Annotated in this window: 52 protein-coding genes and 1 tRNA gene (1 of these 53 only partly in view); 22 read left to right on the plus strand and 31 right to left on the minus strand. The window is 43.5% G+C overall.

All coding sequences use genetic code 11. The annotated features are described in order from the left end of the window. From R7040_RS12890 to purF, 7 genes are all read left to right on the plus strand, one after another. Positions 1-1,423 (plus strand): FimV/HubP family polar landmark protein (locus tag R7040_RS12890; RefSeq protein WP_318096883.1); only part of this gene is annotated, 1,423 nt, incomplete at its 5' end. A 142-nt stretch (positions 1,424-1,565) separates the two neighbouring features. Further along, complete coding sequence (gene truA, locus R7040_RS12895) at positions 1,566-2,360, plus strand: tRNA pseudouridine(38-40) synthase TruA (RefSeq protein WP_025767185.1); 795 nt, start codon at positions 1,566-1,568, stop codon at positions 2,358-2,360. Between the two features lie 197 nt (positions 2,361-2,557). Continuing rightward, the gene (gene accD, locus R7040_RS12900) at positions 2,558-3,484 is read left to right on the plus strand and encodes an acetyl-CoA carboxylase, carboxyltransferase subunit beta (RefSeq protein WP_005380583.1); all 927 of its coding nucleotides are present in this window, start codon (positions 2,558-2,560) and stop codon (positions 3,482-3,484) included. Positions 3,485-3,530: 46 nt separating this feature from the next. Beyond that, positions 3,531-4,793, plus strand: a complete 1,263-nt coding sequence (folC, locus tag R7040_RS12905) for a bifunctional tetrahydrofolate synthase/dihydrofolate synthase (protein ID WP_005380586.1) — start codon at positions 3,531-3,533, stop codon at positions 4,791-4,793. A gap of 14 nt (positions 4,794-4,807) precedes the next feature. After that, positions 4,808-5,401 (plus strand): SPOR domain-containing protein, encoded by a 594-nt coding sequence (locus R7040_RS12910; RefSeq protein WP_005380588.1) that lies wholly within the window; start codon positions 4,808-4,810, stop codon positions 5,399-5,401. A 61-nt stretch (positions 5,402-5,462) separates the two neighbouring features. Then, the gene (locus tag R7040_RS12915; protein ID WP_005380590.1) at positions 5,463-5,954 is read left to right on the plus strand and encodes a CvpA family protein; all 492 of its coding nucleotides are present in this window, start codon (positions 5,463-5,465) and stop codon (positions 5,952-5,954) included. Positions 5,955-5,990: 36 nt separating this feature from the next. After that, positions 5,991-7,505, plus strand: a complete 1,515-nt coding sequence (gene purF / locus R7040_RS12920) for an amidophosphoribosyltransferase (RefSeq protein WP_005380592.1) — start codon at positions 5,991-5,993, stop codon at positions 7,503-7,505. Between the two features lie 66 nt (positions 7,506-7,571). Here purF and R7040_RS12925 read toward each other — a convergent pair whose 3' ends face one another. After that, on the minus strand, positions 7,572-8,447 hold the full coding sequence (locus tag R7040_RS12925; RefSeq protein ID WP_005384959.1) for a LysR family transcriptional regulator: 876 nt from the start codon (positions 8,445-8,447) through the stop codon (positions 7,572-7,574). A gap of 289 nt (positions 8,448-8,736) precedes the next feature. On the opposite strand from R7040_RS12925, the gene R7040_RS12930 reads away from it, so the two are divergent. The 7 genes from R7040_RS12930 (at position 8,737) to recR (ending at position 14,482) form a co-directional block, all read left to right on the plus strand. Next, the gene (locus R7040_RS12930; RefSeq protein ID WP_005380606.1) at positions 8,737-9,843 is read left to right on the plus strand and encodes a response regulator; all 1,107 of its coding nucleotides are present in this window, start codon (positions 8,737-8,739) and stop codon (positions 9,841-9,843) included. 223 nt (positions 9,844-10,066) lie between these two features. Continuing rightward, positions 10,067-10,198 carry a hypothetical protein gene (locus R7040_RS12935; protein ID WP_005380608.1) on the plus strand — a complete coding sequence of 44 codons (132 nt, stop codon included), beginning with the start codon at positions 10,067-10,069 and terminating at the stop codon, positions 10,196-10,198. 33 nt (positions 10,199-10,231) lie between these two features. Then, the gene (locus tag R7040_RS12940; RefSeq protein ID WP_373920817.1) at positions 10,232-10,618 is read left to right on the plus strand and encodes a YbaN family protein; all 387 of its coding nucleotides are present in this window, start codon (positions 10,232-10,234) and stop codon (positions 10,616-10,618) included. A gap of 162 nt (positions 10,619-10,780) precedes the next feature. Beyond that, a complete protein-coding gene (gene apt / locus R7040_RS12945) occupies positions 10,781-11,326 on the plus strand; it encodes an adenine phosphoribosyltransferase (protein WP_005384957.1) in 546 nt (181 codons plus the stop codon). 8 nt (positions 11,327-11,334) lie between these two features. Beyond that, positions 11,335-13,440 carry a DNA polymerase III subunit gamma/tau gene (gene dnaX, locus R7040_RS12950; protein ID WP_053304167.1) on the plus strand — a complete coding sequence of 702 codons (2,106 nt, stop codon included), beginning with the start codon at positions 11,335-11,337 and terminating at the stop codon, positions 13,438-13,440. Positions 13,441-13,522: 82 nt separating this feature from the next. Further along, the gene (locus R7040_RS12955; RefSeq protein ID WP_005380618.1) at positions 13,523-13,852 is read left to right on the plus strand and encodes a YbaB/EbfC family nucleoid-associated protein; all 330 of its coding nucleotides are present in this window, start codon (positions 13,523-13,525) and stop codon (positions 13,850-13,852) included. 30 nt (positions 13,853-13,882) lie between these two features. Next, on the plus strand, positions 13,883-14,482 hold the full coding sequence (gene recR, locus R7040_RS12960; RefSeq protein ID WP_005380619.1) for a recombination mediator RecR: 600 nt from the start codon (positions 13,883-13,885) through the stop codon (positions 14,480-14,482). A gap of 51 nt (positions 14,483-14,533) precedes the next feature. Here recR and aqpZ read toward each other — a convergent pair whose 3' ends face one another. From aqpZ to R7040_RS12975, 3 genes are all read right to left on the minus strand, one after another. Next, positions 14,534-15,232, minus strand: a complete 699-nt coding sequence (gene aqpZ, locus R7040_RS12965) for an aquaporin Z (RefSeq protein ID WP_065274734.1) — start codon at positions 15,230-15,232, stop codon at positions 14,534-14,536. 229 nt (positions 15,233-15,461) lie between these two features. Beyond that, positions 15,462-15,710: a YkgJ family cysteine cluster protein gene (locus R7040_RS12970; RefSeq protein ID WP_065767476.1), complete on the minus strand. Its 249-nt coding sequence runs from the start codon at positions 15,708-15,710 to the stop codon at positions 15,462-15,464. Between the two features lie 137 nt (positions 15,711-15,847). Further along, on the minus strand, positions 15,848-16,096 hold the full coding sequence (locus R7040_RS12975) for a GlsB/YeaQ/YmgE family stress response membrane protein (RefSeq protein WP_005380625.1): 249 nt from the start codon (positions 16,094-16,096) through the stop codon (positions 15,848-15,850). A gap of 188 nt (positions 16,097-16,284) precedes the next feature. Here R7040_RS12975 and R7040_RS12980 point away from each other — a divergent pair, with 188 nt between their 5' ends. Both R7040_RS12980 and R7040_RS12985 read left to right on the plus strand, forming a co-directional pair. Further along, on the plus strand, positions 16,285-16,725 hold the full coding sequence (locus tag R7040_RS12980; RefSeq protein ID WP_005384948.1) for a YcgN family cysteine cluster protein: 441 nt from the start codon (positions 16,285-16,287) through the stop codon (positions 16,723-16,725). Between the two features lie 191 nt (positions 16,726-16,916). Continuing rightward, entirely contained in the window at positions 16,917-18,596 is a 1,680-nt protein-coding gene (locus R7040_RS12985) for a mechanosensitive ion channel family protein (RefSeq protein WP_005380681.1), read from the plus strand. Between the two features lie 69 nt (positions 18,597-18,665). On the opposite strand, the gene R7040_RS12990 is transcribed toward R7040_RS12985, so the two are convergent. The 10 genes from R7040_RS12990 to gap all read right to left on the minus strand — a co-directional run bounded on the left by R7040_RS12990 (position 18,666) and on the right by gap (position 28,766). Beyond that, positions 18,666-18,950, minus strand: a complete 285-nt coding sequence (locus R7040_RS12990; RefSeq protein WP_005384942.1) for a putative quinol monooxygenase — start codon at positions 18,948-18,950, stop codon at positions 18,666-18,668. A gap of 17 nt (positions 18,951-18,967) precedes the next feature. After that, on the minus strand, positions 18,968-19,363 hold the full coding sequence (locus tag R7040_RS12995) for a VOC family protein (protein ID WP_005380685.1): 396 nt from the start codon (positions 19,361-19,363) through the stop codon (positions 18,968-18,970). A 140-nt stretch (positions 19,364-19,503) separates the two neighbouring features. Then, on the minus strand, positions 19,504-19,803 hold the full coding sequence (locus R7040_RS13000) for a ribbon-helix-helix domain-containing protein (protein ID WP_005384938.1): 300 nt from the start codon (positions 19,801-19,803) through the stop codon (positions 19,504-19,506). 136 nt (positions 19,804-19,939) lie between these two features. After that, complete coding sequence (locus tag R7040_RS13005; RefSeq protein WP_005380687.1) at positions 19,940-21,517, minus strand: alkaline phosphatase; 1,578 nt, start codon at positions 21,515-21,517, stop codon at positions 19,940-19,942. Between the two features lie 398 nt (positions 21,518-21,915). Next, positions 21,916-22,275, minus strand: coding sequence for a hypothetical protein (locus R7040_RS13010; protein WP_005380688.1), 360 nt, complete (start codon positions 22,273-22,275; stop codon positions 21,916-21,918). Positions 22,276-22,526: 251 nt separating this feature from the next. Next, positions 22,527-23,474 (minus strand): ChaN family lipoprotein, encoded by a 948-nt coding sequence (locus R7040_RS13015; RefSeq protein WP_258481875.1) that lies wholly within the window; start codon positions 23,472-23,474, stop codon positions 22,527-22,529. 98 nt (positions 23,475-23,572) lie between these two features. Beyond that, the gene (gene rlmA, locus R7040_RS13020; RefSeq protein ID WP_132936857.1) at positions 23,573-24,400 is read right to left on the minus strand and encodes a 23S rRNA (guanine(745)-N(1))-methyltransferase; all 828 of its coding nucleotides are present in this window, start codon (positions 24,398-24,400) and stop codon (positions 23,573-23,575) included. A gap of 96 nt (positions 24,401-24,496) precedes the next feature. Further along, positions 24,497-26,533: a methyl-accepting chemotaxis protein gene (locus R7040_RS13025; protein ID WP_154205121.1), complete on the minus strand. Its 2,037-nt coding sequence runs from the start codon at positions 26,531-26,533 to the stop codon at positions 24,497-24,499. 197 nt (positions 26,534-26,730) lie between these two features. After that, positions 26,731-27,615 (minus strand): D-hexose-6-phosphate mutarotase, encoded by an 885-nt coding sequence (locus tag R7040_RS13030; protein ID WP_005380695.1) that lies wholly within the window; start codon positions 27,613-27,615, stop codon positions 26,731-26,733. Positions 27,616-27,770: 155 nt separating this feature from the next. Beyond that, positions 27,771-28,766 (minus strand): type I glyceraldehyde-3-phosphate dehydrogenase, encoded by a 996-nt coding sequence (gap, locus tag R7040_RS13035; RefSeq protein WP_005380697.1) that lies wholly within the window; start codon positions 28,764-28,766, stop codon positions 27,771-27,773. Between the two features lie 337 nt (positions 28,767-29,103). Here gap and msrB point away from each other — a divergent pair, with 337 nt between their 5' ends. Further along, positions 29,104-29,511, plus strand: a complete 408-nt coding sequence (msrB, locus tag R7040_RS13040; RefSeq protein ID WP_005380698.1) for a peptide-methionine (R)-S-oxide reductase MsrB — start codon at positions 29,104-29,106, stop codon at positions 29,509-29,511. 117 nt (positions 29,512-29,628) lie between these two features. Here msrB and R7040_RS13045 read toward each other — a convergent pair whose 3' ends face one another. Next, a complete protein-coding gene (locus R7040_RS13045) occupies positions 29,629-30,450 on the minus strand; it encodes a DUF2989 domain-containing protein (protein ID WP_017821139.1) in 822 nt (273 codons plus the stop codon). A gap of 101 nt (positions 30,451-30,551) precedes the next feature. Between R7040_RS13045 and R7040_RS13050 the strand changes: the two genes are divergently transcribed. Next, positions 30,552-30,836 (plus strand): YeaC family protein, encoded by a 285-nt coding sequence (locus tag R7040_RS13050; protein WP_005384924.1) that lies wholly within the window; start codon positions 30,552-30,554, stop codon positions 30,834-30,836. Between the two features lie 95 nt (positions 30,837-30,931). On the opposite strand, the gene ansA is transcribed toward R7040_RS13050, so the two are convergent. Together ansA and sppA are read right to left on the minus strand one after the other, a co-directional pair. After that, positions 30,932-31,945: an asparaginase gene (gene ansA / locus R7040_RS13055; RefSeq protein WP_017635822.1), complete on the minus strand. Its 1,014-nt coding sequence runs from the start codon at positions 31,943-31,945 to the stop codon at positions 30,932-30,934. Between the two features lie 164 nt (positions 31,946-32,109). Further along, on the minus strand, positions 32,110-33,960 hold the full coding sequence (gene sppA, locus R7040_RS13060) for a signal peptide peptidase SppA (RefSeq protein WP_318081400.1): 1,851 nt from the start codon (positions 33,958-33,960) through the stop codon (positions 32,110-32,112). A gap of 224 nt (positions 33,961-34,184) precedes the next feature. Between sppA and R7040_RS13065 the strand changes: the two genes are divergently transcribed. Then, positions 34,185-36,197 carry an NADPH-dependent 2,4-dienoyl-CoA reductase gene (locus tag R7040_RS13065; RefSeq protein ID WP_171342834.1) on the plus strand — a complete coding sequence of 671 codons (2,013 nt, stop codon included), beginning with the start codon at positions 34,185-34,187 and terminating at the stop codon, positions 36,195-36,197. A gap of 59 nt (positions 36,198-36,256) precedes the next feature. Here the strand turns inward: R7040_RS13065 and R7040_RS13070 are convergent, their stop codons facing one another. After that, entirely contained in the window at positions 36,257-37,573 is a 1,317-nt protein-coding gene (locus tag R7040_RS13070; protein ID WP_225477530.1) for an MFS transporter, read from the minus strand. 173 nt (positions 37,574-37,746) lie between these two features. On the opposite strand from R7040_RS13070, the gene R7040_RS13075 reads away from it, so the two are divergent. Further along, positions 37,747-38,295 carry an NAD(P)H nitroreductase gene (locus tag R7040_RS13075; protein WP_005380711.1) on the plus strand — a complete coding sequence of 183 codons (549 nt, stop codon included), beginning with the start codon at positions 37,747-37,749 and terminating at the stop codon, positions 38,293-38,295. A gap of 103 nt (positions 38,296-38,398) precedes the next feature. Then, a complete protein-coding gene (locus R7040_RS13080; RefSeq protein ID WP_318081399.1) occupies positions 38,399-40,366 on the plus strand; it encodes a DNA topoisomerase III in 1,968 nt (655 codons plus the stop codon). A 44-nt stretch (positions 40,367-40,410) separates the two neighbouring features. On the opposite strand, the gene R7040_RS13085 is transcribed toward R7040_RS13080, so the two are convergent. Continuing rightward, on the minus strand, positions 40,411-40,617 hold the full coding sequence (locus R7040_RS13085) for a hypothetical protein (RefSeq protein ID WP_005380717.1): 207 nt from the start codon (positions 40,615-40,617) through the stop codon (positions 40,411-40,413). A 183-nt stretch (positions 40,618-40,800) separates the two neighbouring features. After that, the gene (locus R7040_RS13090; RefSeq protein WP_054575561.1) at positions 40,801-41,490 is read right to left on the minus strand and encodes an SDR family oxidoreductase; all 690 of its coding nucleotides are present in this window, start codon (positions 41,488-41,490) and stop codon (positions 40,801-40,803) included. A 271-nt stretch (positions 41,491-41,761) separates the two neighbouring features. On the opposite strand from R7040_RS13090, the gene R7040_RS13095 reads away from it, so the two are divergent. Beyond that, positions 41,762-42,685: a histone deacetylase gene (locus tag R7040_RS13095; RefSeq protein WP_053304185.1), complete on the plus strand. Its 924-nt coding sequence runs from the start codon at positions 41,762-41,764 to the stop codon at positions 42,683-42,685. A 548-nt stretch (positions 42,686-43,233) separates the two neighbouring features. Here R7040_RS13095 and R7040_RS13100 read toward each other — a convergent pair. From R7040_RS13100 to R7040_RS13150, 11 genes are all read right to left on the minus strand, one after another. Beyond that, a complete protein-coding gene (locus R7040_RS13100; RefSeq protein ID WP_274022534.1) occupies positions 43,234-45,660 on the minus strand; it encodes an ATP-binding protein in 2,427 nt (808 codons plus the stop codon). A 77-nt stretch (positions 45,661-45,737) separates the two neighbouring features. Next, positions 45,738-47,474 carry a hypothetical protein gene (locus R7040_RS13105; protein ID WP_318096884.1) on the minus strand — a complete coding sequence of 579 codons (1,737 nt, stop codon included), beginning with the start codon at positions 47,472-47,474 and terminating at the stop codon, positions 45,738-45,740. 51 nt (positions 47,475-47,525) lie between these two features. Next, positions 47,526-48,599 (minus strand): DUF4297 domain-containing protein, encoded by a 1,074-nt coding sequence (locus R7040_RS13110; protein ID WP_225484506.1) that lies wholly within the window; start codon positions 48,597-48,599, stop codon positions 47,526-47,528. A 328-nt stretch (positions 48,600-48,927) separates the two neighbouring features. Continuing rightward, on the minus strand, positions 48,928-49,182 hold the full coding sequence (locus R7040_RS13115) for a helix-turn-helix domain-containing protein (protein WP_116870940.1): 255 nt from the start codon (positions 49,180-49,182) through the stop codon (positions 48,928-48,930). Between the two features lie 400 nt (positions 49,183-49,582). Then, positions 49,583-51,142 carry a hypothetical protein gene (locus tag R7040_RS13120; protein ID WP_318096885.1) on the minus strand — a complete coding sequence of 520 codons (1,560 nt, stop codon included), beginning with the start codon at positions 51,140-51,142 and terminating at the stop codon, positions 49,583-49,585. Between the two features lie 228 nt (positions 51,143-51,370). After that, positions 51,371-52,129, minus strand: a complete 759-nt coding sequence (locus R7040_RS13125) for a hypothetical protein (protein ID WP_029841106.1) — start codon at positions 52,127-52,129, stop codon at positions 51,371-51,373. Beyond that, positions 52,126-53,262, minus strand: coding sequence for a tyrosine-type recombinase/integrase (locus tag R7040_RS13130; protein WP_116870943.1), 1,137 nt, complete (start codon positions 53,260-53,262; stop codon positions 52,126-52,128). The genes R7040_RS13125 and R7040_RS13130 overlap by 4 nt, the downstream gene beginning before the upstream one ends. Positions 53,263-53,647: 385 nt before the next feature. Next, positions 53,648-54,394: a hypothetical protein gene (locus R7040_RS13135; protein ID WP_140066472.1), complete on the minus strand. Its 747-nt coding sequence runs from the start codon at positions 54,392-54,394 to the stop codon at positions 53,648-53,650. A 1-nt stretch (position 54,395) separates the two neighbouring features. Next, positions 54,396-55,505: a tyrosine-type recombinase/integrase gene (locus tag R7040_RS13140; RefSeq protein WP_318096886.1), complete on the minus strand. Its 1,110-nt coding sequence runs from the start codon at positions 55,503-55,505 to the stop codon at positions 54,396-54,398. A gap of 243 nt (positions 55,506-55,748) precedes the next feature. Next, positions 55,749-55,839 (minus strand) — tRNA-Ser (locus R7040_RS13145). Between the two features lie 154 nt (positions 55,840-55,993). Further along, a protein-coding gene (locus R7040_RS13150) for a DUF3413 domain-containing protein (RefSeq protein ID WP_005380721.1) crosses the window boundary here: on the minus strand, positions 55,994-57,671 show its 3' portion. The gene runs 131 nt beyond the window's last position; 1,678 of the gene's 1,809 nt are visible here — the last part of the coding sequence; the start codon falls outside the window, past its right edge — the gene reads right to left on this strand; it ends in the stop codon at positions 55,994-55,996.

Raw genomic sequence — 57,671 nt, forward strand, 5'->3', positions numbered from 1 at the left:
TGAAGCAGGCTTACCAACTGAATCAGAAGATGAGTTCAATTTTGACGAGCTGGATCTTCCTGAGTTTAGTGAAGAAGACGCATTGGCGTCTATGGCGGATGAGCCGGAGTTAGAAACGTCCGAGTCCGTTAAGCCAGAACAAGTTGAAGCCGACTTGCCAACTGAATCAGAAGATGAATTCAATTTTGATGAGCTAGATCTTCCTGAGTTTAGTGAAGAAGACGCATTGGCGTCTATGACGGATGAGCCGGAGTTAGAAACGTCCGAGTCCGTTGAGCCAGAACAGGTTGAAGCCGACTTGCCAGCTGAATCAGAAGATGAATTCAATTTTGATGAGCTGGATCTTCCTGAGTTTAGTGAAGAAGACGCATTGGCGTCTATGGTGGATGAGCCGGAGTTAGAAACGTCCGAGTCCATTGAACTAGAACAAGTTGAAGCCGACTTGCCAACTGAGTCCGAAGAAGAGTTCAATTTTGATGAGCTCGATTTGCCAGAGTTCAGCGAAGAAGATGCCTTGGCGTCGATGGAAGAAGAGCCAGAATTACCGAGCTCTGAGACTGCAGATATAGAACCAATCTCCGGTGAGGATGAAGAGTTAAGTTTTGACGACCAAGATCTTCCAGAGTTCAATGAGGAAGATGTTCTCGCGTCAATGAACGAGGGTGCGCCAGAGAGCCCTAAGGTTGAAGCAGAGACATCGAGACCAGCTATTCAAGCCGATAACGATCATGATGCTTTGTTTGAAGTATTTGCGCAGCAAAACGGCTTTGATACTGACCCAGAAGTGCAGCCAACAGCGACAGAGGGTGAGCCGCTCAGTAATTTGGATGATGAATCATCAATGGCTAACCTTCTTGCGGAAGACGCAAACTCAGAAGTATTTGAAGGTAAACTAGACAGTGACACCATCGCAAGTGCAGGTATGGATTTTGAAACCATGCTTGATGTTGGAGATGATTGGGATGGCTTTAAACCCGCTGCTGATAACGTAAGTTCTACTGAAGAAGTGCCTGAGGACCAGCGTGATGTTTGGAATTCGAGTGATGCACTAAGTCAGCCAGAGATCGCGCAAGAAAACTGGGCAGAGCAAAGCGACTTGGATGACTTCGACCCGAAGAAAAATCAATTTATGACGATTGATGAATTGATGGCTCAGGTCGACAGAGAAGGTGGTGAGTTCGAAGAAGAAGACCTTAAGCTCGATGTCGGATTGAACGAGTTTCCAGATGTTATCGGCGAGATCGGCGATATTGACGTAGATAACAATGCTGAAGCGGCTGGGAAACTGGATTTGGCTAAAATCTATCTCGAGATGAACGATTCTCAAGGGGCGATTAAACTACTAGAAGAGGCGATTGTTTACGGTGAGGATGATATTCGCCGCGAAGCAAAAAGCCTGATTGACGCCATTAATGGCCGATAAACCGAAACAAAAGGGTAGCGTTTGCTACCCTTTTTGTGTCCCGTTAGTAGGATGCTACCTTTATGTCACCCTTGGTGAAACTGGCAACTTGAGGTGACTTGAGTATATACTTCCCGCCCCATTTTAGAGTTCGAAGGTTAAGATGAGAATCGCATTAGGTATCGAGTACAACGGTACAAACTACTTTGGTTGGCAGCGCCAAAGAGAAGTGAAAAGTGTCCAAGAAGAGCTAGAGAAAGCATTGTCCGTCGTCGCTAATCACCCAGTTGAAGTTCAGTGTGCTGGTCGGACAGACGCAGGCGTGCATGGCACGGGACAAGTTGTGCACTTTGATACCAACGTTACTCGAAAAATGGTAGCTTGGACCATGGGCGCAAACGCGAACATGCCGAGCGATATAGCGGTTCGTTGGGCTCAAGAAGTTTCAGATGATTTCCATGCAAGATTCTCAGCGACAGCGCGCCGTTATCGTTACATTATTTTCAATCATGCTTTACGTCCAGGCATCTTAAACTCGGGGGTTAGTCACTATCATGGTGAGCTCGACGAGAAAAAAATGCATGAAGCAGGGCAGTTCCTACTCGGCGAAAATGATTTTACGTCGTTTCGCGCGGCGCATTGTCAGTCTCGCAGTCCATTTCGAAACTTGATGCATCTGAACGTTACGCGCCATGGGAACTATGTGGTTATTGATATTAAAGCCAATGCGTTTGTGCATCATATGGTTCGTAATATCACAGGTAGCTTGATAAAAGTTGGACGTGGCGAAGAGAGTCCTGAATGGATCAAGTGGTTATTAGAAGCCAAAGATCGCAAACTAGCGGGTGCGACAGCGAAAGCGGAAGGTCTGTACCTGGTAGATGTAGACTACCCAGAAGAGTTTGGGTTACCTGAAGTGCCGATCGGTCCACTGTTTTTACCAGATAATTTGAACTAATTTTACAAACTTATTTCAAAATATCGGTAGTGTTTACATTGAATGTGAACGGAAAACATACGCTATTTACGATATCAAAAATAGGTACAACCAGTTTTTTATCTACAGTAGCTGCAAGATATGGTTTAATCCGTCGGTATTATGTCGAATTTATATCTTTCGCAATGAAGCGGAAGAGTTGAGAGAAAAGGTCTTCCATGAGTTGGCTTGAAAAGATTTTAGAGAAAAGCAATCTAGTAAGTTCACGCAAAGCTTCTATCCCAGAAGGCGTGTGGACTAAATGTACCTCTTGTGAACAGGTTTTATACCATGCAGAGCTAGAGCGTAACTTAGAAGTTTGTCCAAAGTGTAACCATCACATGCGTATGAAAGCGCGTCGTCGTTTGGAAACATTTTTAGATGAAGGTAATCGAGTTGAATTAGGTTCTGAACTTGAGCCACAGGATAAACTGAAATTTAAAGATTCTAAGCGATACAAAGAGCGTATCTCTGCTGCACAAAAAAATAGCGGTGAGAAAGATGCGCTAGTTGTGATGCAGGGTGAATTGCTTGGTCTGCCGCTTGTGGCGTGTGCGTTTGAATTCTCCTTTATGGGTGGTTCAATGGGTTCAGTCGTTGGTGCTCGCTTTGTGAAAGCCGTGGATGCAGCCATTGAAAATAACTGTGCGCTTGTTTGTTTCTCAGCAAGTGGTGGTGCTCGTATGCAAGAAGCATTAATGTCTCTTATGCAAATGGCAAAAACCAGTGCTGCGCTTGAGCGTTTATCAGAAAAGGGTCTGCCGTTTATTTCGGTTCTAACTGACCCTACAATGGGTGGTGTTTCAGCAAGTTTGGCTATGTTGGGTGATATCAACATCGGTGAACCTAAGGCCCTCATTGGCTTTGCTGGTCGTCGTGTAATCGAGCAAACTGTACGTGAAGATCTTCCTGAAGGTTTCCAGCGTAGTGAGTTCCTACTTGATCACGGTGCTATTGATATGATCGTTGACCGTCGTGAAATGCGTCAGCGTGTGGGTGGTCTTATCGCTAAGATGACTAACCACAAGTCTCCTTTGGTGGTTTCGGTTAACGAATCTCCAAATGAAGAGCCATATTCTGTACCAGAAGCGGACGAAAAAGGGTAAAGTATCAACTAACATAAAAACCAAAGAATTTAATGGTTAAAGTTAGATGACCCAAAACCCAATTCCTCAAGCCACATCTTCATTAGAGATGTGGCTTGATTATTTAGCAAATATTCATTCCTCAGCAATTGATCTAGGCTTAGACCGTGTCCAAGCGGTAGCAAACAAAGCCAATCTTACCAAACCAGCTCCAACCGTAATCACCGTTGCCGGAACCAATGGCAAAGGCTCAACGTGTGCGTTAATGGAAGCCATTTTACTTGATGCTGGCTATTCAGTCGGTGTTTATAGTTCTCCGCACCTGATTCGTTACAACGAGCGTGTACGCATTAATGGCGTTGACGTTGTAGATGCCAAGCACTGTGAAGCATTCGATTATGTAGAAAAGCAGCGTGGTGATGTTAGCCTTAGCCTCTTTGAATTCGGTACGCTTGCTGCGCTACGTATTTTCCAAGTAGAGAAAGTTGACGTTGTCTTACTTGAAGTAGGACTTGGCGGCCGTCTAGACGCCACTAACGTTGTTGACCATGATGTTTCTGTTATTACGAGCTTAGCGATCGATCATGTGGATTGGCTTGGTGATGACATCAATGTTATTGGTTTTGAAAAAGCGGGCATTTACCGTTCAGGGAAGCCAGCAATTTGTGGTCAACCGACGCCACCAGCGACCGTGGCGGCTCATGCTGACGATATTGGTTCTGAGTTCTTCCAAGTAGGTATTCAGTACGATTACCAACTAACTGATAATGGTTGGAAATGGAGCAGTGGGGCATTTGAGTTAGAGGATTTACCAATCCCATCGCTACCATTACAAAATGCAGCCACTGCACTGATGGCACTAGGGGCTTCGGAATTGCAAATCACTGACATAAATATTGTCAATGGCTTGAATAATGCTCGTTTGGCGGGGCGTATGCAAGTACTGCATCACGAACCTGAAATAGTCCTTGATGTCGCTCATAACCCGCACTCTGCTGAGTATTTGGTAGAAAGAGTGAAGCAACAATATCTGGGTAAGAATATCCATATTGTGGTTGCAATGCTGCATGACAAGGACATTAAAGCAACCATTGAAGCGCTAACTCCAGTTGCAACACAATGGTATCCAGCGTCGCTTACTGGACCGAGAGCGGCGACCGCTGATGAATTGTGCCAATACTTACCTGATGGGCAAGTTCATTTTGAAAACCCTGTTGACGCCTTCGAGAGTGCGAGAAGCCACGCAAAGGCAGGAGACGTTATTCTGGTGGTTGGCTCATTCCATACCGTCGGAGAGGTATTGGAACATTGGCAATCAAATAATAAATAAGCAAAGGTATTTTGATGGCAAGTAAATTCCAAAGTCGTTTAGTCGGCACCATCATTCTAGTCGCAGTCGGAGTCATTGTTCTTCCCGATGTGCTAGATGGTAAGAAACTGCACTACAAAGAAGAATTTGCCAGTATTCCTATCAAACCAGAACTTGATAGTGATGTGGAAAACTTCGAAATATTAGAGCCAGTGGAAGACGACATTACGTTACCGGATTCTCCGGTTGAAGCTGTAGTGCAAGAACGTGAGGATGCTCAAGTAGCCGTTTCTGAGCCCGAGCCAGTGCCAACATCTAAACCTGAGGTCATCAAACAACCAGAGCAAGTTGAGGTCGTCACTCGTCCTGTTCAAGAGAAAAATCAATATGAAGATTCAGCTTGGATCATTCAGTTGATGGCACTTAAGAATCACGAAAATGCTGTCGCGCTTGTCGCGGATTTGCAAAAGCGTGGTTATCAAGCTCACACAAAGAAAGAAAACGAGTTTACGAGAGTGATTGTTGGCCCTGATGTGTCAAAAAGTAAACTTGAACGACAAGTTCAAGAATTACAAAAAATTACAGGTTCAAAAGGTCAATTGCTTAAATTTAAGCCATTAAATCCATAAGAAAACGTTTGCGTCAGCATTTTTTCTGTTAAAATGCGCGCCAACTTAAGATGAAGAAAAGATGAATTGGATAGATTTTATCATTTTAGGTGTGATCGGATTTTCAGCTCTGATCAGTTTAGTTCGCGGTTTTGCTAAAGAAGCTTTGTCTTTGGTGATTTGGTTCGGAGCGTTTTTTATCTCCAGTAATTACTATGCCAAATTGGCGGTGTACTTCACCAACATCGAAGATGATATGTTTCGTAACGGAGCGGCGATTGCGGCGTTATTTGTCGCAACCTTGGTAGTTGGTGCAGTGGTGAATTACGTCATTGGTCAACTGGTACAAAAAACAGGGCTATCAGGTACGGACCGAATTCTCGGGATTGTATTTGGTGGTCTACGCGGAGTCTTAATTGTTTCTGCGGTGCTGTTTTTTATGGATGCGTTTACTGCATTCCCAAGCTCGGATTGGTGGAAAGATTCACAGTTGATCCCTGAGTTCAGCCGTATCATCGCCCCATTCTTCGAGCATTTACAAGCAACATCAAGTTTTCTGTCTGGCACTATCTAGTAGTGCCAGCTACTGTCGCAAATCGAGGATTAGGACATGTGTGGTATTGTTGGAATCGTGGGCACAACGCCTGTAAACCAGTCTATTTATGACGCGTTAACGGTGTTACAGCATCGTGGCCAAGATGCCGCTGGTATTTGTACCATAGAAAGCAATCGTTTTCGTCTGCGTAAGGCGAACGGTTTAGTCAAGGATGTATTTGAAGCAAGACACATGCAGCGCCTGCAAGGCGAGGTCGGAATTGGTCATGTTCGTTACCCTACAGCAGGCAGTTCAAGTGCTTCAGAAGCTCAACCTTTCTACGTAAACTCTCCTTTCGGTATTACACTTGCCCACAACGGTAACTTGACAAACGCTAACGAAGTTCGTCAGAAGCTGTTTGAAAAAGATCGCCGTCATATCAATACCACTTCAGACTCTGAAGTATTACTAAATGTACTGGCGCACGAAATTGACTCAGTAAAAGGAAATGTCACGACCGAAGACGTATTCCGCGCAGTCACCAATGTTCATCGCACAATTCGCGGTGCTTATGCTGTGACCGCCATGATCATTGGTCATGGTATGATTGCATTTCGTGACCCACACGGTATTCGCCCGCTGTGTTTAGGTAAGCGTGAAGTTAACGGCAGAGCAGAGTACATGGTTGCGTCTGAATCGGTGGCATTGGATGCGGTCGGTTTTGATTTCGTCCGTGATGTTGCACCTGGTGAAGCGATTTACGCAACGTTTGACGGTGAGCTTTACACGAAGCAGTGTGCAGATAATCCTAAGCTTAACCCTTGTATTTTCGAGTTCGTATACTTTGCTCGTCCGGATTCGTTCATCGATAAAATTTCGGTATACAGCGCTCGCGTTGAAATGGGTAAAAAGCTGGGCGAACGTATTCGTGAAGATTACGCAAACCTTGATATCGATGTTGTCATTCCTATCCCTGAAACGTCTTGCGACATTGCACTGCAAATCGCTCAAGCGATCGATATCCCTTATCGCCAAGGTTTCGTGAAAAACCGTTATGTTGGACGTACGTTTATCATGCCTGGCCAGCAACAACGTAAGAAATCAGTACGTCGCAAGTTGAATGCTATTCGTTCGGAATTCAAAGGTAAGAACGTGTTGCTGGTGGATGACTCTATTGTTCGTGGTACAACGTCAGAGCAGATTATTGAGATGGCTCGTGATTCTGGTGCCAAGAAAGTGTACATGGTCTCAGCGGCCCCTGAAGTTCGTTTCCCGAACGTATATGGCATTGATATGCCAAGTGCTACAGAGCTTATTGCCCATGGCCGTGACAACGATACAATTTGTAAGCAGATTGGTGCCGATGCGCTTATTTATCAACGTCTAGAAGATTTGGTAGAGGCAGTCGGTCTTGGAAACCAAGACATTACTCAGTTCGATACATCCGTGTTTAACGGGGAATACGTAACGGGTGATATTGACCAACAATACCTAGATTTTTTAGATGGTCTTCGTAACGATGATGCGAAAACACAACTTGAAATCCAACAGGATTTAGCAAACCTAGAGCTTCATAACGAAGGCGCATAGGGTGCGTTTTCTTAAGTCGTAAAAAAACCAGAGCTTCGGCTCTGGTTTTTTGTTTTCGCTACTTAATTAGTGAATGTTATAAGCGATCACAAAGTCAATAAAGAGGCGAACTTTCTCTGGCAGGTGGTCTTTGTGGTTGTAAAGCATATAAATGTCGCGCGGGTTTGCACTCCAATCTGGCAGTACGCGTACCAAATCGCCGCTCTCGATGTACTCTTTGATCATGACATCTGGCATTAGTGTGATGCCTAAACCTTCGGAACAAGCACTGCGCACCACATTGAGCGCGTTTGCTTGAAAACGACCACGATCAACATTCACCACAGACTCGCCTTTGCTATTAATCAAGGTCCACTTAATAAGTGGGTACCCTTTTAGCAATGAATGGTTAGAGAGCTCTTCTGCATGGTGTGGCGCAGGATTTGAGGTTAGATAGTCAGGGCTTGCAACGAGAATATCCTTCACTTCGCCAATCTTACGCGCGATGAGGCTAGAGTCGCGTTGCGGTCCCACTCGAAAAATTACATCCCATTCAGTAGGGTCAAGCTTGTCCGCATTATTCTCTGTCGTTAGCTCAATGTTGATGTCCGGGTACTGCTTCATAAAGCTGTTGAACATCGGCATCATCATTCGTTTAGTTAAGTTGTAAGGCGCGGATATCTTAATCTTGCCGGATGCTCCTCGGCAGTCGTCAGTGATTTCCTCTGCTGCGGTTGTTAGCCTTTGTAGTAAAGGAGAGCACTCATGGTAAAAACGTTCCCCTGCTTCAGTGAGCGAAAGTTTGCGAGCATGACGGTTCAATAGTCGAAGATTGACAGAGTCTTCTAGCGCTTGAATGCGTCGGGTGATGGTCGCAACCGGGATCATGGTTTTTCGCGAAGTTGCGGTGTAGCTCCCATTTTCGACAACCAGTCGAAACAGGTTTAAGTCATCTAATTTCATATTTCCAGACACATTAAATTACCGATTACGGTTAATTTATAATTAACTTTGTGATCAAAGCTTGCTTTAAGTCAACATGTTGCATCATTTGAACACAGCAACCCTGTTTGAGTAAATACTGTTATACGCCGTAATATTTGTATTAATGCAGTTTCCGAGCTAAGTTTTATAACAAGGCAAAGCGGCCTCAGGTCTTGCTGTGACACGTTTTGCTGGAAGTAAACACAACAAAAATAATGACTTAATAATAAATCTGTTTTTTTGACTGAGCTTTGTGAGGGATAAAGGTATGTTTAAGACTCACAGTCAAACGGCAATGGTCTCGGCACAGGAAGTGATTAATCAAAAACTAATAATGTTGGTGGACGATGATCCAATATTTCGTAAAGTAACCAATGCCTATTTAGAAAGTCAGGGTTTTAAAGTAGTAGAAGCAGAAAACGGCCTAGAAGCGCTTCAACAACTCAGGGAATGCCAACCCGATCTTATCTTATGTGATTTATCGATGCCGGTCTTAGATGGTATCGAGTTCGTCGAAGAAGTTAGTCTCGAATACCCATATATGCCGCTTATCGTGGTATCAGGCACGGATGAAATGTCCGATGTCGCGAAAGCGTTGCGATTTGGTATTAAAGATTTTCTTCCTAAACCGATAGGTAATTATGAGCACCTATCTCAGGCGATAGAGAATACGCTAGAAGATACCGATAGCCACTTCTCAGAACAACGTGACTTTTCAAGTCAGTGGTTCAGGGTTGATGATGGTGGTGAAATCCCAGATGAACAAGAGCTGTATTGGCATCTGGAATATTTACAACAGAATCCGAGTGCGGCAAGAGATTTACTGCAAGCTCTATTGCCAGAAAAGGATGCTGCTCAGGGAGATTGGCGCTGCTCGTACCGTTTATTGCAATCGACGGATGTGATGCCCTTGGTTTTCGATTATCGTTGGTTAATGAATGGTCAATTTGCGTTTTATCTAGTTGATTCTGCTTCCCAAGCTAATGATGGAGTTGCGACGACATTGCTCGTTAGGGCATTGTTTGACGACTATCTCCGTAACTTGAAAAGTTTCAGTGCTGATCTCAAGGACATGGTAGGGATCATTGAAAAAGGAATTGAGTGTTCGGAGTGTGCGGGTGCAGTCAATGCTGTGTTTGGTGTCGCCGACCTCGCTTCATCCTCGGTCTCTATATTGCCTGCGGGTTTAGATAGCCATTGGTCTGACGGAAATACGAATCAACACATCGCAGCAGGTAACCGTTTAGGGGGAGGAAGTATGAAAAACTTCATCACCCGCGATTTACCGCTTAGTGTTGCAGGACAGTTATCTATCGGGTGTTTAGGTTCTTCAAGTTTTAGTTTAAGTATTACCCGGAAATCCCGACTAGTATAATTATGACTTGCAAACCAATAAGCAGCGTCCTTACGCTGCTTATTATCTTTTTAGAATCACCAAAACAACATACGTTTAGTTTAATAACCTTACTTTTTACTGGTGTTTAGATTTGGCTGTTTAATGTATAGTCAGCGCTTAAAACAATAATGACCCATTTGTGCAACGATAATTTAACGCTGTGCCTTGGGAGAAGCAAAGTCAACTAGTGAGAAGACACATCATGGCAGACAAAGATTTTAAAGAGCCTTATAATATTTTTTACTTTTTAGGTTTTATTGCAGTTCTTTTGATCCCAACACTTCCTGCAACGCTAACCTGGCTTCGTGTAATGAATGGTTACGCAGGCTTTTAATCTAGCTATTTTGTACCGGAGTTCACCATTCGTATTAAGCGTTACTTTTTCAATACTGTTGGTGGACTCTGTATTGTGCTCGGCATAGCCGGCATAGCCCTTCCACTTTTACCCACCACACCTTTTATTTTGCTTGCTAGCGCATGTTTTATGCGTGGTAGCCCCGCATTTCATCAATGGTTACATAACCACAAAACGTTTGGACCCATTCTCGGCAATTGGCATAAGCATCGGGCTGTTACTTCAAAAGTAAAAAAGCGTGGTGCGATTTTTATTGCGCTTAGTTTCATGGTTTCAATCGTTGTTGTCCCCCTCGTTTGGGTAAAAATTGGTCTTTTAGTGATGCTAATCGTTTTACTCAGCTGGTTTATGCGTCTGCCTGTGATTGAGTTGGTTGCTGACCGAGAAGAAAATCACTAAGATTGTAGAGAATAGTGTGCCCGCTCTTCGAGTGGGCGTTTGTATTTTCAGCGCCTGTGACTTTTACGAAAATAAGCACATAGTGGTGAAAACCTATTGTTCGTTGCCCTCGTGATACTGCGATTAGAGAGGGCGATGAGCCAATCTAAGTAAATCGGTATTATGACTACAGAAACAATTTCACTGATCAAATCTAGCATCAAAAGCATCCAAGACTACCCAAAGCCAGGCATTCTATTTCGTGATGTGACGAGCCTTCTTGAAGACGCGAACGCATACCAAGCGACGATCAACTTACTTGTTGAACGTTACAAAGATATGGGCTTTACCAAGGTTGTGGGTACGGAAGCTCGTGGCTTTCTATTTGGCGCGCCTTTAGCGCTTGAGCTAGGTGTTGGTTTTGTACCAGTGCGTAAACCAGGCAAGCTACCACGCCCTACTGTTGCTCAATCTTATGAGCTTGAATACGGCGTTGATACACTAGAAATCCATACAGATGCCATCGTTGAAGGCGACAAAGTACTGGTTGTCGACGATTTATTGGCAACGGGCGGTACTATTGAAGCGACGACTAAGCTGATTCGCCAACTGGGTGGTGAAGTTGAGCACGCTGCGTTCGTTATCAACCTACCAGAAATCGGTGGCGATAAACGTTTAGAAGCACTAGGTCTAAACGTGTACAGCATCTGCGATTTTGAAGGACATTAATACATTCAATGAGTTATTTAGCTTTAGCGCGAAAATGGCGTCCTAATCGGTTTGACCAAGTTGTCGGACAAAAACATGTCCTGACGGCGTTGGAAAACGCACTGGCGCAAAACCGTTTACACCATGCTTATCTGTTCAGCGGGACTCGTGGTGTGGGTAAAACGAGTATCGGTAGGCTGTTTGCCAAAGGCTTGAACTGCGAAACCGGCATTACCGCGACACCTTGTGGTAAGTGTGATACTTGTCGTGAAATTGATGAAGGTCGCTTTGTCGATCTTCTTGAAATCGACGCAGCATCACGTACTAAAGTTGAAGACACTCGTGAACTGTTAGACAACGTTCAATACAAACCTGCTCGTGGACGTTTTAAAGTGTACCTCATCGATGAGGTGCACATGCTATCGCGTCACTCTTTCAATGCGTTGTTGAAAACCCTGGAAGAGCCGCCAGAGTATGTGAAGTTCTTACTCGCAACAACTGATCCACAAAAGCTGCCTGTCACTATATTGTCGCGTTGTCTTCAGTTTCATCTGAAACCAATCAGCGTTGATGATATTCACCAGCAACTTGATTACATCCTAGGTCAAGAGCAAGTTTCAGCAGAGCCAAAAGCGTTGGGTATGATCTCACATGCTGCAGATGGCAGTATGCGTGATGCTCTTAGCTTGACTGATCAAGCAATTGCATTAGGTAACGGTGCGGTGCAAGCCGATATTGTCAGCCACATGTTGGGGACGATTGATACCGACCAAGCGATTCACTTACTAGAGTCAATCAGCAGCAAGAAACCTCAACAAGCCATGGATAAAATCCAACAATTAGCGGCAAATGGTGTTGAGTGGGATGGTTTGTTGCAGCAAGTCGCAACACAGTTACACCGAATTGCGATGTATCAAGCGTTGCCCGCGTCGTTAGACCGAGCACAACCAGATGCAGAGAAAATTGAGCTGTTGAGTAAAGCTCTAAGCCCGCAAGACGTTCAGCTTTACTATCAAATTGCATTGAAAGGTCGTGAAGATTTGACCCTCTCGCCAAATGGGCGAATCGGTTTGGAAATGATTGTGCTGCGCATGATGGCGTTCCGCCCATCAAATAACAGTGGGGCAAATGTTGTTTCTAGTAACAGCGAGCCAGCGTCATCTCCGGCTCAAAGTACCAGTCAACCAAAGACTGCGCCAGCTCAGACAGCCGCTGCTCCTCGAGCTCAGCAGCCGAGTCCAGCACAAAGCACACCACAAGTGGCGCCTCAACCTTCATCCAGTTCGCAACCTGAGTATCAAGCGAGTGGATATGAGACGGTTCCACCACAGTATGATATGGCGCCGCCGATGAGTGAAAACCCAGCGCCGCAGCATGAAACGCCACCTCAACAAATGCAAGAGAGCGTTTCAACACCAGCGCGCGGTGGTCTAAGCGGTTTACGTCACCAATTACGTTCTCAGCGTCAAGGCCTACAACAGAACACTCCTCAAAATGGTGGCTCAAAAAAGCCTAAAGCGGCATCTGCACAACCAGAATCGGTTATCGACCGAGTAGCGCAATTGCATGGCAATTCCGCGCAGGTGTCGCCAAACTCAGCTCCGAAGTCGACGGAGCCACAAGTTGAAGAAGCGTATCGCTGGCGTCCAAGCAAGCCTGTTGAGACAAAAGTAAATACAAAACTGACACCTACGCAGCTCAAGCAGGCACTTGAGCATGAGAAAACGCCTGAAATGGCACAAAAGCTCATCGATGAATCGTTAGAACATAATGAATGGGCGAAGCTCATCAGCTTAATGGAGATCCCTAAGCTGGTAGAGCAACTTGCGCTAAACTCTCATTATAGTAAGGAAGGAACAACCGTTTCGTTACTATTGAGAAGCAGCCAAGCTCATTTGAATACTGATAGAGCTCAAGCCGAATTGCTTAAAGCACTTAATACCGTGTTGGGTGAAGAGTGCCACATGAGCATCGAAATAGGGGAGAGTGGAGAAACACCACTTGAACTGAGAGATAGGCTCTACCAAGAGAAATTACAGCAAGCGCTGAACAGTTTAGAAAACGATCCAAATGTTCAATTTATTGAACGTCGTTTTGCTGCAGAGCTTGATAAAGATAGTGTGCGCCCTATCTAATAATCGAATGGAATGGGGTTGAAAACCCAAAGGTATAACCCCATTAATTGATGCAACACCTCATTAAACCAGAGAGATAAACATGTTTGGTAAAGGCGGTATGGGCAACCTAATGAAGCAAGCCCAGCAAATGCAAGATCGCATGCAAAAGCTTCAAGAAGAAATCGCGAATATGGAAGTAACTGGCGAGTCTGGTGCTGGCCTAGTTAAAGTTACTATCACTGGTAGTCACAGCGTACGTCGTGTTGACATCGATGAAAGTTTGATGGAAGACGACAAAGAAATGCTTGAAGATCTGATCGCTGCAGCGTTCAACGATGCAGCCCGTCGTGTTGAAGAAACTCAAAAAGAGAAAATGGCTTCTGTAACTGGCGGTATGCAACTACCACCAGGTATGAAAATGCCATTCTAATCTGCTGATATTTAATTAAGCGGACTTTTAATGCGTACCAGTCATATGCTGGAGCAATTGATGGAGGCCTTACGTTGTCTACCTGGGGTTGGCCCCAAGTCAGCGCAGCGTATGGCCTTTCATTTGTTACAGCGCGATAGAAAAGGCGGTTTGCAGCTTGCAGATGCGCTTAGTCAGGCAATGACAGAAATAGGTCATTGTACTGAGTGTCGAACCTTCACCGAAGAAGAAGTCTGTCACATTTGTACCAACCCAAAACGCCAAGAAAATGGTCAAATTTGTGTGGTAGAAAGCCCGGCAGACATCGCAGCCGTTGAAGCAACAGGCCAATATTCTGGTCGGTATTTTGTTCTTATGGGGCATTTGTCGCCATTAGATGGTATTGGTCCAAGTGATATTGGATTGGATGTCCTTGATTACCGCTTACGTCGCGGTGATATTACCGAAGTGATTTTGGCGACAAACCCAACAGTTGAAGGTGAAGCCACTGCCCACTACATCGCAGAGCTATGTAAAGAGCACCAAGTTGATGCCAGCCGCATCGCGCATGGTGTGCCTGTCGGTGGGGAGCTAGAGCTTGTTGATGGCACGACGTTGTCACATTCGCTATTAGGTCGACACAGAATTTAATAAAAAGCCGCTGAATTCAGCGGCTTTTTTGATTTTGGGAGTTAGGAACGATTAATCGTTCGATTCTTTACCAAGAAGATTTTTGTAGATAACCGCACCAAGCACGCCACCCACAATAGGAGCAATCCAGAACAGCCATAGCTGAGAAACCGCCCATTCACCCACATATACTGCGACTGCCGTGCTACGAGCAGGGTTTACTGACGTATTGGTGACAGGAATGCTGATCAGGTGAATGAGAGTCAAACACAGGCCAATTGCGATAGGTGCAAAGCCTTGTGGCGCACGTTTGTCTGTTGCACCCATAATGACAATCAGGAACATCATCGTCATGACAACTTCAGTCACAAGTGCAGCGATCATCGAGTATTGGCCTGGAGAGTGTTCACCATAACCATTGGCGGCAAAGCCAGAACCCACAACATCGAATCCTGCTTGTCCAGATGCAATAACGTAAAGCACGCCACCTGCGATAAGCCCGCCGATCACCTGTGAGATGATGTAGGGAGCAACGTCTTTTGTCTCAAAACGACCGCCAGTCCAAAGGCCAACTGTCACTGCAGGGTTCAAGTGACAACCTGAAATATGACCGATAGCAAATGCCATCGTCAGAACGGTTAAACCGAATGCCAAAGAAACGCCCAACAGACCAATACCCACTTCAGGGAAACTCGCAGCCAACACCGCGCTACCACAGCCGCCTAACACTAGCCAGAACGTGCCAAAAGCCTCAGCCAAATACTTATTCATGTTCTTTCCTGATCTTTAATTAAATGACCCGCTGAACATAGTCGAGAATTGTCAATAAATTGTGAGGGAGATCGCGCAAAAACCGCAAATGGAACGCTATGTGGCAAGAGTTCTCAAGGGTGAGATAAAAGGCTGAGGGGGGGAGTGCTAAATCTTGAGTTTGCTTTGATTACTGCCTCGGAGAGAAACAACCGAGGTACTAACTTTAAACGTGTGGTCTAGAGTCGCATTACGTCAATTGTTCTAATTCAGTGATGTTGTCGAGTGCTTCTTGATTGGTCTTGCCGCATACAATCGGACACGGTTTAAAATCGTGACAGACTTTAGGGCGTTCAGGCTTACCAAATAGCTTGCACAAATTGTCGTCGTTGAGTTGCACACAACGAACACCTGCAGGTTTGCCCTTGGGCATTCCAGGTATTGGTGAAGAGATACTTGGCGCAATACAGCACGCTCCACATCCTAATCGACAATCCATAATGTAAACCTCTTAAAAATTAAGGGGGCAATTATGGTCATTTTGACGTGGATTGGAAGAGTGAAGAAAGAAAAAAATAAAAGGGCGCGCTTAACATTACGCTCCCTTTTTGGTTTTTTGCTTTTAAATCATCGTGATTATTTTAAGAAACGGTTATAAACAAACAACAGAATAAATGCGCCTAGTGTTGCGGTAATGATACTACCAATGTTGACGCCAGTTGCTCCGCCGAAACCGAGAATGCCGCCAAGGAAGCCACCTACAAATGCCCCTGCAATACCAAGTAACATTGTTGCAATCCAACCGCCCCCATCTTTTCCTGGCATGAGCCATTTAGCAAGTGCGCCGGCGATTAAGCCCAAAATAATCCAAGAAATAATACCCATGAAAACTCCTTAATGCCTTCTTGATCAATTGAGTAATGGAAACTTGTTTAAGGATAGAACAGTAAAACGAAAGTAGTTGAATATCTCCACCGTTATGTGGGAAGGATGCAAGATCTTCTCAAAACTTGAACTTTTGCGTTGAGAAGAGTATAAATCGCCCCCTAAATTCCCTTGGTGAGACCTGAAGTATGAGCACTCCATTTTGGCAAAGTAAATCGTTAGAGCAGATGACAGAAGAGGAATGGGAATCTCTCTGTGATGGTTGTGGCAAATGTTGTTTGCATAAGCTTATGGATGAAGATACCGATGAAATCTACTATACCAATGTGGCTTGTAGCTGGCTGAACAGTAAAACGTGTTCATGTAAGGATTACCCAAACCGTTTCACTTCGGGTGAAGAGTGCACCAAGCTGACCCGAGAAGACATCGACGATTTTACTTGGCTGCCACACACGTGCGCTTACCGTCTGTTGGCTGAAAAGCAGCCTTTACCAGAATGGCATCCGCTGATTACAGGCTCTAAGTCCGCAATGCATGCGGCAGGGGAAAGTGTCCGTAACAAAGTCGTTTACGAGATTGATGTGGTGGATTGGGAAGACCATATTTTAAATCATCCCAACCGTCCTTAGTCGAATAAAAACAAGCCTTTCATTGATTAAATGAAAGGCTTGTTTGCTATTGGGGCTCCCAACTTTGACGTCTAGCTAACGAAATGCTGCTCAGTTTATTATTTAGTGTTGTAAACTTAGGAGTATGATTTCAACGCTTTACACTTCTATTCCTGATTGTTTTGATCAGGATTGTTCCCTATGAGGTAAACATGACGTTTCATTTCCCCCAGAAACTGCGCCTGACATCTTGGGTGACATTATTCGCACTTGCCGTCATTATGTTCTCCCCAATGGCTGTTCATGCGACTGCTACTGACGATATCCAAGAGCCTTCTGCTGCCGAAATCTCGATTGACAACTTGAACCGAGAGATTGTGGATTTATCCCAAAGCCTCTCGCAAGCGAGTGGCGACGAGCGTGATGCCCTTCAACTGCAACTATTCCAAAAGAATGAAGAATTAAGAAGCCAGTTAGCGTCAGCGATTGAACGTGAAACTATCTCTCGCGACAAGCTGATCTTGCTAGTTAAAAAACAAGAACAATACTCTGAGGACGCGACGAACTATCTATCGGAAAAAATAAAGAAAGTCGTCGAGGATTTAAATAAGGCTAAGGATGAAGAGAAGCTTGCTCTTGTTAACGATTATCGAGAGCTACAGCGTTATCTTGATGTTAGCTTCGATTCGAGCTGGCAAAATCTCGCTTGGTTGAAGGAGCTAGGGGCCCAAAACGAGCGCGCAGAAGCGGAACTAAAAGATAAAATTGATAAACGTATGCGCTTACTGTCTGCTTCAATTGAGTACTTGAGTCAGCAAAGTGAGATCATTGGCTCCCAACTTTCGTCTAGCCCAGAGTCGGAAAAAGCGTCGTTGCAACTTAGTCAGCTCATTACTAAACAAAGGCTAAATATTGCGACAGAAAGCTTACGCAACCTGATTTCAATTGGTGATAAAGTCGGTTTAGAAACGTCTGAATACAAACGCCAAATTTTTGAAGTGACGGGTAATATCACCCATGATTTACTGAATACCAAAGTTGTGTGGTCAATACTGAGTCACTGGTCCAACTCGGCACTGGATTGGTTTGCCGAGAATGCACCGCAGCATATCTTCCAGTTGTTTGTTTTTGCGCTGATTTTATTGATCGCTCGCGGACTGGCTAAGTTAACTCGCAAAGTCGTCCGTAAAGCAGTTGCATCGAAAAACTTAAAACTTTCCCACTTGATGCAGGACTTCTTTATCTCGATGTCCGGCAAATTCGTGTGGGTGATCGGTATCATGGTGGGCTTATCTCAGCTTGGTTTGAACCTAGCGCCAATCCTAACCGGTTTCGGTATTGCTGGTGTGATTATTGGTTTCGCGTTGCAAGACACGTTATCCAACTTCGCGGCGGGTATGATGCTGCTTATTTATCGCCCATTTGATGTTGGTGATTTTGTGTATGCTGGCGGTGTGGATGGCAAGGTAAGCCATATGAGTTTGGTGAACACCACAATCCGTACGTTTGATAACCAAATTATTATTGTGCCTAACAGCAAAATCTGGGGAGATGTTATTAAGAACGTCACGCATGAACGCATTCGCCGCGTGGATATGGTGTTTGGCATTGGCTATGCGGATGACCTCTTAAAAGCGGAGTCAGTATTGTCTGATATCATTACCTCTCACCCTTCGGTACTTCGCACTCCAGAGCCAATGATCAAAGTTCATACATTAAATACGTCTTCTGTAGATTTTATTGTGCGTCCTTGGGTAAAAACGGATGATTACTGGGATGTATACTGGGATGTGACGAAAGAGGTGAAACTACGCTTCGACCGAGAAGGTATTTCGATTCCTTTCCCACAACAAGATGTGCATTTGCATATGGTGGAGAAGCAAGACGCTTAATCACAGGTCCCAACAAGTGAAAGGCACTCTAGGTAGAGTGCCTTTTTTGATCTTCGGTTAGCGTTATTGTTACAGTTCGTTAAAGAACACCAGTTTCGGCTCGCATTCTAACAAGTTGTCGATCTGGCTAATCAAAAGAGCAAAGTGTTCTGTTTTACCATGAAGCTCAAACGCTTGTTGGTTTTTAAATTGCTCCTGAAAAACGAAGTGGCATGTATTGTCTTTATCTTGGAACAATTGATAACGAACGCAACCTTCTTCATTGCGAGTAGGTTCAAGCGCTCGGGTAAGTACCTCTTTCAACTCTTGTTCTTTTCCCGGTTGTGCATGAAAGGTAGCCGTCAAGTGAATCATAATGTTTACTCTTTTTGTTATAGGTAACGCCCTTGGCGTTGCAGGAACTCAATTTTGTAACCATCAGGGTCGGTTACAAAAAAGAACGTTGCTAAATGCTTTTGTTGATGGTCAAAGGCTTTGATGTCACCAGTTTCAATGCCGAGAGATTTAATGCGTTTGTGGGCTTGTTCAATGTCCTCCACGCTGACGGCAAGGTGGCCGTAACCTGAGCCGTGAGTGTAGGGCTCACTTTGGTCGTGATTGTGCGTCAGTTCCAATTCAAAGCCAGTTTCTTGGTTGGCTAGATAGGTTAGAGAAAAGCCATCAAAGATGTATTGATCAGCGACTTCTAGTTCAAGTACGTCACAGTAAAATTGTAGAGAGCGGTCCAGATCACTTACTCGGATCATGGTGTGAATCATTTTTGTCATAGGTACTCCTTGATAGTCCGCACAGGTTAGCGATTTCAAAAGGAGTCTGGGTAGTACTCTAGTACGACAAATTAGAAGATGCTCAAGGGTTTATAATACGGATGCATAGCCTAGGATGGTTATTGCTCGGTTGGTTGCTATTAACTGTTAAGTTGCGCAAGTGCTTGACGAGTGGTCTCTTGAGGTTGGCGAGCGTACGTGAGGCAAGCGCATCGAAGTAAGGAGGCAAAGTTGTTCACTTCACCATTGTATTCGAGTGCTTCTTGATAAACAGTGCTTATGAATTTAGGAACCGTCATGTTTTGAGCACTAGCGATTTCCTCAAGAATTGTCCAAAAGCTAGCTTCAAGTTTTACACTGGTCGCGTGACCATCAATACGGATAGAGCGGGTGATGAACTGATAGTTGTCTTGGGGTTGCTTAGCAAAGATTTCGCACATTTTCTTTATTCATATAATTAAAGACCCATAATTATTGTGGTGTACGATTTAAAACGTCAACTGTTTTCATGCATAAAAAAACGCTCCCTTGCGAGAGCGTTGAAACATCACGAGTTGTGAAGTAAGTGCAAGTTGATTATTTAATTTGTTGTTTCAAGTACTCGCCTAGTTGCGAGTGGTGCATGATTTTTGATACCGGAAGGATAGTTTCTGCAGGTCCCCAAGCAAATACGTTGACTGGAGTATGCGTATGAGTACCCGTCCCCCATACTGTGTTTTGCTTTGTTGCATGCTCACGCGCTAGCAAGTTGCCACGGTCGTTGTAAGGAAAGAAAGCATCAAAGTCATTGATTGTCGGAACGTTCTCTTCGCTTAAGTATTTGTGTCCAGCGAGTCGGTATGGATTTGGTTTACTTGCTAATACGCGTTCTGCTTGCTCAGGCGTAATCGAAAAATCGCTATTTGCGTTCACGACTTCCGCAAACTTCTCTGGAGTTTGCTCTTTCTTATCAAGCGCTTGGAATTCACTGATCATGCCGTAGTAACTTTTCTTTTGGTTGTATAAACCATCGAGGATCTCGAACTGACCAAAGTTGAAGTTTGGCGCGTAATCCTGATTTTTGAATGCTTCGCCGTCGCGTTTTTGTGGTTTAGGCAAGTTTGCTGATGAGTAGCTAAAGCCAAAAGAGCCGGTTTCGTGGTCAGCAGTAACAATGATCAGGGTGTCATCACGGCCTTTTGCCCACTCATAAACTGAGTTTACCGCTTCATCGAATTTAAGCATTTCATGCAGCATCGTACCTGCATCGTTACTGTGGCCAGCCCAGTCAATTTGGCCGCCTTCAACCATCAAGAAAAAACCGTCTTTGTCTTTTGAAAGAATGTCGATTGCTTTGGTGGTCATTTCTTTCAGCGATGGCTGCGTGCGTTTTGGATCGTTTTTGCTTTGACTGTAGGCAATACCATCGTTCATGCCCGAGTAAGCAAAAAGTCCAAGTAATTTGTCACCTTTAGCTTGTGTGAGCATATCGCGGCTGAAAGCTAAGCTATAGCCTTGGTCTTGCGCTTCGGCAAGCAAGTTGCGTTCGTCTTTGCGTTTCGATTTTAGGTAGACATTACCTTGAGTGAGCTTTTCAAGTTGCTCGTATGTCTCTCCCTTGTCGTTTGTCGACTTTGGAATCCAATGACGAAGTCCACCAGACATCATCACGTCTACGCCTGTTTCGAGCATATCCGCCGCAATATTGTTTTCTAGGGAGCGATGTGGTTGATGAGCGGCAAATGCTGCTGGCGTTGCGTGGGTCATACGCGTATCAGAGACGAGCCCTGTCGCTTTACCTTTACTTTTGGCTTTTTCCAAAATAGTTTCGACATGGTTGCCTTGGCTATCAATGCCAATGACTTCAGAAGCGGTAGGGATTCCTGTCGCTAGCATCGTAGCTGAGCAAGCAGAGTCGACGACAATTGCGTCTTCTGGATTGGTCAGTGATGATCCAATCACACCTTCTTGAGCGAGTTTGTATAACGCTGTGCTTTCGCCTTTGTAAACCGAGTTAGGTGCGTGTTTTGCGTAGGTCTCGAGTAAACCAACTTGTTGAGGACCCATGCCGTCGCCGATCATCAAAATGACGTTTTTGATTTCAGCTGAGAGTGCGTTGAAAGAGAGGGTAGATGCAGCCACTGCCGTAACGATTGGAGATACTAAGCGCTTCATTATATTTTCCTTGTTTATTGAAAGCGCAGGCATTAAAGCAATGATTTATGAAGGTTTTGTGTCGGTAATAAAAGTTTAACCAAATTGTCGTTTTTGTTTGGTTTTGCAGAAAAAATGAGTCGCTCTCTAACGTTCGTTAGTTTGGAAAGAAGAAAGCCCACAAACGCGGGCTTGGATTACGCTTAGGAGTTGAAAGCATGGACTAAAGTTATCCATTCAGTGCCTTCACAAGAAACCTAGTTTAGGGAGCAATAAACGAGCATGTATTATCGGGCCACAAGAGCGGTCGAATTCACTTACGTTTGCATCATATCGTTCTTTGGCTTATTAAATTATGGGCTGCAGTAAGTGTTTGGTTCAAATAGGATTTGTTGTCGTGACGATTATCAGACTGGTTATCAGACTAATGCCAGTATGATGCCACCAACGGTAAGTGCCGCAGAAAGGTATTGACCCGCAGAATATGAGCCATCCTCTTCTTTCTCGATTTTATCGGGGTGATCCATGCCAAGAGCACCATGCGTGAAAGATTCGACCTTTTCACCAACAGATTTATCTTCTGCTTCTATTTTCTTGCTGTCGTGCTCGATTTGTTGCAGAGCGGCAAGTAGCGCTTTGCCTTCGGTCGAAAGCGTCACCTTATTGTGTTCGACTTTCAGCGGCGAAGCGCTAGTTTCTTCTTGTGCAATACTTGCTTGTTTAGAGGCGACAGATTGTTTGGCATAGCTATTAACAGAAGTGCTTCCTACTGGATTCATCGAATACTCCTTGGAACATCGACACTCGGTCACTGAGTGCGGGTAAAAAGCAGTTATATTTTTATCGGCGGCAAAGTTTATTTCTGAAGCTATTTGGATAAAAACAGGTCTGCTTTTGCCGCTTCTAGTTTCTATTGGTGATCTTTAGCAAAAAATAGACCAGCAGGAAGCAGACCCTTGTCACTCAATGAACTCGGAGCGGTGTGATGATGCAACGCAACGGCAAGGTAGTAACTTAAATTGAAGACCAACTACTTACATTGAAGATCGTTATTGCGTTTAGTTAGATGTTGATATGCCGCCATTCGGTGAGCATCTTGTACATACCGTACTGGTGGTGCGAGAACCTCTAACTGATAGTCAGTATTATCGGAAAGCACGTTATCTGTTGGGCTAATTACAACCACTTTTAAGCTCGGGTTGCGGCTTAAGATTGATGCTGCCGTACCCAACCCTTGCTCGGTGTGAAACTTGCCTGCAACATGGACAACCTGAGCGCCTGGGTTGTCATCTAGGTAGCTAACGATAGATTCCGCCATAGTTTCATCCCAAGTAACTTGAGCTGCAAACTGTTTTTCCGTCTGCTCTGGCTTACCGTGATGCATGGATGCCATGAACTTTTCTTTGTACGGACTACTACCAGTGTTGATGGCTTGTGCAATGAACATCCGCTGATCATCATCGAGCTTGTTAATGTAATCTAGCCCTTGTCGACCAATGCATCGGACAATGCTCTTTGGTGCATTTGCTGCAATGACCGGGAGATTCTTCTGCTTAGCAAACTCCACGAGAGGGCGATAGTCGCTTTCATAATTGGGCCAAGCGTTGGCTTGTTTCATTAAGTACTGTTCGCCGATCTCCCCACGTAGGTAAGCGTCAACAACAGGTTGTTTGTCGCGGGTAAATTGTTCCATAGATAACGCGAGTGAGCGGTCGTAGGACGTAAGTTGTTTGAGCATATCGGTTTGAAAGCGATGAATGCCGGCGTGTGTGTGCCATTCACCAATAAGAATGACATCTGCTTGTTGCAGCTCAATTGGCAGTTTGCTTAGAGCGATGTGCTCGCCAGAAGGGGTGTATAGTTGGTAGTCGTAAAAACTAGTGACTTCCGCTGAGGTTGCGTGAGAGTTGGTGTGCGTATATGAAGAGCAACCAGTAAGTAAGCCTGCAAAGAGCAAGCTCAAAGTAGAAAAGCGCATTGAAAAGCCTCCAAAAATGTCCGGATGATATTAATGGAGGCTGAGCAATGAATCAATATAAATGATAACTATTTGCGTTTGTTGTTTTTTTTGACTTATTAATTGAGTGTTTTTTTGCGATATACACGCAACATAAAATCAGCCTCACATTGGAAAAGTGTAGCGGATTTCAACTCTTCACGAAGAGCATCGGTTGCTTTCCATGCGAATGGCGTCATTTGCAATAAATCGATTGCGGCTCCGTTTTTCAAGTCCATAACATAGTTAAGATGCTGCTGGTGCTCTAATTCAAACCCTTCAATATGTTCTGGTTCTTCATTGTGAAGACGAACTTCTTGATAAATACGCTCACGCAGTTGGTATAAGTGGCGACTAGCAGGAGTAACCGTGACAACAACGCCGTCGTTTTTTACAACGCGCTGCAGCTCCTCAGCTTTACAAGGGGCATAAATGCGCAAAATGGCATCTAAGGATTCATTTGCGAAGGGAAGTCGGTGACTAGAAGCTACACTAAAATTGCAGTGCGTGTAACGCTTCGCCGCGTAACGAATGGCAACTTTGGAAATGTCTAAGCCATAAATCGTGGCATGGTTCGCTTGTGTTTCTATCGTCTTTTGTACTTGATCTGTGTAGTAACCTTCACCACAACCAATATCTAATAATTGATGGGTGCTCCCCTCAGTGTATGTTGCACACAGCTGCGCCACTTCTTGGCGCATTGGGTTGTAGTAATCTCCTTCAAGGAATCGACGACGAGCTTGCATCATCTCTTTGTTGTCACCAGGATCTTTAGAACGTTTGTGGTGCGCTGGCATCAAGTTAACGTAGCCTTCTTTTGCTAAGTCAAACTGATGATTGTTTTCGCACTTAAACGTTTTTTCATTTAACGCTAGAGTTTGGTGGCATAGAGGGCATTGATAGTTCATGACGATCTCGAACAGAAAGTAGGGCGGCAAATTCTATCAAAAAGCATGGTCTCAAGTGAAACAAAAAGAGCCGACTGGGTCGGCTCTTATTAAGTATTAGTGGAAGAAGTCGACTTGCTCTTTCAAGTTTCGTGCTTGTTGTTGAAGTTCAATGGCACTTTGCGAGGTTTTTGCGCTCGTGTTGCGGCTTTCTCGGTTAAGTTCACTGATAGAATGGGCATTTGCTGCAATTTCTTGTGAAACTTGAGCTTGTTCTTCTGAAGTCGCTGCAATGGCGTCGGCTTGAGAGGCTATCGACTGCACTTGTACTGCGATGGCTTCTAATGCTGTGCCCGCGTCTTGTGCTTTGTCCAAGACCTGGTTTGCACTGCGTTGGCTGTCTGTCATCATATTAACTGCATTATGAGTCGACCCTTTTAGTTTCTCGATAATTTCCACGACATCCTGAACTGAGCTTTGGGTTCGGTGCGCAAGTGTGCGCACTTCATCTGCTACAACTGCGAAGCCACGACCTTGTTCACCTGCTCGTGCTGCTTCAATGGCGGCATTCAAGGCAAGTAAATTGGTTTGCTCAGCAATTTCATCAATCATTTTAGTGACGGTTTGAATACTCTCGCTATCGCGATTTACTTGCTCGATAGCCGTTGCTGATTGATCCAATTGATCGTTAAGTTGAGCAACGTCGATACATACGCCTTCAACAATCGCGAGACCAGACTGGCTATCGGTATTTGCTGAGCGTACGTTTTCCGCAATGCTTTCGACTTGTTGTGCGACAGATTGAGCGGAAGAGGCCATTTCTTCAATCGCTGTCACAACTTGCTCGACTTCTTGTTGTTGTCGGTCGGCTTGGGTCAAATTGCTATGTGCATCGTTGGCAACGCTGGTGGAGTTGCTCTCCACTAAGTCGCTTGTTGAACGGATCTTACCGACAAGTTCATTGAGCTGACTTGCCATACTGGCGACACCCGAGCTCAGGTTCGTAATTTCATTCTTTGATGCTTTACGAGACGCTGGGATGCTCAAGCTGACTTCGCCGCCGGCTAAGCGAGTCATGTATGAGTTTAGAGTCGTGAGAGGTTGTAAGCTGCGATTCAAGAAAAGTGTCAGTACAACAAAAGTAATGATTGCCGCTACCGAAGAAATGATGGCAATGAGTGTGAGAAGCGTGTCGCTACCTTTTGTAACTTCTTTGATAAACGTACCGCCTAGCAGTTTCCAGTTCCAACCTGGAACCTCTGTGTAGACAAGATACTTTTCGCCTACGTTACCTTGGTACTCGAAAGGGTAGCGAATTAATCCACTAGATTGTTCGAAAATCTGACCAAAAGGCTTGTGACCATTGTAGTCGGCGACTTCTAGTATTGACGAATCTGAGCCGCTTTTTGCTGGATGAAGTAGGTATTTACCAAGATTGTTGTCGTCGTTATCAACGATAATGGTGTAACCAGTGTCGCCCCATTTTATCTCTTCGAGTGCATCGAACAAGGTTTGTGTCGCTTGGTCTACTGGTAAGCCAATAAACGATAGGCCTGCTACCTTTCCTGTCGCATCTTTGATTGGGGCATAGTAGGTAATATAGCGCTCGCCATACAATTTAATTTGAGCGTAATACGGTTGTCCTGCTTTAAGTTGCTGATAACCAGGATGGTTGATGCCTAGCGTGGTTCCGACCGCTCGTTGACCTTGTGGATCTTTTAGGGAGGTGGACACCCGAATAAAGTCGTCACCCAATGGTGCGAATAGCGTTGCTATAGCGCCGGTATCACGTGTGAAACTGTCGACCAACTTGGTGTCATTAATTAAGCTTTCACTGTATTGAGTGATGTTTGGTACTTCATGTCCCATGAAGTCAACCGTGTAATTTTCGACATAGACACCGGCAAGGTAGCCATTGCGAAAAGTAGATTCGAGGACTTTAGCGGTGTGCAGGTAAGCATCGAATTGGCCAGCAATGGTTTTTGCCATTGATTCTACTTTAGATTGGTGTTCTTTCAGTGTGCTTTCCAATAGAACATCGGAAGCGTTGCGGTAAACAAGCGCTGCAATACTGCTGAAAGCAATGAATAGACACAAAGTGATCACCAGTTTCAACTGGAATCCGACACTTTGATTTCGGTATCTCTCTAACATAGACTAATTCCTGATATTTTTATTATTTATGAGTTTTGTATCGGTATGCTATCGGTTTATATGATCAATTTTTTTGATATTTATTAATGAAACCGTCAAAAGTGACCAGTAACCAATAAGTTAGTAAAGATAGGACCATCTAAGCAGAGCTTTTATTACAAAAAAAGCCGGGTATCCCGGCCTTTATATGGTGATTCTTACTGCGCTGAAATGACAGTGACAAGTTCATGTGTCTCACCTGGTTGGAGGGTTTGACCTTGCTCAATACTTGGTGCATGAACAGTAGACTCCACACACAACATGGTTTGATAACCATCGTCAGCCATGTCACCCATGCTTTGCGCACCTTCTGCCCAAGGGTTCCATAATACTGCTGAGTTGTGGCCTTGGTTGTGTACGCTTAGCGTACGATCCAATACCGGGTCTTTTACCAAAATTTTCGCTTCTGGTTGCGTGTAAACGCGGTCAATGGTGTCAGTTAGTTGTAGAACATTACCACCTTGGCATACCGCATCAGCTTTCAAGCTATCAATGTACTCGGCACCCATGCCTGTCGTTTGTGCTTGCTTAATGTCTCCAACGTTTAGGTAAGTATGTAATGCGCCAGAGAAGGTCCAAGCCTCGTCATCAATGTTCATGACTTTGAGCGTCACTTTTAGCTCATCGCCCACTTCAATCACCAAACGAGCGTCAAACATATGGGGCCAAATATCGTGGATTTCTTCTGTCGGGAACAGAGCAAGTTCAACAATCACACCGTTATGGTTCTCACGATGTTCAACCAACTCCCATTCTGCGGTACGGGCAAAGCCGTGAGCTGGAGCAGCAATACGCCCAAACCAAGGCCAACAAACCGGAATACCACCGCGAAGAGCAGCTTTACCATCGAAGACAGCTTTTTCGCTCATCCAGATCAGATCTTCTTGACCTTTAGGCGTGAACGACACGACATGACCACCGTGTAGCGAGATGCCTGCCGTTGCTTTGTCATGAATCACGCGGACGATTTTTATCTGATCAACTTCAACGATAGTGACGTTATCAGATAGCACCGTTAGGGCTGGGAGAGTTTTTAAATCCATGTGTAGTTTCCTATCGCTGGGGAGAGCTTTTAGACGCGCTTCGCACATTAAATGCAACATCGAGCCTGTATTCTCTCAAATTCCAGATACAAAAAAGGCGACTCTAGAGCCGCCTTTTCTTTAACGAAGTTATTCGCTAATTGCTAACTTTCTAATTACTTAGAGATGTGAGCGATTAGGTCTAGAACTTTGTTTGAGTAACCGATTTCGTTGTCGTACCAAGATACAACCTTAACGAATTTGTCAGTTAGCGCGATACCAGCTTTAGCATCGAATACTGAAGTGCAAACTTCGCCGATGAAGTCTTGAGATACAACTGCATCTTCAGTGTAGCCTAGAACGCCTTTTAGTTCGCCTTCAGAAGCTTCTTTCATCGCTTTACAGATGTCTTCGTAAGAAGCACCGTTAACTAGGTTAACAGTTAGGTCAACTACAGAAACGTTAGCAGTTGGTACGCGGAAAGCCATACCAGTTAGTTTGCCGTTTACTTCTGGAAGTACAACGCCTACAGCTTTAGCAGCACCAGTTGAAGATGGGATGATGTTTTGAGAAGCACCACGACCACCGCGCCAGTCTTTAGCAGAAGGACCATCTACAGTTTTTTGAGTTGCTGTAGTTGCGTGAACTGTAGTCATAAGACCAGATTCGATACCGAACTTGTCGTTAAGAACTTTAGCGATAGGCGCTAGACAGTTAGTAGTACAAGAAGCGTTAGAAACGATGTCTTGACCAGCGTAAGTGTCGAAGTTTACGCCGTTAACGAACATTGGAGTAGCGTCTTTAGAAGGACCAGTTAGTACAACTTTTTTCGCGCCAGCAGTGATGTGCTTACGTGCAGTCTCGTCAGTTAGGAAAAGACCAGTTGCTTCAGCTACAACGTCAACACCGATTTCGTCCCATTTTAGGTCTTCAGGGTTGCGCTCTGCAGTAACACGTACAGTTTTACCGTTAACGATTAGGTTACCGCCTTCAACTTCAACAGTACCGTTGAAACGGCCGTGAGTTGAGTCATACTTAAGCATGTATGCCATGTAATCTACATCGATAAGGTCGTTAATACCTACTACTTCGATGTCGTTGCGCTCTTGCGCTGCACGGAATACGAAACGACCGATACGGCCAAAACCGTTAATACCTACTTTGATAGTCATTATAGTTGCTCCACAACTTAATTTCTGATTAAAGATAACTGGTAGTAAAATTACAGAATCCAGTAAACATCTGCAAGTGATAATCGGACTTAACTTGTTTAAAGTCAAAAAAAAGCGACGCTTTTTTTAACAATTCTTTGCAAATGTACGTTTTTTAAACTTTTAACTGATTCTTCTGTAGCCCAGTTGGCGTAATATAACTGGTGAGATAAGTGCTCTTATCAAATTAATTACGCATGGTGTCCTGGTGAGAAAGTATGTGCTACAACTGTTAAGAGAAGCAAGTTTTTTGCTAAAAAAGTCAATACCAAGAACAGTAAATAAGGAGCCGAAAGTCGTGGAACAAAGCGGGAAAAAAGTGACGAAGTCAGATGAACAGTGGCGTGAGCAACTGTCTGATGAAGAGTTCCGTGTTTGCCGAGAGCAAGGTACAGAGCCTCCTTTCAGCGGTAAGCTACTGCATAATAAGGAAACTGGTGTTTATGCTTGTACTTGTTGTAATGCCCCTCTCTTTGTCTCTGATAACAAGTATGACTCTGGCTGCGGATGGCCAAGTTTTGATGCGCCTATCAACGATCAAGCGGTGCGTTATTTAGAAGATCTAAGTCACGGAATGGTACGTACAGAGATTCGTTGTGCAACGTGTGATAGCCATCTAGGGCACGTTTTTGAAGATGGCCCACAGACCACAGGAGAGCGTTTTTGTGTTAATTCTGTGTCGTTAATTTTCAACAAATCAGAATAATAACGACAAAATTGTGCTCGAGATTGTTTTATCCTTTCAGGATGATTCATGCTCAACAGTGATCTGAGTGTCGCTCGACTTAAATAAAAACTCCCGCTCATTGCGGGAGTTTTTCGTTTATATCTCACTGGGTATCATTGCTGGGGAATAGATACCTTTCTCTATGGCTTTCGCCACCGATTCGGCTAATTCATCCAACTGCTTATATCGCTCTGGATGACTGAAATTGAACATACGTTGGAGCTGCTTTTCATCAGCAAGCGGTACGTCGAATCTCTTCGCGACCATTGCCCATAGATACGCTTGCTCTTTGTCTCCAAGCCCCTGATGAATACTTGCCATTGACTTGAGAATGACCGGATTGATGTTGTCTTCATCAGATAAAGACAACGCGTTATTAAGAAGCTCCAGGGTTTTCTTGGTATCTCGGTTGGTATAAAAAGTGGCTAATGCATATTGCATCTCAGCATTATTTAATTGGGGAGACCCTTCCATTTGTAAAAATGCGCGCCGAGCTTGAGTATCTCCCGTTTGAGACCATAAGAAATACAAAGTAGCCGGGTCTTCTGAGCCTTTTAACTCGTTTACGATGCGCTCTAGCTCATCAATACTGTGTACCAATGCATTAAAGCGTTGTCTTTTGAGAGCACTTTGATCAATAGGGGTGATCTGGGAGGCGAGTTCTAAGCATTTCCTATATTCAGCGACCAGACCGTATTCGATGATTTGGTTGGCCTCTGATGGGTTTTTCAATTGCTCAAACCGATGCCAAACCAAATTTGTTCTTGGAATTCGACATTGGCCGTCATCCATATTGAGCTGCTCGCAACGCAGCTCTGGTGTTTTTTGGCACAACTCTTCGGTTGTCACGTTACCTTCAAAACAGCCCGATAGCGCAAAACATGCGAGGCTGAGAAGTAACCAGTTTGTTCTTTTCATGGCTTTGCTTGTGATCCGTTACACCAATTCATTTTCGTATTCTTGACTCAGTTTCTTAACCCGTTATGTTCTGTAAATAGAATGTAATAAGAAGGTACACTATGGACGCAGAACAACTATTACAAGCGATGACTCCAGAAGTTTATGATCGCTTAGTCTATGCAGTAGAAACGGGAAGATGGCCTGAGGGTACAACACTTTCTAAAGAGCAGCGAGATTCGTGTATGCAAGCTGTGATGTTGTATCAATCAAAACATAATACTGATGCGCAGCATATGACGGTTGCAGTCGGTGGTGAAATCAGTTTTAAATCAAAACAAGAGCTTAAAAAACAATTCAGCGGAGAAGAGAGCGATATTGTTCGTGTGAATCCGAACATTGATTAATCCTTACGCCTTATTTCTCAAAATTTTATTATTTTGATTTTGAAAGAAAAAAGCCCAAATTGTATTGGGCTTTTTAGATCGTAGAAAGCTTGAACTTACAGGCTCATTTCACCACGCAGTACTTGTTGCATTCTCTCTTTTACTTCTTCGTAAGAAAGGTTTTGGCTTAGAAGGTAGTGTAGTTTTGCCAGCGCCGCTTCGGGCGTCATGTCAAAGCCACTGATAACACCAGAGTCTGCGAGCGCACAACCTGTGGCATATCCGCCCATATTCACTTTACCTGCCAAACACTGAGTTAGGTTTACGACAATAACGCCGCGCTCAGAGGCTTCTTTCAGGTGACCAAGCAGCTCAGGGTTTTGAGGAGCATTACCGACACCAAAAGTCAGAAGAATCATCGCATTCACGGGCTGACGAAGCGTGTTGCGGATAACTTCGTGTGAAATACCAGGGTACATGGTGATCACACCGATTGGTTGTGGCGTGATGTTGTGAACCTTAAACTCACCTTCTGGTTGTGCACCAACGGTTACGCTGTTGCTAACTTGAATATTGATCCCAGCTTCCAATAGTGGAGGAAGGTTTGGTGAAGTAAAGGCATTAAAACCGTCTGCATGAGATTTTGTGCTGCGGTTACCACGCATCAATTGATTATTGAAGAACAAAGTTACTTCGTTGATCGGGTAGTTTGCCGCAATATGTAGCGCGTTTAATAGGTTTGCTTGGCCGTCAGAACGCAGCTCTGCGAGAGGGATTTGTGAACCCGTTACAATCACTGGCTTACCAAGGTTTTCAAGCATGAAAGACAATGCGGACGCAGTGTACGCCATGGTGTCAGTACCATGTAGGATAACGAAACCATCGTATTTGTCATAGTTGTCACGAATATCATTCGCAATCTGCTGCCAGTCAGCAGGTGTCATATCTGATGAGTCAATCAGAGGGTCGTATTCGTGGATGGTGTAATCCGGCATTTCAGGACGATGGAATTCGGGCATGCTTGCTAATTGCTTTTCCATAAAGCCAGCAACAGGCACATAGCCGTGGTCGGATTTTTGCATTCCGATGGTACCACCGGTGTAAGCGATGTAGATGTGTTTTCTAGTCATCGTTTTTTCTTTCGTGTAGGGGAACAGAGGCGGGGATTATATACCTAAATAACCTTGAGATGCGAGGCTATACGCACAGCATCAGAAAGTCATTTGAGGAGATGCAAAGCCTAATAAAAAGGGCACTTCAAGTAGAAGTGCCCTTTGTAATATTGATGGAAAAACTACTGCACTTGGCAGTTCAAACAAAATGCGTATTGACCTTTAGGATCGTTGAAGCTTTGGAGCAAGCTTGCGTCTTGTTCGAATTGTTGAGCTACGGGTTGAAGACTTTTTGGTAGCAAGCTTGTAGCATCAATACCTAGAGAGACTTTCACCTGTTTCATAAACTCTTGTAGAAATAGTTCAGTAGGTGAAAGAGGCTCTTCTACCCAGTAAATGCCATAATCGGTCACGTTCGCTAGTTTCGCCGCTAGCTCTACAGCATCATCAAAGTCACCCATTTGATCGACAAGACCAAAGGATAGTGCATCTTGGCCAGTCCAAACTCGACCTTGAGCAACTTTGTCAACTTCCTCTAGAGACATATCGCGATTCTCGCCAACTAGAGAAATAAAGCGCTTGTAACCGTGTTCGATACCTAATTGGAACACTTGAGACGCGCCCTCAGAAAGGCCAGTGGTAATACCGTCACCTGAGAACGGCGATGTGCCAACGCCATCAGTGTTAATACCTAACTTGCTAAAGCCTTTTTCAAACGTGGTGATGACACTAAATATACCAATGGAGCCCGTCAGGGTTGTTGGCTGAGCAACGATTTTGTCTGCGCTCATTGAAATCCAATAACCACCAGAAGCAGCCAAACTCGACATGGATACAACAACCGGCTTACCTGCTTGCTTCAGAGCTTCTACTTCGTTACGAATCACTTCAGAAGCAAAGGCACTGCCTCCTGGACTATCTACTCGTAATACGACCGCTTTCACTTTTTCATCATTGCGTGCTTGACGCAGCAAGCTTGCGATTGTGTCACCACCAACAGTTCCGCGAGGTTGTTGACCGTCCATAATCGCGCCACTTGCTAGAACAACGGCGATGTCGTGCTGAGGTAGTGTGTAATCGGGACGAATCGTTGCAAGGTAGTCGTAGTAACCAATCGCGTTGTAGCTGTCTTTGCCGTCACTGCCAAACTGTTTTGCAAATAGAGTGCGAATGTCTTGGCGTGTAGCAAGTTCATCCACTAGCCCCAATTTGACTGCGAGCTGAGCAATATCGCCATTTACAGACTTCATCTCGTTAATCAGCTCATCCATGGTTGGATTAAGCACTTTCGCATCAATGTTTCGGTTTGTTGTTACGTCATCAACAAAAGCACTCCACAATTGAGTAACCCAACGTGTTGCTGACTCTTTCGCCGCATCGGACATGTCATCACGAATAAAAGGTTCGATAGCGGATTTATAAGTACCTACGCGAAAAACATGAGTAGAAACGTCAAGCTTTTCAAGTAACGTTTTGTAGTACATTGAGTAAGCGCTGTAACCTTTAATCAATACACCACCATCAGGTGCCAGATAAACTTTGTCAGAGTAACTTGCCAAGTAATATTGGCTTTGGTTGTAGAAATCACCTACGGCGTAAACGGGTTTGCCTGACGCTTTAAATTCGTTCAACGCTTTCGCGATGTAACGTAGTTTCGTGAGATTTGTTTCTGGCATGTCTCGTAGTGCTAGCACTAATCCAGACACTTTAGGATCGTCTTTCGCGTAGCGAATAGTATCAACGATATCGAAAAGGACGTTTTCTTTCGGTAACTCATTACCCAAAAGGGAACCAGCAAAAGAGTCCATTGGGTTTACATAACGTCTTTGTTCGACAATTGGGCCTGAAAGGTTCATCACCAATGCCGATTCTTTTTCGACGACAGGTTGACCGTCTCCGGTATAAGTAAAGGCAAAGTAGAAAACGGCAATCATCAGCAAGAAAATTAGGTTTGCCAGTGCGAGTCTGATGAAAGTGATACTTTTCCATATCCCTTTAAATATCAAACCAATAAATTTGAAGAGTTTTTTCATCTTGTCTCCATAACGAGATAGTTACGCCGAGTCTAACAAAGTATGGGTTCTTATCTCTAAGATCTCAAAAGATAACATTTTTTTAGCTTATCACGACCACTCAACAATTGGCATATTTTCACACGAGATTGATCGGTGTTACAAAAATGTAAACGCTTGTTTGATTTTTTGGTTGAGCAGGCTTAATCTGGTCAGACCATGATAATAACAATGGATGTTAAGTGATGTCTGCCATGTACCCAAACCTATTAAAGCCACTGGACCTCGGTTTCACACAATTACGAAACCGAGTTCTGATGGGATCAATGCACACTGGCTTAGAAGAGCACAAAGAAGGATTACAGAAGCTCGCGGCTTTTTATGAAGAACGCGCGAAAGGCGGTGTCGGACTGATTGTAACCGGAGGTTTTTCTCCTAACTTACGCGGTCGTTTACACCCGTTGAGTGCTGAATTCAGCAAGCCAAAACATGCTAAAGCCCATAAAGTTGTGACAGAAGCGGTGCACAAGCACGGTGGTAAAATTGCGTTGCAAATTCTCCATGCTGGGCGTTATGCAATGCATCCATTCTCGCAAAGTGCATCTGGCATTAAAGCGCCAATTGCAAAGTTTGCTCCGAGTGAAATGAGCGACCGCCAGATAAAGAAAACCATCGACGCGTTTGCTAATAGTGCGGAGTTAGCACAGCTTGCTGGTTATGATGGCGTCGAGTTAATGGGCTCGGAAGGTTACTTGATAAACCAATTCTTATGTAAACGTACTAATATGCGTTACGACGAATGGGGTGGCAGCTATAAAAAACGTATGCGTTTTCCGCTAGAAATTGTTAAAGCGGTACGCAAGGCGGTAGGTGACAAGTTCATCATCATCTTCCGTCTTTCTATGCTGGATCTTGTCGAGCAGGGCAGCACTTTTGAAGACGTTATCGAATTGGCGAAAGCACTTGAAGAGGCTGGCGTCACGATTATTAATACGGGTATCGGTTGGCATGAGGCTCGAATTCCGACAATTGCGACTCAAGTACCACGCGGTGCGTTTACATGGGTTACGGAAAAAGTTAAACCTCACGTTTCGGTTCCTATTATCACTTGCAACCGTATAAATACGCCAGATGAAGCAGAACGTATTTTATCTTCAGGTCATGCCGACATGGTTTCGATGGCGCGCCCATTCTTGGCCGATCCTTACTTTGTTGCTAAAGCCGAACAGGAAAAAGCGCAGTTTATTAATACGTGTATTGGTTGTAATCAGGCGTGTCTAGATAACGTGTTTAAAGGTAAGCGCGCCAGTTGCTTAGTGAACCCTCTAGCGTGCTATGAAACCGAAATTGTTGTTGAACCAGCCTTTAAAAAGAAAAACATTGCAGTTGTTGGTGCTGGACCTGCGGGCTTGGCTTGTGCGACCACACTGGCTGAACGTGGCCATAAGGTTGATCTGTTCGAAAAGAACGACCGCATCGGTGGTCAGTTCCGTCTTGCGATGCAGATCCCTGGTAAGGAAGAGTTTCGAGAGACGATACGATATTTCGCTAACCGTATTGATGAAACAGGCGTGAATCTGCACTTATCGACGGAAGCGAACTATGACTTACTCACAGAATACGATGAGATAGTGATGGCATCGGGTGTTGAGCCACGTAAAGTCAATATTGATGGAATTGATAACCCAGAGAAAGTCGTCGACTATCAAACTCTCATTCGAGACAAAACGCCAGTCGGTGAGAAAGTGGCTATCGTTGGTGCTGGTGGCATTGGCGTAGATGTCGCGACCATGCTCACAGAGCCAGTTGGACAAACGTTGGATGACTGGTTGCATGAATGGGGAATCGACAAGGAGATGTCTCAGCCGGGTGGTTTATACCCTTACCCTGATGCGGTTAGCGATAAAGAAGTCTGGGTACTTCAGCGTCGTAAAGGTCGTGTAGGTAAAGGTCCGGGTAAAACGACAGGTTGGATCCATAAACGTACCCTTGAAAAACGGGGCGTACATTTAGTCGGTGGTGTGTCTTACGATAAAATTGATGATCAAGGTTTGCACATTCATGTAGACGGAAGCGCGCAGGTACTTAATGCAGACAAAGTTATCATTTGTGCTGGGCAAGAGTCTGTACGTCCGTTTGAAGATAAATGGTCTGAACTCGGAGAGAAGATTCATATCATTGGCGGAGCTGACCATGCGGGTGAACTTGATGCTGTGCGTGCGATTCGTCAAGGTGTTAAATTGGCGGTAAAACTCTAGCCTTTTAATGTGTGTTTACCATAAAAGCTGCGCTTTGAGCGCAGCTTTTTTGTATAGAACTAGTCACTGATATCTGGCAGTTGTTTGGCCATTACCACGCCAGAAAAAGTAATAAAAGAGAACACTAACACCACAGCTGAAAGGCTCAAGAAGTTCGACATAACACCAAGAGAGCTCATTAGAAGCAGCATTATCCCAACCACCGTGTTACTCACGGCTACATAGCTTGTCCGCTTGTCACCTTCTGCGATATCAACTAAGTAGGTTTTTCGTCCGACTCGTATTCCGTCGTGGGCAATACACACACAAAAGTAGAGCAGAGGAATCACGAATAGGAAGCTTTGGCTAGCGGTGACCCACGTATCGTAAACAAATAAAACAACGCCAAGTAGCGCGCTCATCGTTGCGCCGATGACCATCACACTGCGGCTAGAGCGATCGGACATTCTTCCCCAGAAAGGACCTGACACAAAGGAGGCCAAGCCACTCGCAAACATAAAGAGAGCTAGCACCCAGAGTTGTCCACCGAGAGATTGCTGTGCCAGCACAACGTAGTACGGTGCACTCAGCGCAGAACATAAAAATAGTGTCCGCGTGATAACGAATCGACGAAAGGTCACGTCTGTTTTAAGTAACGCGAGTTGTTTAAATGCCTCAAGGACGCCATTTCGACCACCGTCTACCTCACCGGCATACTCATTAATTCGCGCATAGACTAATGCCGCGATGAGCCATATGACGCCCGCTAAGCCTAAACTCAGACCGTAAAAGCGCTCTGTCGGCTCTACGTCCCATAACCAGGCTAGTGCCAGAAGGCTAGCGAAAAGCAGCGTAACCAGGCCAGCAGCGCTTGAAGACCAGCCGTTGACTTGACCTCGTTGGTTTTTAGGGATGGTTTTGCCCAATACATCTTTTGATGCGACGGAATTTAAACCGCGTGAGAGGCTGAAGATCACAAGACATGCAATCACACCATAACCCGCAGCTGCTCCTGTTAGAGTTAATGCGACCAATCCGATTGCAAATATGGAAAGAGCCTGCAAGATGCTGCCAATTACCCAGACCCATTTTCTTACTGGAAGGCGTCGGATGTAGTGCGCGATGCTAAGTTGTGGGATAAGGGATCCTGACTCACGAATAGGAACCAGCCAACCAATTAAATAAACCGGTGCCCCGAGACTTTGTAGTATCCACGGCAACGTGACTTTAGGGTTGATTAACGCATCGCCGACCTTCGTTAAAAACTGAGCGAGAATGATTTTAAGAAAGTTGCCGGGAACTTGATGACAAGCTGATTCAGGAATCGCCTTACAGGCACGGGCATCTTCGTCATTAACGATCTTTTCGTAAATGCTGTTTTGTTTGTCCTTGTTCATCAACCTGCCTATGTTCAACTTATTCATTTCGCGAATAAATTAACATTAAACCCAGATTGATGTTAAGTGAAGCACGTTATCAAGCCCACAGAAAACCGGTTGTTATTCGCAGGAGCAGATTGTGCTAAAGTGGCGTAAACAAAATAACAACGATATTCAATAAGGATTCTTTCATGGACGCTCTCGATCTTTTGCTCAATCGCCGATCTATCGCGAAGTTATCCGCGCCTGCTCCAGAAGGTAAAGCACTTGAGAACATCATTCGTGCTGGCCTTCGTGCGCCTGACCATGCGGGATTAACCCCTTGGCGTTTCGTTATCGCACAGGGCGATGGTTTGAAAAAACTGTCAGATATATTGGTAAAAGCGGCAGAAGCTGAAAATAGTGATGAAGCGGTGGTCGAAAAGGTAAAGAATGCCCCATTTCGCGCACCAATGGTGATCACGGTGATTGCTAAAGTAACAGAACATGAGAAAGTACCAGCACTAGAGCAACACTTATCTGCGGGATGCGCTGTACAAGCGATGCAAATGGCAGCCGTAGCGCAAGGCTTTCAAGGGTTTTGGCGCTCAGGTAAGTGGATGTTCCATCCAGAAGTTCATCAAGCATTTGGTTTAGAGGGTGACGATGAGATTGTTGGTTTCTTGTACTTAGGCACGCCTGGTTGTACACCGATGAAAGTTCCTGAGCGTGACCTTTCTCAGTTTGTTGAATTCCTATAACTAAAAACTTAAATAAACTGACTGTTTATTTATACAGTTTTTCTTGATTTATTAGGGCTACATTCGATAATGTGGCCCTAATTATATTTATTTCCAAAACGTTATGTCTCGTCTGTTTATTGCTGAAAAACCAAGTTTAGGCCGTGCGATTGCCGCTGCACTGCCAAACCCTCAAAAGAAAGATCAAGGATTCATCCGCTGTGGGAACGGGGATATCGTTACTTGGTGTATCGGCCACTTACTCGAACAAGTCGAACCCGACGCTTACGATGAGCGTTATAAAAAGTGGAATATGGCAGATTTACCAATTGTTCCGCAGCAATGGCAGCTCAGACCGAGGAAAAGTGCAAGTAAGCAATTAACAGTGATTCGTAAATTGCTCAAAGAAGCTAACGAAGTCATTCATGCAGGAGACCCAGATCGAGAGGGTCAGCTGTTAGTTGATGAAGTTCTGGACTATTGCAAGTTATCTAAAACCAAGAAGGAATCTACACAGCGTTTGTTGATTTCCGACTTGAACTTACCTGCGGTTAAACGTGCTCTCAGTTCTATGCGCAGTAATCGCGAGTTTATCCCACTTTCAGTTTCAGCATTGGCCCGCTCTCGGGCTGATTGGCTGTATGGTATGAACATGTCTCGTGCTTATACCTTGCTTGGTCAAAAAGCAGGGTATCAAGGTGTTCTCTCGGTAGGGCGAGTGCAAACGCCAGTTCTTGGCTTAGTGGTGCGTCGTGATGAAGAAATCGAAAACTTTGTCCCGAAGGACTATTTTACCCTACATGCTCTGATCCCATATCAAGATGCCAATGGTACTTTTGATATTCGTGCTCGTTGGAAGCCAAGTGAGGCATGTAAGCCTTGGCAGGACGAAGAAGGTCGAGTATTAAACCGTAAGTTGGTAGAAAATGTTGCAAACCGTATTGCAAATCAACCCGCAAAAGTGACAGAGTCGGAACAAAAGCAAACCAAGCAATCAGCACCATTACCTTATTCGTTATCTGCTTTACAGATCGATGCCGCGAAGCGCTATGGTATGAGTGCGCAACAAGTACTAGATACTTGTCAGGCATTGTATGAAAAGCACAAGCTGATCACTTACCCGCGTTCAGATTGTCGCTATTTACCGATGGAACACTACTCACAAGCAGGGACGGTGACAACTGCTATTGCGAATAACGCAAAAGAGTTGCAAGTTGCCGTTCAGGGAGCAGACTTAACATTAAAGTCCAAAGCCTGGAACGATAAAAAAGTGGATGCGCACCATGCGATTATCCCTACACCGAAGCAAGCTAATGTGAATGCGCTTTCCGGCAATGAGATGAAAGTGTATCAATTGATTGCGCGCCAGTACCTCATGCAGTTCTATCCGGCGGCGGTTTACGCAGAAGCGAAATTGGTTTTCGATATCGCTGGTGGTACGTTTGTCGCGAAAGGTCGTCAGTTAGTTTCGCCGGGTTGGAAAGTGCTAATGGGCAAAACTGACAAGGAAGATGAAGGTATTGATGCCGTGCCACCGCTACCCGAAGGCACCGTGTTAACTTGTCGTGAAGGGGAAATAAAAGACCGAAAAACCGAGCCACCAAAGCATTTTACCGAAGCATCGCTGTTGCAAGCGATGACCGGGATCGCCCGTTACGTTGCGGATAAAGAACTGAAAAAAATCCTTCGTGACACTGATGGGCTAGGCACGGAAGCGACTCGCGCTGGTATTTTGGACACGCTGTTCAAGCGCCAACTGCTTACGCGTCAAGGTAAGTCAATTCTCAGTTCTCCTGCGGGAAGAGGTCTCATTCATGCCTTGCCAGAAGATTCAACATACCCTGATATGACGGCTCATTGGGAGCACCAGTTACAAGGTATGGCAGAGAGAAATCAAGCATATCAGCCGTTCATGCAAGCACTGGAACAACGCGTTGATAGCTTGATGGCACAAGTAAAAGCAGGGCCTATCCCTGATTCATTACGTCATCTACCCAAGGTGGAACGTCCTGCGTTTAAACGTAAAAAGCGCAGTTATTCAAAGAATGGTGGCGCGACTAAATCTCGTGCAACCAAAGGTAAGCAGGCATAGGACAAGCGCGGCGTAATTAAACTCCGCGCATGCTTGAAAATAGATTACTCGAACAGATCACCGTGGTTTTGGATCGCGCCTCTTACTTCACCTTGAGTTAACACGCGTTTGTCCAGTACCTCTTTCACCTGGTTGCCCAAGTCAACTAATGTATCTCGATTCGCTTGAGTTTGGCGTTTACCAGCACTTCTCAAGCAGTAATTTAGTTCGTGCTCTTCGCTAAAATTAACCAAATCCCTATCTGCTGCCATCGTGCTTTCTCCTTATTTGTTCTACTTTTTCCTAAGTCTGGATTGGATGTAGATAAATTCAAGTTAGATTGCGCGAATTATGCTGGTGGATCACTGATGAACATTATGTTTGCCAACCAAGTCACGATTATGAAGCCTGGCTTTGATGGTATTTGGTTTAGTGATGGTTGTGTCTTAATGCTGCTACCAAGGTAACTCAGTACCATCGTAGTTAATAAATCGACCTGAAAGCTGCGGTGTGCTCAGTTCTATCACGTTCGCTAGGCCTAGCGCGGAGGTTTGCGTATCTATCAAAGCATTTGGCCCGCCCATCGCCGTTTTTACCCAACCAGGGTGAAGCGCTAAAACGGTAAATCCTTCAGGTGTTAAATCATTACTCAAGCTTTTCACAACCGAGTTAAGCGCCGCTTTCGATGAGCGATAAATATAGCCGCCGCCGGACGTATTTTCGGTCATACTGCCGACTTTTGATGAGATACAAGCAATCTTTTTCATCTTGCCTTGTTGTAAGCGAGGGTAACAGTACTCAACCAGTTTTAACGGAGCAATGGTGTTTACTTCGAAGACTTTACGCCATGCTTCTACGTCAGTGTTTCCAAAGCCATATCCCTTGGGGCCGTAATATCCTGCATTATTGATGAGTAAGTCGATGGCAGGGAGTTTATCGGCAAGCTTAGCGACTTGTTCGTAGTGAGTGACATCCAGTTCGTGCAAAACCAGATTGCTGAATTGTGAGGCTAGAGTTTGTAGTTCTGAACTGTTCTCTAAGGAACGGCTAGTAGCATGTACTTGGTGGCCTTGCTTCAGGTACAGCTCAGTTAAGCTAAGGCCAATGCCGCGATTTGCTCCGGTAATAAAGACGGTTTGACTCATACAAACACCTATGTTTTTTTGATTTCAGTTGAAAGTCATTGTGTTAGCTAAGCACAATAAAATCAACCAACCACCACGCACCAACAACGAGAGATGAAAATAGGGACAGAGCACAAAGAGAGCCAAACAGTGCGCCGAGAATAGCAAAGAAAGTAGAATTCATATGTATATTAAATTTAATTGATATTGAAAATCATTATCAATTAAATTGCATTTTATTCAACCCTTGAAGTTGATACTATTTCGTTACCATTGTTATTAAGAATTTCTCATGCTGCCATTTATCTACCACCCGATTTATTCTCAACTTGAGTTGCCAGAGGGGCATCGTTACCCAATTATGAAATACCAGTACCTCTATGAATCGGTATTGGTGCATATAGAGAAAGATAACTGGAAAGAGCACGCGCAGTTTTTCCAGCCCGAAGCATTAACTGTTGGGGAAGTAAAACGTGTTCATGACGAGGAATACGTCGAGTTACTTGTTAGTGGAAACATGCCAGCTGCGAAGATGCGCCGAATAGGTTTTCCTTGGAGTGAGTCTCTCATTACCAGAACGCTAACTTCAGCAGCGGGCACGGCTCTGACCGCAAAAAAGGCACTTGAGTACGGTGTGGCCATTCATTTGAGTGGTGGGTATCACCACGCACACAAAGAGTTTGGCAGTGGTTTTTGTTTATTTAATGACTTAGTGATCGCGGCCAGGCAAGCGCTCGAAGTCGAGCATGTCGATAAAGTATTGATCATTGACAGTGATGTTCACCATGGGGATGGAACAGCAACTTTATGTGACGATGAGCCAGATATCATCACGCTTTCTTTCCACTGTGATAAAAACTTCCCAGCGAGGAAGCCTCAGTCTGACCTCGATGTGCCTTTGGTGCGAGGGACAGGTGATGAGGATTTTTTAATGGCGTTTAAAGAAGTGGTCGATATGGCACTTAATCTTCATCGCCCTGATTTAGTTATCTACGATGCTGGTGTCGATATACATCAAGACGATGAGCTTGGATATTTTGATGTGTCGACTCAAGGGATTTTAGAACGTGATAGATTTTTAATGCAAACAGTGAAATCTCGAGGTATCCCTGTCGCAGCTGTCGTTGGAGGTGGATATCGAACGAATCATGCTGACCTCGTCCCAATCCATTTGCAGCTTATCAATGCCGCTAAAGAAGTCTTTATTGATGAGTAGATACAACTAGATGTAAATATCAAATTGATTCAACACTGGAACGAACGAAAAGGGCATTAATTTTTTGTGGGTTCTTTCGGAGTGTGGCGGAGTGCTTAGTTGCGTTCAAGAAGTGATAAGTGATTTGTACAAATCTTTTAAGTCTGGAGATGCGAAAAAGCCCGCCAATTTCTTAGCGGGCTTTTTCTAAAAGTGGCGGAGAGATAGGGATTTGAACCCTAGAACTATCTGCGCGTTTTTAAAAAACACCCTATAATTTCAGGATGTTAACCGATGCATCTAAAAGTCGGTTTGAACAAACGTGATTCACATAAACCATAAGTCATTGAATCGGGTTAGTCAACCTAAAGTATATCTGCACCTTTAGTGGCATAGATCATTGGCACCAACTAAACCTTAAAAGATTAGTAAAAGTATGGCGATACCTTAAACACGTGTATATACATACTTTCAAGCAGCTTCGCCAAACTTTGCATTAGCCAAATAGGACTAAGCCTTAGATTATGGCTAACCTAAGACTTAGTTAGTTGTATTCCTGACAAGAGTGTTTACATCTTGATCTTTCTTAGTTTAACTTTGAAGAAATCAATTTCGTGTCGAGTTTTTGCATAGTACTGATCACCTCGTTTAAGGCTCTTAGTCGCATATTCCAAAAGAACTTTAGCCTCTTTTAATCGCTCTTCCACGCCGTCTAACCCTTTATTTCTTTGCCAGTAGTAGTAGCGCGCTTTAGCTTTATTTAGCAAACAAAATGACTTAGATCGAGATAAAGCTCCAGCTTTCTTGATCAACTGATCTCCTTCTTCGAGATCATCACTACGATATCTACATTGTGCAAGGTTAACGATAGCGTCACAGTTGTTTTCATTAAGCCCAATAGACTCACGCCATAGTTTTTCCGCTTTCATTTTAGCTTTGTTACTTGCTACCTTGTGGTACAGGAACCAAGCATAACGATCTTTAAGTGCGGAGTTCATCGGGTCTTCACCAATCGCCATTTCGTAGAATTCTTGAGCTTCTGGATAGTTTTCTTTTCTTACAGCAGTTCGAGCGGCCTTCGCATATGGATTACGGAACGCTTCTGCGACCCTATCTAACTCATACTCCTCCTCGATTTTGTGGAAATTACCAACTACTGCATCCAACTCTTGTGCTTTGATTTCAAAAGAATTTTTCTCATCCTTGGGAAGTTCTTTGATTTTTTTGTTGAAGAATCGAACAGCAAGCTCTTCTAGCTCAATAGAAAACTTTTCCCCATGATTGGTCAATGAACCGAAATAAGTTTCATCAAACGTAGTATGAAATTCAGTTAATGGTATTTGCATAATCTTACATGCTTCCGATACGGAAAAGTGATCTAATGGGCTCTCAGCAATAACAAGAAGCATGTACACGTTTTGCTGTAACTCAGTCATCCGAGCCCATGCATCTTCATATAGGAACTCTAATAGCTCATGGTTAGATTTCTTAAAAACCGAATCAATCGCATCATCGATTGATGATTGTGTTCTACTTATATGGGTAACCAATGTATGGAGAAGTAAGGGCTTAAACATTAGTGATTGACTTATTTTTCGTAGCCTTGTTTCTCCAGCCTTGAGGAGTGAGTCAGCATGATTTTCTTTCGCTAACCTCTGAAGCAAAGTTATACACTCCCGCTCATTCAACCCCTTAACTGTAATTGGAGTTGCATTAATGAACTCTCGTCTTCTTGAGGTTACAATCATTCGCCCCAGCTTTTTGGTTACTCCTTGTAAGAAATCACCTAAATCTTCAACTTCATTTGTAGAAGTAGCTAGGGTTTCTGTGTTATCGAAGACAAAAAGCACATCGTCTCGGTCTAACCCCTCATCTTTCAGGAAGTTAACTGCTTTCTGAATTAGACGGTCTCCATGAGTTTCGTACCAATCTTTAGTTAACACGGGATTAAATGCTTTGATTAGTTCTCTGATACACTCGTCCATAGCATCAGAAACCCCTTTCAGGTGCTCTAACCCCTGATCAGTCCAACGCGTCATTTTAGCCGTGAAAAATGAGATGACTTGGGGACGAGGGTGATCAATGGCTACTTTTCCTTCTAACAAGTTATTCAGAAACTCTAGAACTAAAGTTGTTTTTCCGAAGCCACCGTCGCCAAATACCAAACAGGCGCGAGAGTCATCATCATTAAACCACTCCGCTAGTTTTGTTAATTCTCTTTTACGGCCCTCAAATGTATCTGTTTGTCGAAGTGGTACATTGTGTATAAAACTATGAGTTACGGCACTACTCTCTACTGTGATGTCATTTGAAGCTAAATAGTCGCCATCTTTTGCTTGTGATCGCTGACTGAAAATACATCCTTTTCCAAGTTCAGCAGTGAACCGTTGAGCATCTTCTAAGGAGAGTACTTGCCCGCTTAACTTCCAAATACTGCGCTGACATTTGGCTTTTCTTACAACAATAGGTCTATAAGAACGAACTAGTGGGAGAGTAAGCTTTACGTCATATGATTTCAGTTCATGAGTTTTATCATCAAACGAAGGAAGTAACCCGTTTAGAATATTTAAGCTAGTATGAATAAGTTCTTTAGATTTAGGAGCCCAGATATTTGCATCTTTTTGACTCAATATCCCATGGGCAGTTGTATCATTTCTAAACGTAACCCATTCATTCAATTGAACAGATAACCCACTATCTAAGCCATTCTCCTTGTACCATCCTTTACAAAGATTCCTGTCTACGTAGGTTCTGAGTAGTGGTATAAGAGCCTCCAGTATCTCTATAGGTGTACCATCTGAAGGCTGCTCCATTCTTCGGATAAAACGAAAAACATCTAGCTCATTTTCTGGCACTTCAGAAACGCATAATTCCAGGCTAGTCAAAGTTGTTACCTGCAATAATGAACGCAAAACACTTGTTAGAAAGTTGACTTCCTCTGTGGGTGACAAACTTGAAGGCAACTCAGATAGTATTTTAAGATATAGATCTTTCATAGTTCGATTTTACATCGCTCTTTTAGTTATGAATTAACAATCAAAATCACATTAATGTATTGATATAAAGGGCTTAATTATTCAGTAGTGGCGTTGTTCAAGACCTTATTTTCATATTCAGAACGCAGGTCTTCATATAGTTCACGTTGTAACAATCGATTGTCATCGAGCTCGATAACGTGTGCTTCTTTCTTGTATGCAGCTAAAGCATCATTGTCATCCATTGCACACAAAATCACTTGATATCCAAGCGGAATATTTTCAGTAACAACGTCTATGACCTGTTCATATCGGTGCTTGGCCTGCTCTTGTTGATTCGGTGTGTCTAAAACAAAGGGAGCAATTTGGCAGTTACCAGCATATTCAATTTGTCTAAGGACAGATAACTGATACGCAAGAGTACCTCGTGTTCCTTCTGCAGCTCCACCACCAAGAAGCTTTCTATAATCCATAGGAGATTTAACACCATTTAGATTCACACCAGTGGCTGCTAGAGTTGTAATACTTTCAACTAAATTACCGATAAACAAATCATTGAGGTCATCTTTGTCTTTCTTCTTAAGGAGTTTCCTCTGTTCCTTTTTGATATCTTTCTGGTTATCTTTAGCCTTCTGGGATTGAAGCTGAAAATGCTCTTTCTTCTGCAAAATACTGCTGTTTACCTTTTTTTGCGAAACGGAATACAAAGCATGTTCAAATGCACATTGGGTATCAGACTTTTCCTCAGATGAGTCCTCTTTGATGTATTTCTCATTGATTCGATCGATTTCAGATGCGACAAATTCTAGCTCTTGGACTAGCTCTTCTCTCTGTCTGTACTTTTCGACTAGAGCGCTATTTATACTATTGGCTTGTTGTTCAAGCCCTTCTTTATCCAATAGCAAGCCCGCTCGGCTAAGCAATGAATTGTCATGCTCAGTACCGCATAAAGGGCATTCCAGAGAATCTGATGGCACATTTTCTACAGCGAAAGTGTAATCTTCCTCAAGCTCTCTTGCCGAAGTGCTTGCTATAATATGTTGCTGTTCTAATTCGTGAATTTCATTTGCTAGAACTGATTGCTGATCGAAGAGGTTGGTTTGATGATTCGAAAATTCTTTAAGTTCTACTTCAATCTCAACCTGTATAGATTCTAGCTCTTCCTGCGTAACAGCGACCGTGATTTCTGGTGCTGCTTCTTCCAGGACACCTAAAGCCTCGGAAATACGTTCAACTTGCTGGGTTGCCTCTCTATCTGCAGCCTTTTGTTCAAATATTTCGTCTTCGAGTTCAAAGTGCTTACGCGACAAGTACCCACAGAAATACTTAATTAGGTTTGTTCTGAAATTGCTGTACTGTTGTAGTCTTTCAAACCCGTTCCATGGTTCATCCCAACTTTTCTTTTGATCGATGTAGAAAGGTAAAAAGTAATACGCAGGAGGTGGGCAGTCTAACTCACCACTTTTGTTTGCCAGTAACAAATCAAAGCCAACTTCTTTTGCAAAGTCCATTGCAAATTTCCCTGTTACTTTGGAGTATTTCTGCAATGGCGAATTTTTTTGTCCGAAGTAGATACCATCTACATAGCGACTAACAACATACTCTTTTTCGTTGACTTTGAAGTAAAGAACAGTTTTAACATCATGTGATTTCCACTCTTCATCAAACTTTGGGTCACAGCCAATAGCCCAAAACAAGCTTTTTACTAATGTTGATTTACCGATACTATTGTCGTTTCCTGTAACGAGATTGAGCCTCTTCGGAAACATGAACTGATTCGCCAATTTTTTCGAATCGGACAGTAGAACTAGACGTTGAAATTGCAAGCCTTTCATTTTTGTGTTTCCTAAGATTTCTAATCAATAATTTGTAATTCTTTTGCATTATCAGACCTTTAATAAGCAGTAGACAACTTCGAGCAACAACTCATCTTGGTTACTTACTTTCGCACATAGACCATCATCATTAGCTTGTTGAAGTAAGGCTTCTATATACGTCGAGTCGTCGTCATAATTGTCTTCGTCCACCTTGGTATGGGACTGTTTGAATAGATCTGTAATTTCAATGTCCAAGGCACTCATAAAGCCAGCTCTGCGTAATGCAAGTAAGGCTAGTTTGCCTTTGAAAGTGCGCTTCTTCTTTGATTTCCAACCTAAATCATTAGCTAAGTCGTCGAAATCACTTTTTAAATCATCAACACAGGGGTGACTTGAATGCTGAGAAAGTACTTTATGAACTTCCGTAGAAGTGAGTGACTTTTTATCAATAAGCCTTACCCAATCCTTGTAATCATACTCTATACGGCCTATTCGCCCCATTTCATCAACAACAGAGCGATAGATGTTTACTGGATTACACAAAGCCCCAGGGAATAAGGATTCGACGAGCCGAGCAAATTGAGATAATACATAGTCTTCTTGGTTTTTGAGTTGTATCTCAGGAACTATGAATTGTAGGTGCTCTGGTAATACATCAATACCTAACTCGGCGTTTATATCTTCGGTCAACTTAGCCAGATCAATCTCAGCAATATCACCTACTTTGATCACATCCAGCTTAAGATCTTTATCAGCCTTGAGATTAAATCCACTTGATGAAACTAACCCGATCTTGGTGATACGATCTTCATATTCAGTATCGATGCAAGAGCTCAGCAACTTACCGAGAACAGAATTCTTTAGTGCTTCATTTGAGCCTTTTTTTCTCTTTGTTAAAGCTACTGGTGTAAAAGTCGCGCCCTGATTCTTGACTTGGTAAAACTCAAATTTAGCTAGTTTAGCGTCTAAACTATCCGCAATAACGACATCTTCGTGATACTCAATTAGCAGTGCATACTCTTTGTTATTTTTATGCTTTTCAATAACTTCGCACAGCGCCCAATGGAATTGAAAGTTATATTTTCCAAAGGTGCTTGCTCCTGCAAATTCTCGTTGAGCTGCTGCGAGTGGATTGTCTGTCATATGCTCTATACCAACCAAAAAATGACTACTCTTTTAAGTGTGCTTCAGCATATGATATTAGATGAAATTAAGCTATATAAGATCCTTAATGTCAGTTGGTTACAGACTGTTTTGAGATCTAACCGCAAGCTGAAATCAAAAGTGGCAAGGCCACAAAGAGCATAAGAAAATGTAGACCAACTCTCAAACTAGATAGTGTTGTACAGGCTATCGCTAGCAAAGAATGGGACAGAAATAAACTGGTCGCGCAACCATCGATTTGCTAAATCGATGATGATTGTGAGAGAACAACCTAGTTATAGAATTGGCTATTCAGTTCTATAGGATTCTACCAGTCATCAGCGTCACGAAGCTTTGCCTGTTGACGGCTTACAGCTTTGTCTTGAATATGTAGCTCAAGATCTAGTGATGACAGCAGTCGCATCAGGCTTTCAATACTGGACGATGCAGGATCACGTTCAAGTTTCGATACTGTTGTCTGCTTTAGACCAACAATATCTCCGACTGTCGTCTGGTTTCGCCTTTGATTCCTGCGTACATCACGCAGGTATATTCCCAACTGCCTGGGACTTGTTATGAGCATATCTGCCTCCAATGTAAACTAACCCCCACAGAGGATATTAGCACTTTAACCTCTTAAGAGGTTAAAGTTAATTTTACCCGCGTACAGGGGTAATCAGTCATAGGGTTAAGAGGTTTAGCTGACTGGGTAAGGATTCTAGAACATGCTTAGTATTTTCAAACGTACCTTTGGACAATGGCGATTTAAGCAACAGAGAAGGATTTCTTCCTAGTTGCTAACGCGGAAGGACGGCAAAAATAAATAGGTAATCTTGGCTGATTAATTTCGTCTGTTCTAAGAGTATTGGTGGCGTTCAGTGTGCTCAACAAACTTGGTTCGTAAACGCGGTTCACTTCTTACGAACTGCATAAATTGTATTATTTATCAATTGTTAAAATCACACTATTCACAAACTTAAACCCTAAAAATCAAGAGTTTCGTTAACTGATGTGTAATACCCGCTCTCTTGCAACGCAGCATCAAGTAGTGGAACTAACTGAGTAGCTATATCGCCACCTATACGCTCAGCGATCTTCTGTGCATACTCCCTTTCAGCCCTCGGAAATTTCTTTCGTCTCGCTTGCATAAACATGAAGGCATCCAAAACGATGTCCTTCATTCGTTGCTTAGATTGAGCATCTATCTCTGCAAGTTGGGCCTCTTTCTCTGCCAACAACATCTCTGTGTGAGCAAGCTCAGCACTCTTTTGCTCAGAAGACTCTTCTAGGTAGATGTAACGATGAGCAGCCTCTTGCAACTCTTGCTGATATTGACGTTTTTGTCGCTCAACCTGTTCCAACTCAGCAGCGTTGGTATTGAGGCTTTCTGAAAGATCGTCAACTTGTTTGGCGATAACATCAAGCTGGTTAGATTCACCTATACGCTCTTCTCTAAGCACTTGAATTTCTAGTTTCAAATTCTCAAGCAATCGAGTTTGATAGCTAAAATCGCGCTGGGACTTAGGTAATTTACCTTGGCGGATCATGTACTGATATTGCTCCGATTTCTTTTCGGTTTCATCAGCAAACTCAGCATGCAAATTCTTGGGATTGAGTAGATGAGCATTCATGAAGTCTTGAACCAAACACTGCCAATAATGTCCGAATGCCCTAGACTGGTGACGAGTTAAGTCCTGATTGACGGGAAGCAGTTCATCCTCAAGCCCTTTCTTAGCTAGATACTCATTAACAACCAAGATTTGATGTTTTCTCAAGTCATATTCACCAGTTTTCCGATTTTTTCCGCTAACAAAGTAATGAGTGTGCAGGCCAGTTTTTTCATTCTCATTGCGCTCATCATCATGTCCTACGATTGCTTTAATTGGGTGATCTGGAAAATGAGTCTCAAGAAACGTCTTTGTGGTGAGTATGTAATCCCGTAGAGAGATGTCATCGGAAGTCACATTCCAACGATGAGGAATCTTAAAGATACCTTCCTGAACTACTGTACTATTAGCGTTTGGCGGATACTGGCATAGCTTGTTATGTGCAAGTACGTACTTTTTAATCGCATTCGCTCGTTGCTTATATCGAGATAACTGCATAAGTTGAATGTCTTTTAAATGCTCCCATTTGATCAAGCCTGTTTCTGATGTAATACGTTCTAAGAACTTTGCACCAATGTCATTACCTCGCGCTCGCTCTGACTTAGCAGCGTCTTTGAGCTTCTTGCGATACTGTCTCTGCTGGGTCTGATATTTACCGTGGCTGTTGATTTTGGGCTGTGGTGCGATATCAAGTAATACTTTCCATCGATGATCATCGGTTAACTTATTATCAAGGCGATAGAATTTACCATCCTTAAAGAGGATGTTTTTGCCTGTTAACTCTGGGTTCCACTCTAATTGCTTAACCGACTCACCAGTAGGAGAGATTCTTAGCGAGTGCTTGAGAGACTTTTCACACGCTTTGCGGTTTTTCGAAGTTGAATTGAAATTCAAATGACGGTGGAACAAGCGAATGATTTTATTTTGCCTAGCCATTATAACCTCCTCGGGAGGTTATAATTACGAGAGTCCAGAGAGCCTTCTTTGGACCGCAGCTTTCGTGCATCTTTTGCGAAGCAAAAGTGTGACGAAAGCGTAGCGGGTTACTAAAGCGTATCAGTTCTTTGATACCCTTTATTTGTCGCATACCCTTCACTAAGGGTGCTATACCAAACACGGAGAAGCAAGCGCATAAGCGCTTGCATTTTTCTATAAATAGATACATCAGAATGGGTTCTCCTCGTCGCAACTTTCGGAGGAAGCTTTCGTGAACAAGGAACCATCAAGACTGTCAGTGAGCTTTTGAAACAAAACGTGATAATCCGCTTTAAGCTGCTTGTATTGTCCCTCGATCACCAAGGATTCACGCATAGATAGCTGAAGCTGTTCTATTTCAGAGTGCAGTAAAGTGATCGTCTGTTTCAGTTCAGCAACCTGCTCAGACAGGTGCTGATTTGTCGATTCGAGCTTGGCTTGCGAAAGAGTTGTCATTTCAGTGAAATCGACATAACGTTGCTCTAATGCATTACATGTATCTGTTTTCTTTCGAAGCTGGTCACTCAACTCATCGATGTACTCTACTTGTGCTTCATTTTTATCAGATAGACTGCGCTTTAGGTCTTCAAATTGAGACGATTTTTCAGCAATAGCATTACTAATATGAACTTCTATTTCTTGCCAAGTAGCTTCGAGATGAACCTGTACTTTATCTAAATACAAGTCAAACCACCCAGGACGAGGCAGTGTCTCACGTTGATCTTTACCAAACGAATTGAGAAAGTAGTCATACGCAAAGCTGGCGTACCTAAACTGACCACCTACAAACTTATGAAAGTCGGTAACAGTTACTGACTTCGTGCCATTTTCTGTCAGTTCATGGAAGGCTACCTTATATTCATGGTAGCCATTGCTCATTTTCCCAAGGTTAAGAGCGGGATACAGCGTCTGCAAATTGGTTTCAAAACAAGCTTTATCATTACTCATCTGTTACTTCCTCCATTAATAGAGAAGGAATAAGAATATGAAAAAGCAGTTGATGCTGAGTCTGCATATTGTTTGTAATCAAAGCTTATTGGATCAGGTGTATTCTGAACTAAGTCTGAAAAACATTTAGCTCGCTCAGTTTTAATATCACGCTTATCATTCACAGTTGATGCGTAGAACAAGTCGAATAAATTAGTTGATGAGCCACTGTGTCCCATTTGCTCTGCAATTTGGCAATCGGGTATACCAAAAGAACGCGTATGGGAAGCAAACGTATGACGACCAATGTTTGTGCCACGCCCTTTAAACTGAACACTTGCAAGGCGAAAAGCTTGCTCACAAAACCATTGCTGATAATGTTTGACACTCGGGTAATGGCTATCTCTTCCGAGATGACAGATTATAGGTTTAATAGACTCAATTTCGATGGAACGATTGTCTTCTTGAGTCACAGCTACTTCAATGCTGTCGCGGTTACCAGTAATCGCATAAAGCGATAGCAACAATGCGCATTCGTCGTCGTTTAAAGCGATAACTCGCTCACTTGAGTAACTTTTTACAAGCTTAAACTCTCCTACAACATTAGATCGTCTAACTATTAGCGTTTTGTCTTTTAAACTTACGTCTGACCAGCTCAAAGCGATCAGTTCGCTAATGCGTAGCCCCAATCGATAATGCAGTTCAAAACCTATTGCACTTGCTCGACAGAGCTTTTTAGCTGCCTGGACGACTTTGTTACACTCTTTTAGACTCAAGGCTAAGCGTTTACTTTTAGGGCGGTAACGGAGGTTTTTGATACCTGCCGAAACGTTGCTGCTTGTCAGCTTATAACGCAAAGCTTCTTGCGAAAGGAAGCGTATGACCGTGTTATAGTTATTCACGGATTTAGAACTAAGCTTTCTTTCATTAATGATATGACCTAAAAAGTCGTCGACTAAGCCAGCACAAAAGGATTGATACCCTTTTTCGATAGCAAATTCTAATATAGCCAGTACTCGGCTTTCGTCCGCTTTACATGCAGATTTAGCCAAAATTTTCGCATCAAATCTATCTAAGACAAATTTGCCAAGCTCATGCTGTCTTAGGTTTTCACGTCTTTTTTGGTTTTTAGTTTGTTTTTGTGTGGTGTTCATAACAACATCCTTTAAATCAGAGATTTAAAGGCGAACGAAACTCATGGTGTTGCTAGAAATACATTGCGTTTTCTAGCCAGATCAAAAGTATGATCCTGAGCTTTATAGTGAATAAAGCAACCAGCTCTAAAGAATCAAGCGGTGTATGTTGTTATGATATTATGGAAGGTAAAGCTATTGAATTTATTATGATGCCCAGTACATTGTACTTCTCGACAGAAGGCGTAGCATTGTTCGCTTTATTATGTGTCGATGGCGTTTCGTTAGCCTTTTAGGTTAACAATTATCTTCATAGTAATGTTGTGATTTAACACATGTCAAGAAAAAGATCTCACTTTAGGTAAATGAGATCTTAATCTACTGATTAATTAACTAATTCATCCAATTAATCAGCCATATGGCGCTTTAACAAATGAGAAAAGCTTAATCTCTTACTTTGCTGGCAGTTTGGGTGACATATTTCATTATCATCTACAACACAGACACCGCAGTGACGATGGCTCTTAAATTTTGATGATAGGCAGCGCACTTCGATTTGAACTTTACGCTTATCATCTATCGTTTCTAGCTCTAAAAACCCATTATATGAGTCATAACTGAGGCATTGATAACGGTCAGCAAGTAAAGCCGCTGTGATGCCCGCCGCTTCTTCATCTGTGGCTGGTATAATGGCATCATATTTCCCGAACAGTGGGATTGCGGACAGTGCTAAATTATTTCCCAGTTCCACCGAAATTTGCCAATCAAGTTCTACATCCACACTATAATCTTGGCGGATCTCTTCATAAAAATGTTGATATATGAAGTATGGGATTTCTATCCCTGTAGAAGGGTCGAAATTTTTAGACTTGAGGTAATCCCCAAAATGATAGCTGATACCGAGTAAACTTTTGAGTCTCGCAATACTTGTGAATGTGCGCTGAATTTCTTTAAGCGCGACACCATCATCAATAAGATCATCGTCTGTAAGCCACGGGGCCACGTCTAGCTGGTTGGCGGTTTCGATTACCAAACCTATCTGACGCAAAGAGACACCTTGAGCTAGCAGGTTAGAGCAATCTCGTTGCCATTCTTCAGCATATTTTCTTCGAGCTAATATGTCTTTTAGAAGGATATCGTTAAGCTTTTTCATTTTATGCATCCTTTTTGTCAGAAGGAAGGATGAAGGTCTGTACCACTTTTAATAGCTTTTCAAGTTTGAGTTTTTTTCCATATCTTCCGAAGGTAATACCTTGACTGGCATGCCCTACGTACTCGCCCACTAAAGATTCAGCTAATTCCGCGTTTTTCAACACATCAATAAACGTATGGCGAAAACCATAGGGTGTTGGTCTAGATCCTGGTTTCATTCCAATAGCTGTTTGCAGCTTACCGAATTCGACACGGTAGTACTTTGACCAATCATAGTCCGCACCATATGGCTGATAATTGAAAAGAGGAGAGTTCGATGAATTTGAGGCAGTTCTTACTTGAACAAACTCAATAAAGCCGCTCTTCACTACATCGGGATGTAATGGAATTTGCCTGACTGAGTGAGCATTTTTTAGATGTTGCTTCTCTTCTATATCCGTAATGTCTAGAAACCAGATGCCATCTTCTTGTTGAACATTGGCAACGTACAACTGACAAGCTTCATTTGGACGTAATCCTTGGTAGATCTGCAACTCGGTGATATAGCGGAAGTCATCTGGTTTCGTTTTATATATTGCACTGTTTAGCAATAAATCTAACTCATTAGCCTTCCATGTATCGCGTTGTTCACTCGCATGTTTATCAGATTTAAATTTTGGCGTGAGATTCAGGCATGGGTTTACTTTGATTAAACGCTTACCATGGCACCACGTAAAAAATTGTTTTACAACAGCAAAGTAATCTTTGTTCGTTTTAGCTGAACGCCCTTCAGATTTTAAGTGCTCAAGGTACGCTTCTAGAGCTTCTTCATTGCAAGGTTTTGACGAACTATCAAGAAAGTCTAAGCAATGTCTTGTGCGCTGTTCGAGCTGATGTAGGGTCAATGCCGTCACACTATCTGATTTTTTGGTTTGCAAAAACTCACTCAAGGCATGCTTCGCATCAAAGTTTTTAATCTTTGGCTTTGTGGCTATAGCGTAAGAACGTAGTACTTGTGTAGTGTCAGTAACATAACCATCTCTTAATTCAGAGAGTTTCTGATATAAAGTTTCTTTGATGTCATTGTAGGTAAGAGTGTCATCGACAAGGGCAAGGCTGATTTTTTGCTTCACTGCTAGAGATACATGGATGTTGCGCTCTAATGCAATTTGGCGATCTTTGGTAAGTAGAGAAAGGCGAACTTCGTTGGGAAAGCCCCGTTTACGCAGTGAAACAGGTACGGGAGAACGGTGGTAGTACACGCTAGAAGGGAGTTTTAATAGATACATATGTATCACCTCTATGTAGTGGTGACTTTTGGTATGCATCAGATATGAAAAAAGCCCTGAAAAATCAGAGCTTTGTTCATTTAAAAGTGGCGGAGAGATAGGGATTTGAACCCTAGATACGCTATTAACGTATGCCGGTTTTCAAGACCGGTGCTTTCAACCACTCAGCCATCTCTCCATTGTTGAGGCGCATAATATAAGGCTTTGAAAATGTTGTAAACCCCTAGTTGAACTGATTGGATGTTTACTGCGCAAATTTGTGGTTTGTGTTGTTTAAATAAACAAAAACTCCCCAAAAAGGGGAGTTTGAATAGTATATGGATTGCTAGGTATTAATCGTTTTTAGAATAAAAACGCTGTAACTCAGTTAAACCTTGCATCAAAACTGGCAACTTCGGTGCATCATCTCTAAGTCGTTTGTAGTTTTTGTCATACAGCTTGTAGTTGCCAAACTTATCGATCACTGTGGTTTGCGAGCTAGTAATTAAGGCAAGCTCGCGAGTATCGCCCGCCAAGATCCAGCGACGACGACTTTCATCGAATAGGTTGCGACCACTACTGTAATCATATGGGTTGGAAGATACGCCGAGCATATCTTGCAACAGTGTAACTGAGAGGTCCAAGTGACTTGTGCTGTGATTAAATTCGCCAGCCAGCATTCCAGGCCAATGGATCACCATCGGAACTTGTAATTGATAACGGCTGTAGTTGCTGTTTGCTCCCCAGCTGTTCGTATTGGTTTCGTTAAATTCACTACCGTGATTAGAAGTGATGATTACGATGGTGTTTGTCAGTTGTCCCGTCGTTTCCAGTTCATCAATAATACCGGCGATAGTTCTATCCGCCGACTTCACTGCATATTCATAAGCTTTTTTGAATCGCTCACTTGCAGGCATTTCTTCGTCATTATTTGAAGGAATCGATTCAAAATTATCAACGGTGGTGACTTCGATGTAACTAAACCATGGCTGACTTGCTTTCTCTGCTAACCATGTATTCCAGTTTGCGATAGATTGTTTATCGGTATGAGCTTGCGTGCCATCTAGGTCTTCCGCTAAGTTCAAGTCGCGGAAAATAATTTCTGAGTAGAGATCATCTTCAAACCCACTGCCACTGAATAAACCAAAGTTGTAGCCCTGATCTTTCAGTACATCGAGCAATACTGGGGAAGCACCTTGCGCCTTGATGCTTGATGCATAACTGGTCGGTAAGCCATAGAACAAACCAAAGGCCCCGTATGTATCATTACTTGAGCTGTAATGATTACGGAAGTTCTGATTGTTTTCAGCAAACTCATAGAGGTTAGGCATCTCTTCTTGGTTCAGCGCATCCGCTCGTAAATTGTTTATGCTGATCATCAACACATTGAGCTTATTAACTCGGCGGTTAAACTCAAGCTTTTCAAGAGGGTAGTTGACTAACTCTACGTTGCCTTCGTTTTCTGCCAAACGTTTTAGGTATTCCTCACGGTCAAGTAGACCATGTTTTTCCATAAAACTCTTCGCCGTCATCGGGTAAGACAAAGGGAAGTTTGAACGCTGGCTAGTAATTGGGTTGTAAAAATACGCATCTGCCCAAATGTAAACCAAATGGCTGGTCATAAAGCTGAGGAAAAAGACGGCCGCGAGAGGGCGTCCTACGTGCTTATGAGATAGTTTGCGCTGTTTTCGCCATACCCATTCGGATAGTGCGAGTTGAATAAGGAAGATCAGCGGCATCACAACAAATAAATGTTGTAGGTCAGTGCTGAGCGCACTTTTGTCTTCGCTGAATAGTAACTCCCAGACAACGGGAGTTAAGTGCAAATTGATCGACTGATACGCTTGGGTATCAATTAATAATATGGTTTGCCCAACGGTTGCGAAAATCACTGCCACCAAACGGAACAATTTCCGCGATGGCAGGATAAACGTCAACGGGAATAGAACAAGCAAGTAAAGTGCGAAAACTAGAAAGCCAAAGTGACCAACCCAAGAAACCGCCAGATAAAACTGACCAAGTAACGTCTCG

The sequence above is a fragment of the Vibrio sp. 1069 genome, from assembly GCF_033340555.1.

Coding starts and splice junctions, on each gene's coding strand:
- R7040_RS13010 (WP_005380688.1), bottom strand. CDS start 22,275: ATGAATCCAGTAGGAAGCACTTCTGTTAATAGCTATGCCAAACAATCT.
- R7040_RS13115 (WP_116870940.1), bottom strand. CDS start 49,182: ATGCTCATAACAAGTCCCAGGCAGTTGGGAATATACCTGCGTGATGTA.
- R7040_RS12910 (WP_005380588.1), top strand. CDS start 4,808: ATGGCAAGTAAATTCCAAAGTCGTTTAGTCGGCACCATCATTCTAGTC.
- ansA (WP_017635822.1), bottom strand. CDS start 31,945: ATGACTAGAAAACACATCTACATCGCTTACACCGGTGGTACCATCGGA.
- R7040_RS13090 (WP_054575561.1), bottom strand. CDS start 41,490: ATGAGTCAAACCGTCTTTATTACCGGAGCAAATCGCGGCATTGGCCTT.
- R7040_RS12975 (WP_005380625.1), bottom strand. CDS start 16,096: ATGGGTATTATTTCTTGGATTATTTTGGGCTTAATCGCCGGCGCACTT.
- truA (WP_025767185.1), top strand. CDS start 1,566: ATGAGAATCGCATTAGGTATCGAGTACAACGGTACAAACTACTTTGGT.
- R7040_RS13015 (WP_258481875.1), bottom strand. CDS start 23,474: ATGCGCTTTTCTACTTTGAGCTTGCTCTTTGCAGGCTTACTTACTGGT.
- R7040_RS13070 (WP_225477530.1), bottom strand. CDS start 37,573: ATGAACAAGGACAAACAAAACAGCATTTACGAAAAGATCGTTAATGAC.
- R7040_RS12985 (WP_005380681.1), top strand. CDS start 16,917: ATGACGTTTCATTTCCCCCAGAAACTGCGCCTGACATCTTGGGTGACA.
- R7040_RS13000 (WP_005384938.1), bottom strand. CDS start 19,803: ATGTGCGAAATCTTTGCTAAGCAACCCCAAGACAACTATCAGTTCATC.
- R7040_RS13085 (WP_005380717.1), bottom strand. CDS start 40,617: ATGGCAGCAGATAGGGATTTGGTTAATTTTAGCGAAGAGCACGAACTA.
- dnaX (WP_053304167.1), top strand. CDS start 11,335: ATGAGTTATTTAGCTTTAGCGCGAAAATGGCGTCCTAATCGGTTTGAC.
- R7040_RS12935 (WP_005380608.1), top strand. CDS start 10,067: ATGGCAGACAAAGATTTTAAAGAGCCTTATAATATTTTTTACTTTTTA.
- R7040_RS13110 (WP_225484506.1), bottom strand. CDS start 48,599: ATGACAGACAATCCACTCGCAGCAGCTCAACGAGAATTTGCAGGAGCA.
- R7040_RS12990 (WP_005384942.1), bottom strand. CDS start 18,950: ATGATTCACTTGACGGCTACCTTTCATGCACAACCGGGAAAAGAACAA.
- aqpZ (WP_065274734.1), bottom strand. CDS start 15,232: ATGAATAAGTATTTGGCTGAGGCTTTTGGCACGTTCTGGCTAGTGTTA.
- R7040_RS13100 (WP_274022534.1), bottom strand. CDS start 45,660: ATGAAAGATCTATATCTTAAAATACTATCTGAGTTGCCTTCAAGTTTG.
- R7040_RS12930 (WP_005380606.1), top strand. CDS start 8,737: ATGTTTAAGACTCACAGTCAAACGGCAATGGTCTCGGCACAGGAAGTG.
- R7040_RS12925 (WP_005384959.1), bottom strand. CDS start 8,447: ATGAAATTAGATGACTTAAACCTGTTTCGACTGGTTGTCGAAAATGGG.
- R7040_RS13025 (WP_154205121.1), bottom strand. CDS start 26,533: ATGTTAGAGAGATACCGAAATCAAAGTGTCGGATTCCAGTTGAAACTG.
- R7040_RS13050 (WP_005384924.1), top strand. CDS start 30,552: ATGGACGCAGAACAACTATTACAAGCGATGACTCCAGAAGTTTATGAT.
- gap (WP_005380697.1), bottom strand. CDS start 28,766: ATGACTATCAAAGTAGGTATTAACGGTTTTGGCCGTATCGGTCGTTTC.
- R7040_RS13125 (WP_029841106.1), bottom strand. CDS start 52,129: ATGAGTAATGATAAAGCTTGTTTTGAAACCAATTTGCAGACGCTGTAT.
- R7040_RS12970 (WP_065767476.1), bottom strand. CDS start 15,710: ATGGATTGTCGATTAGGATGTGGAGCGTGCTGTATTGCGCCAAGTATC.
- R7040_RS13135 (WP_140066472.1), bottom strand. CDS start 54,394: ATGAAAAAGCTTAACGATATCCTTCTAAAAGACATATTAGCTCGAAGA.
- R7040_RS12980 (WP_005384948.1), top strand. CDS start 16,285: ATGAGCACTCCATTTTGGCAAAGTAAATCGTTAGAGCAGATGACAGAA.
- R7040_RS13080 (WP_318081399.1), top strand. CDS start 38,399: ATGTCTCGTCTGTTTATTGCTGAAAAACCAAGTTTAGGCCGTGCGATT.
- R7040_RS13065 (WP_171342834.1), top strand. CDS start 34,185: ATGTCTGCCATGTACCCAAACCTATTAAAGCCACTGGACCTCGGTTTC.
- R7040_RS13130 (WP_116870943.1), bottom strand. CDS start 53,262: ATGAACACCACACAAAAACAAACTAAAAACCAAAAAAGACGTGAAAAC.
- sppA (WP_318081400.1), bottom strand. CDS start 33,960: ATGAAAAAACTCTTCAAATTTATTGGTTTGATATTTAAAGGGATATGG.
- R7040_RS12915 (WP_005380590.1), top strand. CDS start 5,463: ATGAATTGGATAGATTTTATCATTTTAGGTGTGATCGGATTTTCAGCT.
- R7040_RS13105 (WP_318096884.1), bottom strand. CDS start 47,474: ATGAAAGGCTTGCAATTTCAACGTCTAGTTCTACTGTCCGATTCGAAA.
- purF (WP_005380592.1), top strand. CDS start 5,991: ATGTGTGGTATTGTTGGAATCGTGGGCACAACGCCTGTAAACCAGTCT.
- R7040_RS12955 (WP_005380618.1), top strand. CDS start 13,523: ATGTTTGGTAAAGGCGGTATGGGCAACCTAATGAAGCAAGCCCAGCAA.
- apt (WP_005384957.1), top strand. CDS start 10,781: ATGACTACAGAAACAATTTCACTGATCAAATCTAGCATCAAAAGCATC.
- R7040_RS13005 (WP_005380687.1), bottom strand. CDS start 21,517: ATGAAGCGCTTAGTATCTCCAATCGTTACGGCAGTGGCTGCATCTACC.
- folC (WP_005380586.1), top strand. CDS start 3,531: ATGACCCAAAACCCAATTCCTCAAGCCACATCTTCATTAGAGATGTGG.
- R7040_RS13030 (WP_005380695.1), bottom strand. CDS start 27,615: ATGGATTTAAAAACTCTCCCAGCCCTAACGGTGCTATCTGATAACGTC.
- rlmA (WP_132936857.1), bottom strand. CDS start 24,400: ATGAACTATCAATGCCCTCTATGCCACCAAACTCTAGCGTTAAATGAA.
- R7040_RS12995 (WP_005380685.1), bottom strand. CDS start 19,363: ATGACAAAAATGATTCACACCATGATCCGAGTAAGTGATCTGGACCGC.
- R7040_RS13095 (WP_053304185.1), top strand. CDS start 41,762: ATGCTGCCATTTATCTACCACCCGATTTATTCTCAACTTGAGTTGCCA.
- R7040_RS13120 (WP_318096885.1), bottom strand. CDS start 51,142: ATGGCTAGGCAAAATAAAATCATTCGCTTGTTCCACCGTCATTTGAAT.
- R7040_RS13045 (WP_017821139.1), bottom strand. CDS start 30,450: ATGAAAAGAACAAACTGGTTACTTCTCAGCCTCGCATGTTTTGCGCTA.
- R7040_RS13075 (WP_005380711.1), top strand. CDS start 37,747: ATGGACGCTCTCGATCTTTTGCTCAATCGCCGATCTATCGCGAAGTTA.
- recR (WP_005380619.1), top strand. CDS start 13,883: ATGCGTACCAGTCATATGCTGGAGCAATTGATGGAGGCCTTACGTTGT.
- accD (WP_005380583.1), top strand. CDS start 2,558: ATGAGTTGGCTTGAAAAGATTTTAGAGAAAAGCAATCTAGTAAGTTCA.